Origin of the sequence: Pseudomonas asturiensis, from assembly GCF_900143095.1 — a bacterium.
In the GTDB taxonomy this organism is placed as follows: domain Bacteria; phylum Pseudomonadota; class Gammaproteobacteria; order Pseudomonadales; family Pseudomonadaceae; genus Aquipseudomonas; species Aquipseudomonas asturiensis.
Genome location: NZ_FRDA01000007.1, coordinates 63,803 through 120,430, shown reverse-complemented (window position 1 = coordinate 120,430; position 56,628 = coordinate 63,803). Strand labels below are relative to the sequence as shown.

Annotated in this window: 53 protein-coding genes (1 of these 53 running past the window's edge); 12 read left to right on the top strand and 41 right to left on the bottom strand. The window is 61.5% G+C overall.

What is annotated here, in order from left to right; translation table 11 throughout:
- The 15 genes from ureC to BUB69_RS14370 all read right to left on the bottom strand — a co-directional run.
- Window positions 1-1,104, bottom strand: the 5' portion of a protein-coding gene (gene ureC, locus BUB69_RS14440) for an urease subunit alpha (protein WP_073167908.1). It extends 597 nt beyond the left edge of the window; only the first 1,104 of its 1,701 coding nucleotides appear in the window; its start codon is at window positions 1,102-1,104; the stop codon falls past the left edge of the window.
- Window positions 1,105-1,203: 99 nt separating this feature from the next.
- Entirely contained in the window at window positions 1,204-1,512 is a 309-nt protein-coding gene (locus BUB69_RS14435) for an urease subunit beta (protein WP_024688758.1), read from the bottom strand.
- Complete coding sequence (locus BUB69_RS14430; protein WP_073167905.1) at window positions 1,509-2,042, bottom strand: GNAT family N-acetyltransferase; 534 nt, start codon at window positions 2,040-2,042, stop codon at window positions 1,509-1,511. Before BUB69_RS14430 ends, BUB69_RS14435 begins: the two co-directional genes overlap by 4 nt.
- Before the next feature lie 13 nt (window positions 2,043-2,055).
- Window positions 2,056-2,598 carry a GNAT family N-acetyltransferase gene (locus BUB69_RS14425; protein WP_073167903.1) on the bottom strand — a complete coding sequence of 181 codons (543 nt, stop codon included), beginning with the start codon at window positions 2,596-2,598 and terminating at the stop codon, window positions 2,056-2,058.
- A gap of 9 nt (window positions 2,599-2,607) precedes the next feature.
- Window positions 2,608-2,910, bottom strand: a complete 303-nt coding sequence (locus tag BUB69_RS14420) for an urease subunit gamma (RefSeq protein ID WP_004887254.1) — start codon at window positions 2,908-2,910, stop codon at window positions 2,608-2,610.
- A 183-nt stretch (window positions 2,911-3,093) separates the two neighbouring features.
- Window positions 3,094-3,939, bottom strand: a complete 846-nt coding sequence (locus BUB69_RS14415; RefSeq protein ID WP_073167901.1) for an urease accessory protein UreD — start codon at window positions 3,937-3,939, stop codon at window positions 3,094-3,096.
- A 48-nt stretch (window positions 3,940-3,987) separates the two neighbouring features.
- A complete protein-coding gene (urtE, locus tag BUB69_RS14410; protein WP_073167899.1) occupies window positions 3,988-4,686 on the bottom strand; it encodes an urea ABC transporter ATP-binding subunit UrtE in 699 nt (232 codons plus the stop codon).
- 188 nt (window positions 4,687-4,874) lie between these two features.
- A complete protein-coding gene (urtD, locus tag BUB69_RS14405) occupies window positions 4,875-5,735 on the bottom strand; it encodes an urea ABC transporter ATP-binding protein UrtD (protein WP_073167897.1) in 861 nt (286 codons plus the stop codon).
- Window positions 5,732-6,811, bottom strand: a complete 1,080-nt coding sequence (gene urtC / locus BUB69_RS14400; protein WP_073167895.1) for an urea ABC transporter permease subunit UrtC — start codon at window positions 6,809-6,811, stop codon at window positions 5,732-5,734. The genes urtD and urtC overlap by 4 nt, the downstream gene beginning before the upstream one ends.
- Entirely contained in the window at window positions 6,811-8,400 is a 1,590-nt protein-coding gene (urtB, locus tag BUB69_RS14395) for an urea ABC transporter permease subunit UrtB (protein WP_073168155.1), read from the bottom strand. The genes urtC and urtB overlap by 1 nt, the downstream gene beginning before the upstream one ends.
- A gap of 159 nt (window positions 8,401-8,559) precedes the next feature.
- Window positions 8,560-9,825 (bottom strand): urea ABC transporter substrate-binding protein, encoded by a 1,266-nt coding sequence (urtA, locus tag BUB69_RS14390; protein ID WP_073167893.1) that lies wholly within the window; start codon window positions 9,823-9,825, stop codon window positions 8,560-8,562.
- Window positions 9,826-10,144: 319 nt separating this feature from the next.
- Complete coding sequence (locus BUB69_RS14385; protein ID WP_073167891.1) at window positions 10,145-11,518, bottom strand: PepSY-associated TM helix domain-containing protein; 1,374 nt, start codon at window positions 11,516-11,518, stop codon at window positions 10,145-10,147.
- An 81-nt stretch (window positions 11,519-11,599) separates the two neighbouring features.
- Complete coding sequence (locus BUB69_RS14380) at window positions 11,600-12,034, bottom strand: DUF2946 domain-containing protein (protein WP_084537105.1); 435 nt, start codon at window positions 12,032-12,034, stop codon at window positions 11,600-11,602.
- A 22-nt stretch (window positions 12,035-12,056) separates the two neighbouring features.
- Window positions 12,057-12,518, bottom strand: coding sequence for a copper chaperone PCu(A)C (locus tag BUB69_RS14375; protein ID WP_073167887.1), 462 nt, complete (start codon window positions 12,516-12,518; stop codon window positions 12,057-12,059).
- Between the two features lie 54 nt (window positions 12,519-12,572).
- Window positions 12,573-12,959 carry a DUF2946 domain-containing protein gene (locus BUB69_RS14370; RefSeq protein WP_073167885.1) on the bottom strand — a complete coding sequence of 129 codons (387 nt, stop codon included), beginning with the start codon at window positions 12,957-12,959 and terminating at the stop codon, window positions 12,573-12,575.
- Window positions 12,960-13,141: 182 nt separating this feature from the next.
- On the opposite strand from BUB69_RS14370, the gene BUB69_RS14365 reads away from it, so the two are divergent.
- Window positions 13,142-13,600, top strand: coding sequence for an REP-associated tyrosine transposase (locus BUB69_RS14365; RefSeq protein WP_073167883.1), 459 nt, complete (start codon window positions 13,142-13,144; stop codon window positions 13,598-13,600).
- A gap of 219 nt (window positions 13,601-13,819) precedes the next feature.
- Here the strand turns inward: BUB69_RS14365 and BUB69_RS14360 are convergent, their stop codons facing one another.
- The 3 genes from BUB69_RS14360 to cbiE are packed head-to-tail and all read right to left on the bottom strand — an operon-like array spanning window position 13,820 to window position 16,847.
- Window positions 13,820-14,536, bottom strand: coding sequence for a cobalt-precorrin-6A reductase (locus tag BUB69_RS14360; protein ID WP_073167881.1), 717 nt, complete (start codon window positions 14,534-14,536; stop codon window positions 13,820-13,822).
- Window positions 14,533-15,645 carry a cobalt-precorrin-5B (C(1))-methyltransferase gene (locus BUB69_RS14355; RefSeq protein WP_073167880.1) on the bottom strand — a complete coding sequence of 371 codons (1,113 nt, stop codon included), beginning with the start codon at window positions 15,643-15,645 and terminating at the stop codon, window positions 14,533-14,535. The genes BUB69_RS14360 and BUB69_RS14355 overlap by 4 nt, the downstream gene beginning before the upstream one ends.
- Window positions 15,645-16,847, bottom strand: coding sequence for a precorrin-6y C5,15-methyltransferase (decarboxylating) subunit CbiE (gene cbiE, locus BUB69_RS14350; protein ID WP_073167878.1), 1,203 nt, complete (start codon window positions 16,845-16,847; stop codon window positions 15,645-15,647). The genes BUB69_RS14355 and cbiE overlap by 1 nt, the downstream gene beginning before the upstream one ends.
- 155 nt (window positions 16,848-17,002) lie before the next feature.
- On the opposite strand from cbiE, the gene cobG reads away from it, so the two are divergent.
- The 8 genes from cobG to BUB69_RS14310 all read left to right on the top strand — a co-directional run bounded on the left by cobG (window position 17,003) and on the right by BUB69_RS14310 (window position 24,649).
- A complete protein-coding gene (gene cobG / locus BUB69_RS14345; protein WP_073167876.1) occupies window positions 17,003-18,343 on the top strand; it encodes a precorrin-3B synthase in 1,341 nt (446 codons plus the stop codon).
- Window positions 18,340-18,966, top strand: a complete 627-nt coding sequence (locus BUB69_RS14340) for a precorrin-8X methylmutase (RefSeq protein ID WP_073167874.1) — start codon at window positions 18,340-18,342, stop codon at window positions 18,964-18,966. The genes cobG and BUB69_RS14340 overlap by 4 nt, the downstream gene beginning before the upstream one ends.
- Window positions 18,963-19,697 (top strand): precorrin-2 C(20)-methyltransferase, encoded by a 735-nt coding sequence (locus BUB69_RS14335; protein WP_425439369.1) that lies wholly within the window; start codon window positions 18,963-18,965, stop codon window positions 19,695-19,697. Before BUB69_RS14340 ends, BUB69_RS14335 begins: the two co-directional genes overlap by 4 nt.
- Entirely contained in the window at window positions 19,697-21,397 is a 1,701-nt protein-coding gene (gene cobJ / locus BUB69_RS14330) for a precorrin-3B C(17)-methyltransferase (RefSeq protein ID WP_073167872.1), read from the top strand. Before BUB69_RS14335 ends, cobJ begins: the two co-directional genes overlap by 1 nt.
- Before the next feature lie 347 nt (window positions 21,398-21,744).
- Window positions 21,745-22,569 (top strand): hypothetical protein, encoded by an 825-nt coding sequence (locus BUB69_RS14325; protein WP_073167870.1) that lies wholly within the window; start codon window positions 21,745-21,747, stop codon window positions 22,567-22,569.
- Window positions 22,570-22,626: 57 nt separating this feature from the next.
- Window positions 22,627-23,361, top strand: coding sequence for a hypothetical protein (locus BUB69_RS14320; protein ID WP_073167868.1), 735 nt, complete (start codon window positions 22,627-22,629; stop codon window positions 23,359-23,361).
- A 25-nt stretch (window positions 23,362-23,386) separates the two neighbouring features.
- Window positions 23,387-23,980: a hypothetical protein gene (locus tag BUB69_RS14315; RefSeq protein ID WP_245825286.1), complete on the top strand. Its 594-nt coding sequence runs from the start codon at window positions 23,387-23,389 to the stop codon at window positions 23,978-23,980.
- Between the two features lie 33 nt (window positions 23,981-24,013).
- On the top strand, window positions 24,014-24,649 hold the full coding sequence (locus tag BUB69_RS14310) for a hypothetical protein (RefSeq protein ID WP_073167864.1): 636 nt from the start codon (window positions 24,014-24,016) through the stop codon (window positions 24,647-24,649).
- Between the two features lie 6 nt (window positions 24,650-24,655).
- On the opposite strand, the gene BUB69_RS14305 is transcribed toward BUB69_RS14310, so the two are convergent.
- From BUB69_RS14305 to cpaB, 20 genes are all read right to left on the bottom strand, one after another.
- A complete protein-coding gene (locus BUB69_RS14305) occupies window positions 24,656-25,252 on the bottom strand; it encodes a MarC family protein (protein ID WP_073167862.1) in 597 nt (198 codons plus the stop codon).
- A 74-nt stretch (window positions 25,253-25,326) separates the two neighbouring features.
- Window positions 25,327-28,116 (bottom strand): hybrid sensor histidine kinase/response regulator RetS, encoded by a 2,790-nt coding sequence (gene retS / locus BUB69_RS14300; protein WP_073167860.1) that lies wholly within the window; start codon window positions 28,114-28,116, stop codon window positions 25,327-25,329.
- Window positions 28,117-28,207: 91 nt separating this feature from the next.
- Window positions 28,208-29,503: a phosphoribosylamine--glycine ligase gene (purD, locus tag BUB69_RS14295; RefSeq protein ID WP_073167858.1), complete on the bottom strand. Its 1,296-nt coding sequence runs from the start codon at window positions 29,501-29,503 to the stop codon at window positions 28,208-28,210.
- A 201-nt stretch (window positions 29,504-29,704) separates the two neighbouring features.
- The gene (purH, locus tag BUB69_RS14290; RefSeq protein ID WP_073167856.1) at window positions 29,705-31,309 is read right to left on the bottom strand and encodes a bifunctional phosphoribosylaminoimidazolecarboxamide formyltransferase/IMP cyclohydrolase; all 1,605 of its coding nucleotides are present in this window, start codon (window positions 31,307-31,309) and stop codon (window positions 29,705-29,707) included.
- Between the two features lie 82 nt (window positions 31,310-31,391).
- Window positions 31,392-31,712, bottom strand: a complete 321-nt coding sequence (fis, locus tag BUB69_RS14285; protein ID WP_002555375.1) for a DNA-binding transcriptional regulator Fis — start codon at window positions 31,710-31,712, stop codon at window positions 31,392-31,394.
- Window positions 31,709-32,722, bottom strand: a complete 1,014-nt coding sequence (gene dusB / locus BUB69_RS14280) for a tRNA dihydrouridine synthase DusB (protein ID WP_073167855.1) — start codon at window positions 32,720-32,722, stop codon at window positions 31,709-31,711. The genes fis and dusB overlap by 4 nt, the downstream gene beginning before the upstream one ends.
- A 315-nt stretch (window positions 32,723-33,037) precedes the next feature.
- Window positions 33,038-34,339 carry a DUF3426 domain-containing protein gene (locus tag BUB69_RS14275; RefSeq protein ID WP_073167853.1) on the bottom strand — a complete coding sequence of 434 codons (1,302 nt, stop codon included), beginning with the start codon at window positions 34,337-34,339 and terminating at the stop codon, window positions 33,038-33,040.
- Between the two features lie 24 nt (window positions 34,340-34,363).
- Window positions 34,364-35,242: a 50S ribosomal protein L11 methyltransferase gene (prmA, locus tag BUB69_RS14270; RefSeq protein WP_073167850.1), complete on the bottom strand. Its 879-nt coding sequence runs from the start codon at window positions 35,240-35,242 to the stop codon at window positions 34,364-34,366.
- Window positions 35,243-35,367: 125 nt separating this feature from the next.
- On the bottom strand, window positions 35,368-36,711 hold the full coding sequence (accC, locus tag BUB69_RS14265) for an acetyl-CoA carboxylase biotin carboxylase subunit (RefSeq protein WP_073167848.1): 1,344 nt from the start codon (window positions 36,709-36,711) through the stop codon (window positions 35,368-35,370).
- Between the two features lie 17 nt (window positions 36,712-36,728).
- On the bottom strand, window positions 36,729-37,184 hold the full coding sequence (gene accB / locus BUB69_RS14260; RefSeq protein WP_024685407.1) for an acetyl-CoA carboxylase biotin carboxyl carrier protein: 456 nt from the start codon (window positions 37,182-37,184) through the stop codon (window positions 36,729-36,731).
- 79 nt (window positions 37,185-37,263) lie between these two features.
- Entirely contained in the window at window positions 37,264-37,716 is a 453-nt protein-coding gene (aroQ, locus tag BUB69_RS14255) for a type II 3-dehydroquinate dehydratase (RefSeq protein ID WP_024685406.1), read from the bottom strand.
- 128 nt (window positions 37,717-37,844) lie between these two features.
- Complete coding sequence (locus tag BUB69_RS14250) at window positions 37,845-39,629, bottom strand: protein-disulfide reductase DsbD (protein WP_073167846.1); 1,785 nt, start codon at window positions 39,627-39,629, stop codon at window positions 37,845-37,847.
- 113 nt (window positions 39,630-39,742) lie between these two features.
- Window positions 39,743-40,015 carry a DUF3613 domain-containing protein gene (locus BUB69_RS14245; protein ID WP_073167844.1) on the bottom strand — a complete coding sequence of 91 codons (273 nt, stop codon included), beginning with the start codon at window positions 40,013-40,015 and terminating at the stop codon, window positions 39,743-39,745.
- On the bottom strand, window positions 40,012-40,749 hold the full coding sequence (locus BUB69_RS14240; protein ID WP_073167842.1) for a tetratricopeptide repeat protein: 738 nt from the start codon (window positions 40,747-40,749) through the stop codon (window positions 40,012-40,014). Before BUB69_RS14240 ends, BUB69_RS14245 begins: the two co-directional genes overlap by 4 nt.
- A 28-nt stretch (window positions 40,750-40,777) precedes the next feature.
- Window positions 40,778-41,662: a type II secretion system F family protein gene (locus BUB69_RS14235; RefSeq protein ID WP_073167840.1), complete on the bottom strand. Its 885-nt coding sequence runs from the start codon at window positions 41,660-41,662 to the stop codon at window positions 40,778-40,780.
- A gap of 1 nt (window position 41,663) precedes the next feature.
- Window positions 41,664-42,548 (bottom strand): type II secretion system F family protein, encoded by an 885-nt coding sequence (locus BUB69_RS14230; protein WP_073167839.1) that lies wholly within the window; start codon window positions 42,546-42,548, stop codon window positions 41,664-41,666.
- Window positions 42,549-42,560: 12 nt separating this feature from the next.
- Complete coding sequence (locus tag BUB69_RS14225; protein WP_073167837.1) at window positions 42,561-43,817, bottom strand: TadA family conjugal transfer-associated ATPase; 1,257 nt, start codon at window positions 43,815-43,817, stop codon at window positions 42,561-42,563.
- Window positions 43,817-45,007: a CpaE/TadZ family protein gene (locus BUB69_RS14220; protein WP_073167835.1), complete on the bottom strand. Its 1,191-nt coding sequence runs from the start codon at window positions 45,005-45,007 to the stop codon at window positions 43,817-43,819. Before BUB69_RS14220 ends, BUB69_RS14225 begins: the two co-directional genes overlap by 1 nt.
- Window positions 45,004-46,260: a type II and III secretion system protein family protein gene (locus tag BUB69_RS14215; protein WP_073167832.1), complete on the bottom strand. Its 1,257-nt coding sequence runs from the start codon at window positions 46,258-46,260 to the stop codon at window positions 45,004-45,006. The genes BUB69_RS14220 and BUB69_RS14215 overlap by 4 nt, the downstream gene beginning before the upstream one ends.
- A gap of 20 nt (window positions 46,261-46,280) precedes the next feature.
- Window positions 46,281-47,252: a Flp pilus assembly protein CpaB gene (gene cpaB, locus BUB69_RS14210; protein WP_073167830.1), complete on the bottom strand. Its 972-nt coding sequence runs from the start codon at window positions 47,250-47,252 to the stop codon at window positions 46,281-46,283.
- Between the two features lie 331 nt (window positions 47,253-47,583).
- Between cpaB and BUB69_RS14205 the strand changes: the two genes are divergently transcribed.
- Together BUB69_RS14205 and BUB69_RS14200 are read left to right on the top strand one after the other, a co-directional pair.
- A complete protein-coding gene (locus BUB69_RS14205; RefSeq protein ID WP_073167828.1) occupies window positions 47,584-47,775 on the top strand; it encodes a Flp family type IVb pilin in 192 nt (63 codons plus the stop codon).
- Window positions 47,776-47,859: 84 nt separating this feature from the next.
- A complete protein-coding gene (locus tag BUB69_RS14200) occupies window positions 47,860-48,267 on the top strand; it encodes a response regulator (protein ID WP_024685404.1) in 408 nt (135 codons plus the stop codon).
- Window positions 48,268-48,377: 110 nt separating this feature from the next.
- Here BUB69_RS14200 and pbpC read toward each other — a convergent pair whose 3' ends face one another.
- On the bottom strand, window positions 48,378-50,759 hold the full coding sequence (gene pbpC / locus BUB69_RS14195; protein WP_281250917.1) for a peptidoglycan glycosyltransferase PbpC: 2,382 nt from the start codon (window positions 50,757-50,759) through the stop codon (window positions 48,378-48,380).
- Window positions 50,760-50,881: 122 nt separating this feature from the next.
- Between pbpC and BUB69_RS14190 the strand changes: the two genes are divergently transcribed.
- Window positions 50,882-51,175, top strand: coding sequence for a hypothetical protein (locus BUB69_RS14190; RefSeq protein WP_002555356.1), 294 nt, complete (start codon window positions 50,882-50,884; stop codon window positions 51,173-51,175).
- Between the two features lie 57 nt (window positions 51,176-51,232).
- Here the strand turns inward: BUB69_RS14190 and BUB69_RS14185 are convergent, their stop codons facing one another.
- Both BUB69_RS14185 and BUB69_RS28555 read right to left on the bottom strand, forming a co-directional pair.
- On the bottom strand, window positions 51,233-56,182 hold the full coding sequence (locus BUB69_RS14185) for an alpha-2-macroglobulin family protein (RefSeq protein WP_073167827.1): 4,950 nt from the start codon (window positions 56,180-56,182) through the stop codon (window positions 51,233-51,235).
- A gap of 73 nt (window positions 56,183-56,255) precedes the next feature.
- On the bottom strand, window positions 56,256-56,628 hold a 373-nt coding region (locus BUB69_RS28555), incomplete at its 5' end, for a hypothetical protein (RefSeq protein ID WP_217654464.1).

Here is a 56,628-nt window from a genome sequence, read left to right as displayed (position 1 = left end):
TTCGCCGACCCGGCCCATGGCCTGGCTGTCGGAACTGAGCATCGAAAACGCCCCCAGATCGTGAAGGATGTCCTCGGCAGCAATGGTCTCGCGGCGGATACGGCTTTCCGCGAACGCGACGTCTTCGGCGATGCTCGGGTCCAGGTGATGGCAGACCATCAGCATGTCCAGGTGCTCGTCGATGGTGTTGCGCGTGAAAGGCCGGGTCGGGTTGGTCGAGCTGGGCAGCACGTTCGGCGAGCCGCAGGCCTTGATGATGTCCGGCGCGTGACCGCCACCGGCACCCTCGGTGTGGTAGGTGTGGATCGTACGTCCCTTGAATGCCGCCAGTGTGGTTTCCACGAAGCCTGACTCGTTCAGGGTGTCCGTGTGAATCGCCACCTGTACATCGTATTCATCGGCCACACTCAGGCAATTGTCGATAGCGGCAGGCGTGGTGCCCCAGTCTTCGTGCAGCTTGAGGCCGATGGCACCTGCCTTGACCTGTTCGACCAGTGGGCCGGGCAGGCTGACGTTGCCCTTGCCGGTCAGGCCGATGTTCATCGGGAAACTATCCGCTGCCTGGAGCATGCGTGCCATGTGCCACGGGCCAGGTGTGACGGTCGTGGCGTTGGTGCCCGTGGCCGGGCCTGTGCCGCCGCCGATCATGGTGGTCACGCCGCTCATCAGCGCCTCTTCGATCTGCTGCGGGCAGATGAAGTGGATGTGCGTATCGACGCCGCCTGCGGTGAGGATCATGCCTTCGCCGGCGATGACTTCCGTGGCGGCGCCGACAGCGATGGTCACGTCGGGCTGGATGTCCGGGTTGCCGGCCTTGCCGATGGCGGCGATACGCCCGTTCTTGAGGCCGACGTCGGCCTTGACGATGCCCCAGTGATCGATGATCAGCGCGTTGGTGATCAGTGTGTCGACCACCTCGGCAGCCAGCAACTGGCCCTGGCCCATGCCGTCACGGATGACCTTGCCGCCGCCGAATTTCACTTCCTCACCGTAGGTGGTGAAGTCCTTCTCGACTTCGACCCACAGCTCGGTGTCGGCCAGGCGAACCTTGTCGCCGACCGTGGGGCCGAACATGTCGGCGTAGGCTTGTCTGGAAATCTTCATGGTGATTCCTTGTGTTCTTTAATAGCCCTGCGCAAAGCGTCACGGCTGCATTCCTGCACGGAGCGCAGGAACGACCCGGGTTTTGCGTCCGGTCTGGTATCAATCCAGCTCGCCCATCACCCGACCGGCAAACCCGTATACCTTGCGCAACCCGGCAAGATCCACCAGCTCGACTTCACGTGATTGCCCAGGCTCGAAGCGCACGGCGGTGCCGGCCGGGATGTTCAGGCGCATGCCGCGGCTGGCGGCACGGTCGAAGGTCAGGGCGTCGTTGGTTTCGAAAAAATGAAAATGCGAGCCCACCTGAATCGGACGATCGCCACTGTTGGCGACGGTCAGGCTCAGGGTGCGGCGGCCAGCGTTGAGCTCGATCTCGCCGGGCTGGATCTGGTATTGACCAGGGATCATGTCGGTTGCCCCAAGGTTTTGAAGTAAATGGCGGTCGGCCGGTAGCGGCCGTCCGGTGTGGCGCAGTAATCGGGCAGTTCGCCCACACGGACATAGGCCATCGAGCGATAGAAGGCTTCGGCCGTCGAGCCTGCTTCGGTGTCCAGGTGCAGCAAGCCGCGCTTGTGCTTCGCGGCGGCCTGCTCAACCGCGTCCATCAGTTGCCTGCCCAGACCACGGCCTCGCGCGGCAGGCAGCACCATCAGTTTCTGCACCTCGGCACGGTTAAGCCCATTGGGCTTCTGGCACAGCGCAAGCTGGGCACTGGCAAGGACGCGCTCGTTCTCGACCACGACCCACAGCAGCAGATTGCCTGAGGCAACGTCGCCTCTTAAGCCATCACACCAGCTCAGCGCCTGCTCCAGGTTCAGGTCGGCCATGAACCCGACCGATGCGCCATCGTGGACGGTGTCGAACAACAACTGAGCCAGGCCCTGGCGATAATGCGCGAAGCTTTCGGTGGTGACGCGACGCAACTGTGCTGGGTTCATGGAGGGCTCTCGTCTAGGCGGATGTGGGGGCTTGCGAAGCAGGCGCCTGAGCGCCGGGCGACAGGTCCAGTTGCATGAAGGTCAGGTCCAGCCAGCGGCCGAACTTGGTGCCGACCTGTGGCATCTGGCCGGTGGTGGTGAAGCCGAGTCGCGCATGCAGAGAAATCGAGGCGGCGTTACCGCTTTCGATGGCGGCGACCATCATGTGTTTGTCGCACGTGCGGGCGCGTTCGATCAGGGCTGACATCAGTTTCGGCCCCAGGCCTTTGCCGCGCTGATCGGCGCGCACATAGACCGAGTGCTCGACCGTATGACGGAAGCCCTCGAAAGGCCGCCAGTCGCCGAATGAGGAATAACCCACGACTTCACCCGCCGCATCCACGGCGACCAGGATCGGATAGGCCTGCGTCTGACGGGATGCGTACCACGCCTGACGGTTGGCCAGATCGACCGGCCGCTCGTTCCAGATGGCGGTGGTGTTGAGCACCGCATCGTTGTAGATGGCGAGGATGCCGGGCAGATCGTCCGGCAGCGCATCGCGAATCGCGTCTGGCATGTCGGTTCCTCAGGCTATCGGTTGGTGTACGGTGACCAGTTTGGTCCCGTCTGGAAAAGTCGCTTCTACCTGAATCTCCGGAATCATTTCCGGGATGCCTTCCATTACTTGCTCGCGGGTCAGCAGCGTCGTGCCGTAATGCATCAGGTCGGCGACCGTCTGGCCATCGCGCGCGCCTTCCAGCAGCGCAGCGGAGATGTAAGCCATGGCTTCCGGGTAATTGAGCTTCACCCCACGTGCCAGGCGCCGTTCGGCAACCAGTCCTGCGGTGAAAATCAGCAGCTTGTCTTTTTCGCGTGGCGTCAGGTCCATGGGCGTTCCGTGTTGTAGTGTTCGGGGTGCTGGGCAGTCATCGTTGGCGCTTTGTGTGCGGACTGGGCGGCGTTCCGTTTGTCCGCGGAAAAACCGGCAGGTCCGGTGAAGATGCAGCGGCTGAAGTGCAGCATTCGCGGACAAGTCCGCTCCCACGTCCAGCCCGTCTATAGTTACCCGACTTCATGTATTCCAGATTCTCGGCGTCACCGCCTCGCGTCCCAGCAGGGCCGGGCGCAGTTTCTTCCACAGTTCGATCAGCCAGGCCCTCGCGTGCAAGGCTTCATCGGCCAGACAGCGCGCCACCACCAGCCCTGGCAGTTGGGTCAGGTCGCCGCGCACCGGGTTGGGCATCGACAGGGTGCGGCAGGCTTCAAGCAGTTCGCTGTCTACCTCGCCGGTGATCAACAACGTAGCAAATACCGTATGGCCATCGAGCCCGACGGGCGAATCCAGCAGCCCGTCGCCACCGATAATGCGTTGGCGTTCATGCCAGATCAACGCGCCGTCGCGGCGGATATCCAGTGCCGACTGAAAATGCCCCTGCTCGAAACGCTCGCCACTGGCCGGACGTCCCAGCGCCACGACATCCCAATAGCAGAGCTTCGCATCGCCGTGCAGCTCAATGCGGGTGGTCAGTTCGGCCTGGGCATTGCTGAACACGATGGTTTCTTGAGGCAGCCATTCCAGCGTCGCGCCGGGCTCGACCTGCAGTTCCAGTTGCTGAAAGGCAGGGCTTGCCGCGCGATACCATTTCGCGGCGCCGGGGCTGGTCAGTTGTGCCCAGGCATCGGTGCCGACGTTCGCTGAAATATCCAGCCGGTCGCCGCCCGCGATACCGCCCGGCGGGTGAACGATGATGTGCTGACACACCTGCGGTCCTTCCGCATACAGGTGCTTCTGCACCCGCAACGGGCCTTTGTGACGGCGCTGAACAGGCCGCGTGCTGTCGTCAAAACGCCCGTAACCCAGCTCCAGCTCGGCGTGCCAGCTGGGGGTGAACAGGGCGGAGTTGGCAGGCAGATTCATGGCGTCTTCATTTCTGTGTCGAGGGCTGCACGATAACGGATTGGCGCATCAAATGGTGACCAGACCGCGCACGCCTTCGGCCTCCATGTTCTCGCCACGACCCTGCTGCACGATTTCACCGCGCGACATCACCAGATACTGGTCTGCCAGTTCGGCGGCAAAGTCGTAGAACTGCTCCACCAGCAGAATAGCCATGTCGCCGCGCTCGGCCAGGGTCTTGATCACTGCGCCGATTTCCTTGATCACCGACGGCTGAATCCCTTCGGTGGGTTCATCGAGAATCAGCAGGCGCGGGCGGCTCGCCAGTGCGCGGCCGATCGCCAGCTGTTGCTGCTGACCCCCCGACAGGTCGCCGCCACGGCGATGCTTCATTTGCAGCAATACCGGGAACAGCTCGTAAATAAAGGCAGGCACTTCCTTGGCCTCCGAGCCCGGAAAGCGCGACAGGCCCATCAACAGGTTCTCCTCGACCGTCAACCGTCCGAAAATCTCGCGGCCCTGTGGCACGTAAGCAATACCTGAGTGAACGCGTTGGTGCGGCTTGAAGCCGGTGATGGCCTTGCCTTCCCATTTCACCGAGCCTTCCTTTGACGGCAGCAAGCCCATCAGCACCCGCAGTAGCGTGGTTTTGCCCACACCGTTGCGGCCCAGCAGGCAGGTGACTTCACCGACCTTCACGTCAAAGGACAGGCCACGCAGAATGTGGCTGCCGCCGTAATATTGATGAAGCTTTTCGACCTGCAGCATGGTTCATGTTCTCGTTTAGTACAGCTTGATCGTTGGCCATGAGCGGCTTGCCAGTGAAATCCCGGCGCCTTTCAGCCTGTGGGAGCGGATCTCAACCTGTGGGAGTGGACTTGTCCACGAAGACTGATTTTCAGACGCAACCCTTCGACTGAATACACGGACACGTACGCTCCCACTGGCTGGATATTTCAACGGCCCAGGTACACCTCGATCACGCGTTCGTCTGCCTGCACATCGTTCAGCGAGCCTTCGGCCAGTACACTGCCCTGGTGCAACACCGTCACGTGATCGGCAATCGAGCCGACGAAGCCCATGTCATGCTCGACCACCATCAGCGAATGCTTGCCCGCCAGGCTCTTGAACAGTTCGGCGGTGAATTCGGTTTCGGCGTCGGTCATGCCTGCGACCGGCTCGTCGAGCAGCAGCAATTGCGGGTCCTGGACCAGCAGCATGCCGATTTCCAGAAACTGCTTCTGACCGTGGGAGAGCAATCCCGCCGGACGCTGCGCAGAGCCTGTCAGGCGAATGGTTTCCAGTACCTCGTTGATCCGGTCGCGCTGTTCGCCGTTGAGGCGGGCGCGCAGGCTGGCCCACACCGACTTGTCGGTCTTCTGCGCCAGTTCCAGGTTCTCGAACACGCTCAGTGCCTCGAACACGGTGGGCTTCTGGAATTTGCGTCCGATCCCGGCCTGGGCGATCTGCACTTCGCTCATCTGGGTCAGGTCCAGCGTTTCACCGAACCAGGCTTTACCGTGGCTGGGCCGGGTCTTGCCGGTGATCACGTCCATCAACGTGGTCTTGCCCGCGCCGTTGGGGCCGATGATGCAGCGCAGTTCACCCACGCCGATGTACAGATTCAGGTCATTGAGCGCCTTGAAGCCGTCGAAGCTGACGCTGATGTCTTCCAGGGTCAGGATCGTGCCGTGGCGCGTGTTCAACCCCTTGCCCGCACTTTGACCAAGGCCCAGCGCGTCGCGGCTGGTGCCTGCGTCGGAGTTGGGATCCAGCACGGGTTCGAGCATGAAGGAGGGCGTTGGCGTGGTTTTCATGACTCGTTCCTTTTCTTCAGTACGCCGATGACGCCTTTGGGCAGGTAGAGCGTGACGATGATGAATAGCGCGCCAAGGAAGAACAGCCAGTATTCCGGGAATGCCACGGTGAACCAGCTCTTCATGCCGTTGACCAGTCCGGCACCCAGCAGTGGGCCGATCAGCGTGCCGCGCCCACCCAGTGCGACCCAGACGGCGGCCTCGATGGAGTTGGTCGGCGACATTTCACTCGGGTTGATGATGCCGACCTGCGGCACATACAGCGCACCGGCCAGGCCGCACAGCACTGCGCTCAATACCCAGACGAACAGCTTGAACCCGCGCGGATCATAGCCACAGAACATCAGGCGGTTTTCCGCGTCGCGCAGGGCGGTCAGCACCCGGCCGAATTTGCTCTGCGCCAGCCGCCAGCCGATGTACAGGCTGACGACCAGCAGCACTACGGTGGCCAGAAACAGCGTCGCCCGCGTGCCCTGCGAACTGATGCTGAAACCCAGAATGCTGCGGAAGTTGGTGAAGCCGTTGTTGCCGCCGAAACCGGTTTCGTTGCGGAAGAACAGCAGCATGCCTGCGAAGGTCAGGGCCTGGGTCATGATCGAGAAATACACGCCCTTGATCCGTGAGCGGAAGGCGAAGAAGCCGAACACCAGCGCCAGCAGTCCGGGCGCCAGTACCACCAGACACAGCGCCCACAGGAAGTGGTCCGTGCCTGCCCAGTACCACGGCAGTTCGGTCCACGACAGGAAGGTCATGAATGCGGGCAGGCCGTCACCCGCCGCTTCGCGCATCAGGTACATGCCCATGGCATAACCGCCCAGCGCGAAGAACAGGCCGTGGCCCAGTGACAGCAGCCCCGCGTAACCCCAGACCAGGTCCAGCGCCAGGGCGACAATGGCGTAGCAGAGAATCTTGCCCACCAGTGTCAGGGTATAGGCCGACACCTGTAGGCTGTTGTCGGCGGGCAGCAGCGAAAGCAGCGGCATGGCCAGCAGGACAGCCAGCACCAGAATGCCCACCGTCAGCGTGCCTTTGGGGCCGACTTTTTGTGCAGCGGTTACCATCAATGGCTGGCTCATCAGTCAATCACCCGTCCTTTCAATGCGAAGAGGCCTTGCGGACGTTTCTGGATAAACAGAATGATCAGCGCCAGGATCAGGATCTTGCCCAGCACGGCGCCGATTTGCGGTTCGAGAATCTTGTTGGCGATACCCAGCCCGAAAGCCGCCATCACACTGCCGGCCAGTTGCCCGACGCCGCCGAGCACCACTACCAGGAACGAGTCGATGATGTAGCTCTGGCCCAGGTCCGGGCCGACGTTGCCGATCTGGCTCAGGGCCACGCCGCCCAGGCCTGCAATGCCCGAGCCCAGCCCGAAGGCCATCATGTCGATGCGCCCGGTCGGCACGCCGCAGCAGGCGGCCATGTTGCGGTTCTGGGTCACGGCGCGAACGTTCAGGCCCAGGCGCGTCTTGTTCAGCAGCAGCCAGGTGAGCACCACGACGAACAGCGCAAAGGCGATGATCACGATGCGGTTGTAAGGGAGTACCAGATTGGGCAGCACTTGAATGCCGCCGGACAGCCATTGCGGGTTGGCGACCTCGACGTTCTGCGCGCCGAACGCCAGACGCACCGCCTGAATCAGCATCAGGCTGATGCCCCAGGTGGCGAGCAGGGTTTCCAGCGGGCGGCCATACAGATGGCGAATCACCGTGCGCTCCAGTGCCATGCCGATCAGCGCCGTCACGAAGAACGCCACTGGCAATGCCACCAGTGGATAAAACTCGATGGCGCTCGGCGCGTAGCGCTGGAACATCAACTGCACGACGTACGTCGAGTAGGCACCGAGCATCAGCATTTCGCCGTGGGCCATGTTGATCACGCCCAGCAGGCCGAAGGTAATCGCCAGGCCCAGGGCGGCCAGCAGCAGGATCGAGCCCAGCGACATGCCGCTGAAGGCCTGGCCGAGGATTTCACCGATCATCAGTTTGCGTTTGACCTGCGCCAGGCTGGTTTCAGCGGCAATACGCACGGATGCGTCGGTTTCAACCCCCGGCGACAGCAGCGATTCGAGGCGCGTGCGGGCCAGCGGGTCACCGGTTTCACCCAGCAGGCGGACAGCGGCAAGGCGCACGCTGGGGCTGCTGTCGACCAGTTGCAGGTTGGCCAGTGCCAGGGTCAGTGCGTCTTTTACGCCGGAGTCTGTCTCGGTCGCCACGCGTTGGCTTAGCAGGTCCAGTTGTGCAGGGCGGGCGCTTTTCTGCAATTGCAGGGCGGCGGCCATGCGCAGTTTGACATCGGCCGCCAGCAATTGGTGGCTGGCCAGCGCGGTCTCTACCAGACCCCGCAGCCGGTTGTTCAGGCGCAATTTGCGCGGTTCATCAGGTGTGGGTGCATCTGCCGCAGCCGGGGCTGCTGCGTCCACTGCGACATAGCGGTCATTGTTCTCGATCCAGGCCCGCTTGCTGCTGTCGGCGGCAACCCGGCCGTCGCGCAGCGCTTCAAGCAGTTCAACCCGCTCAGGAACAGGCTTGGCCGCCCAGGCTTCAAGCAAATCTGCCTGTTGCGAAGAACTGGCCGCTGCGAAATCGCCTGCATCACTGGCCTGCGCCGTGAAAGGCAGCAGCAGGGTGATGGCGAGGATCAGGCGGTAGAGATAAGAGGGCATATCAATGGCCTTGCTGGACACGTCTGGATAAATCCACCGGCCCGTGGGAGCGAGCGTGCTCGCGAAGGCGGTTTCTCAGGCTGCACATTTCTGTTGAATGCACTGGCCTCTTCGCGAGCAAGCTCGCTTCCACTGGGCGGTGGAAGCGATCACCCGTTATCAGTTGCTCTTCACCGCGTGATCCGGCTTCTTGTCGTTGCCAGGAATGTACGGGCTCCATGGCTGGGCACGGATCGGTTCCTTGGTCTGCCAGACCACGTTGAACTGACCGTTTTCCTCGACTTCACCGATCATCACCGGCTTGTGCAGGTGGTGGTTGGTCTTGTCCATCGTCAGGGTAAAGCCGGACGGCGCGGCGAAGGTCTGCCCGGCCATGGCTTCGCGAACCTTGTCGACGTCGGTGGACTTGGCTTTCTCGACGGCCTGCGCCCACATGTGGATACCGACATACGTGGCTTCCATCGGGTCGTTGGTGACGGCCTTGTCAGCCCCCGGCAGGTTTTTCTTCTTGGCGTAGGCTGTCCAGTCAGCGACGAACTTCTTGTTGACCGGGTTTTCCACGGACTGGAAATAGTTCCAGGCCGCGAGGTGACCGACCAGCGGCTTGGTGTCGATGCCGCGCAGTTCTTCTTCGCCGACCGAGAAGGCCACGACCGGTACGTCGGTGGCTTTCAGGCCTTGGTTGGCCAGTTCCTTGTAGAACGGCACGTTGGAGTCGCCGTTGACGGTGGAGATGACCGCCGTTTTGCCGCCAGCCGAGAACTTCTTGATGTTGGCGACGATGGTCTGGTAATCGGCGTGGCCGAACGGGGTGTAGACCTCTTCGATGTCGCTGTCTTTCACGCCTTTGGAGTGCAGGAACGCGCGCAGAATCTTGTTGGTGGTGCGTGGATAAACGTAGTCGGTGCCCAGCAGGAAGAAGCGTTTGGCCGCACCGCCGTCTTCGCTCATCACATACTCGACAGCAGGAATCGCCTGTTGGTTAGGCGCTGCACCGGTGTAGAACACGTTTGGCGACATTTCTTCGCCTTCGTACTGCACCGGGTAGAACAGCAGGCCGTTGAGTTCTTCGAACACCGGCAGGACCGATTTGCGCGACACCGATGTCCAGCAGCCGAACACCACGGCCACCTTGTCCTGGGTCAGCAATTGACGGCCCTTTTCAGCGAACAGCGGCCAGTTGGACGCCGGGTCGACCACCACCGGTTCCAGCATCTTGCCGTTTACGCCGCCCTTGGCATTGATCTCGTCAATGGTCATCAGCGCCATGTCTTTCAACGAGGTCTCGGAAATGGCCATGGTCCCGGAAAGCGAATGCAGGATGCCGACCTTGATGGTTTCGGCGGCCTGAACGGTCCACGACAGGCCCATGGCTGCGATGGATGCGGACAGGGTGAAGGCTTTGATCAGACTGCGACGCTTCATTGGACGGGCTCCGTTGATCTGTTTTTTTTGGTTGTGCAGAACGACTCTTTGAAGCCTTCCAAGCAAAGGCTGTGCCCAGCCTGAAAAATGGCTTTAGAACGGGCCTTGGAGCGCCATGGCGGCCGAGTGGTGCACTGATGTGGAGCCAGGAAGGGAGGTTGGTGCGCGACGACGTGCCTTGTTGGTGCGCTGGGCGCGCAAAACGAGAAAAGCCGCCCGAGGGCGGCTTTTTTATATCTTTAAATAACGAGGCCTGATCCTGTCAGGTGAGGAATTCATCACAAAACCGCCCGGCGGTTTCAGGCCTCGTGCGTGCAATTTAAGCTGCTGCAGAGGAATTAGCAAAGCGGGAGAAAACTATTCGATCAAATAGCCATACCGCGACCAGCGAAACCCCAACCAGTGGAAATGCCACGGCAATGCCGAACATGATCACCATGGCGGTTTTCCAGCGTGGCAGGTCGTGACGCAGCGGTGGTACGCCAAGCCTGCCCTGGGGACGGCGCTTCCACCAGATCACCAACCCGCTGACAGCGCTGAGCAGGATCATCAGGCAGGCGAGGAAGATCAGTAACTGATTGATCCAGCCGAAAAACTTCCCTTCATGCAGCATCACGCCCATCTCGGTCGCGCGTGAAACCAGGCTGTAATCCTGCCAGCCAACATCCGCCAGCACCTTGCCGCTGTACTGGTCGATATGCAGCGTGGCGTCATTGCGCGGGTCATCGGCGAACACCGACACTGTGAACACGCCCTCGGCGTTCTTGGGGGCAGTGATGCTGTAACCAGGCTCGATGCCCTTGGCGGTTGCGATCTCCACCACCTGCTGCAGGCTGATCTTCGGCGCAGCGGGGCCTGCGGACATGCCGTGCTGATGCATGTGCTCGGCATGCTCGCCAGTGGATTGCGGCATCGGCGTGTTTTCCATTGCCCACGGCACGGTCTGGGCGCTGGCGGTGTTGAGTTCACCGGCCAGTTGCGTGGAAGTGGGCACGTTGGTCCACATTGCCGCAGGAAAGGTGTTCCAGACCGCTGCGTACTGCTTGCCCCACATGCCGGTCCAGGTCATGCCGCTGAGCAGCATGAACAGCAGAATCAGTGATCCCCAGAAACCGGTGACCGCGTGCAGGTCTTTCCACAGCACGCGCCCGCGAGCGGTCAGCCGTGGCCACAGCACGCCGGCAGCGCGGGAGCCACGTGGCCACCACAGATAGAGCCCTGAAATCACCAGCATGATGCCCCAGCCTGCCGCCAGTTCGATCAGTCGGTCACCGACCGTACCGATCATCAGCTCGCCGTGCAGGGCGCGGGCAATGGCCTGCAGGTTTTGCTTCGCGTCCTGAGTGCCCAGGATCTCGCCGCGGTACGGGTCGACAAAGACGTTCACCTCACGTCCCTGATCACGCATCACGAACTGCGCACTGCCTTCGGCACTGACCGGCGGGAAATATTTGCTGATGGCGGCCTGTGGATAAGTGCTTAGCACGCGCTGTTGAAGCTCGTCGGCGCTGATCTGGTGATGAGCGGGCGTCACGCTCAACAGATCGCTGTACATCAGGTTGTCCAGCTGCGGCTTGAACAGGTAAATGATCCCGGTCAGTGACAGCAGGATCATGAACGGCGCGACGAACAGCCCGGCGTAGAAATGCCATCGCCAGGCCAGGTTGTAGAAAGAAACAGTGGGTTTTGACACGGTCAACGCTCCCGAAGAGGGATAACACAGCACAACGCGCCCGGGGCCTGAGCCGAGGGCGGTCATGGGATTTTTCTGGTGCTAGGCTGTGCGTCGCGCTGGCGGTGCCCGACTTCGGGCATTGGGAAAGATGGCTCTTTGCGCATGCCCGAGTCGGGGCTGCGCAGTAAAGAAGTCCGCAGGACGAGGCGGGGCGTCGGCAACCAGCACGGCCATGTAGGGCAACGCCGGGCAACTGAACAGCAGCGTGCAATAACCGCACTTGGCCCACAGCGCATGATCACCCATGCCTGCATCAGGCGATGTAGCGTGTTCGCTGCCGTGATGGGCGTGGCTGTCGGCCGAGCTGCCCATCTCCATGGTCATCGATGACGGCATCGAACTGGCGGCGTGCTGATCCATCGGCATCGACTGGGAAATCAGCGGACCGATAAAAATCATCAACATGGCGAACAGGCTCAGCCACGCAGCCCTGTTTTTAACAGGGACGGCTGATCGTTCGCGGGTTCGGCGCATGGCGCTCAATCGGGAAGGCTACTCAATGCTGGTGTTCGGGTGCCTGCTTTTGTACCACGACCTGCACCTGGACATCTCCCGCCTTCTCGAAATGCAGCGTCATCGGGAAGCGTTGCCCGACGAGCAGCTTCGAACGGTCTTTGATATCCAGCAGCATCACGTGCCAGGCCATTGGGGCGAAGGTCACAGTGGCTCCGGCAGGTACGTCCACGGTCTGCACCTGCTGCATCTTCATCAGGCCGTCCGCCTGGATGTGCTGATGCAGTTGTGCCTGACCCGCAATCGGGGTATCGACGCTGACCAGACGGTCTGCGGTGTCACCTTTGTTTTCGAGCACGAAATAGGCGGCCACGGTCGGGGCGTTGGGTGGCAGCTCCATCGACCAGGGGTGGGCAATCATGATCTGGCCAGCGGTGTACTGGTGAGCATGGGCAAAACAGGCAGGCAGCAACAGGGCGGCCAGCATGAGGGCTTTTTTGAGCATCGGGGTTCTCCGGTCAATCCATTCAGGTGCATTCAGGCACGGGCAAACGGGGTATCAGACCGGTGGAGAGGCTCGCGGGTTGGCGCTTGGCCATTGCAGGCGAGGCGAGGCATGAATCAGGAAAATCGCGGGCGCGAATCGCTCGGGCTCCAGACGCGCCACCAGCCCATGGCTGAATCCGGGCGGGATGACCACAAACACCGATCCCGAACAGCATGGGCAATGCTGCATTGCAGACTGATGCTGCTCGTCAGGAATGCTCTGCGACGCTTCGCTCAAGGGAACAGCGACCAGTCGCGTGCCGCTGCCGCTACAGAACGTCCCCCACAGCACCTGTTCCCCGGCGGCACGTGGTGTGCCGGGTGACAGTGGCATGGCCAGCAGACTGAACAGCACTGCAAAGCAGGCAATCCAGACCGATGTCGTGCGTCGTGAAGACATCACAGGTTCCGTTCTTGTTGGGTAATCGACCCCGCCATTTAGCCTGAATGGAGGGAATAAGTAAAAAGGGCAGGGCGTGGTGGGGTGTCGCGGGCTGGAAATATTCGGGTAAATGATTAGCACGCCTTCACTTCGGTGAGGCGCTAGAGTCAGTTTTCAACAGGCAATGAATGAGGCTAGGGATGGCTGGAAAAGCATACTCACACCGTCTGCGTATTGGACGGGCTTCTGACGTTGGGCAAATCTATCTGGTGACTGCAAAAACATTTCAGCGTGCGCCTGCTTTCTCCGACTGGTGCCTGGGTCGATTGTTGGTCAGCGAGTTGCGAGATGTTCAGGAGAGGCAGTTGGCGGACTCATTGGCGTGGGTTGTCATGCCAGACCATTTTCATTGGTTGCTTGAGTTGAAAGGTCCCTCTCTGTCTGGCGTGGTCCAGCGTGTGAAGTCGAGAAGCGCAATCGCGGTGAACAAGGCAAGTGGTTGTTCCGGAACGTTTTGGCAGAGTGGCTTTCATGATATCGCTGTTCGAGAAGAGCGTAATCTTGTCCATTTTGCTCGCTACATCGTCGCCAATCTGGTTCGCGCAGGTCTGGTCAACAGCGTTCGGGAGTACCCATTGTGGGACGCTGTGTGGCTTTAGATCTGTACTGGCAGCACTTACGCCTTCGCGAGCAAGCTCGCTCCCACGGAGAACTCAAATTTGTGGGAGCGAGCTTGCTCGCGAAGGCGGCAGAGTGAGCACTACTGCTTCAGCGCCCTTAACACCTCATTAACCCCGGTGGAGTCGCTGCCACTGTTTCCCCACGGAGAACTCAAATTTGTGGGAGCGAGCTTGCTCGCGAAGGCGGCAGAGTGAGCACTACTGCTCCAGCGCCCTTAACACCTCATTAACCCCCCAAAACACCCGATCCACTTCGGGCAATTCAGGCCGTTTCAGGATCAGTACCGGCAAGCCGCGCTCGCGGGCGATGTCGAGTTTGGGTTCGGTGGAATCGCTGCCGCTGTTCTTGCTGATCAGTACGTCGATCCGGCGTTGTTCGAATAGCTGACGCTCGTCTTCCAGCAAGAAAGGCCCGCGGGCGCCGATGACGTCGCAGCGCTCGTTGCCGGGGTAGCTGTCCAGTGCGCGCAGGGTCCAGAACTGGTGCTCCGGGATTTCTTCAAGATGCTGCAACGGCTCGCGACCCAGGGTGAACAGCGGCCGCTTGAACGGTGCCAGCGCAGCGACCAGTTCCGACCAGTCGGCCACTTCCCGCCAGTCATCGCCCGGCCCGGCCTGCCACGCAGTGCGGCGCAAGGCCCAGCAGGGAATACCTGCGCGCTTTGCAGCAAGGGCAGCGTTGTGGCTGATTTGGGCTGCGTAAGGGTGCGTCGCGTCCAGCAGCAAATCGACGCCTTGCTCACGAATGTACTGTGCCATGCCCTCTGAGCCGCCATAACCGCCGACTTTCAACTGGCAGGTCAGGTCGGTCGGCACTCGGCCAACGCCTGCCAGGCTGTAAATGTGCTCAGGCCCCAAGGTGCGGGCGATGGCCAGGGCTTCGGTAATACCACCCAATAACAAAATACGTTTCATTCGGGTTCGCCGGGGGATAGCACGCCAGCCTGCCCGACAATCGCGCCCTGACGATCGATGGCAAACACCTCGACCTGAACGCTGGCGGGCACCACACTGCGGGCGAAATTCAAGGCGTGCTGACAGACCACATCACCCAATGGCACGCCGACCGCTGCGCTCATCGCCAGTGCCTGCTGGCTGGTGTTGGCATCGCGTATCTGCTGTTGCAGTTCGCTGTCCGCGCCAGCATCCGCCGCCCATTGCGCCAGTTGCGGCAGGTCGATGCTGGAATGGCGGCTGTGCAGGTCCATGTGTCCAGCCGCCAGTTTGCTGATCTTGCCGAAGCCGCCGCACAGGCTGAGCTTGTTCACAGGCACTTTGCGCAGGTGCTTGAGCACCGCGCCCACGAAGTCGCCCATTTCGATCAGGGCAATGTCCGGGATGTTGTACACCCGGCGCATGGTGTCTTCGCTGGCGTTTCCGGTGCAGGCGGCGATGTGCAGGTAGCCATTGGTGGTGGCGACATCGATCCCCTGATGGATCGACGCGATATACGCCGCGCAGGAAAAGGGCCGCACGATCCCGCTGGTGCCCAGGATCGACAGCCCACCGAGAATCCCGAGACGCGGATTCATGGTTTTCAGCGCCAGCGCCTCGCCGCCCTCGACCCCGATCATGACTTCGAAACCGCCACCATAGCCCAGCGATTCAGCCAGGTTCAGCAAGTGCTCGGTCATCATGCGGCGCGGCACGGGGTTGATGGCCGGCTCCCCGACGCCCAGCACCAGGCCGGGACGTGTCACGGTGCCGACCCCTGCGCCCGCGACAAAGCGCACGCCGGGCTCGGGTTCCAGTCTGACCCGGGCGAACACCAGCGCCCCATGCGTCACATCAGGGTCGTCGCCTGCGTCTTTCAGCGTCCCGGCCTCAGCGTAGTCATCCACACAGCGGCAGAACTCCAGACGCATCTGCACCTGTTTGCCCTTGGGCAGCACGATTTCGACCGCATCGCTCACCTGCCCGCTGAGCAGCAATCTGGCGGCCGCGAGGCTGGTCGCGGTCGCGCAGCTCCCCGTGGTCAAGCCGCTACGTAGCGGGGCGGGTTGTTCAGCGGTCTCATCACGCATCAGGGTTTGACCACATCCAGCAGGGTGATCGGCAAGGCCTGACGCCAGGTATCGAACTCGCCCAACGGCTGGGCGTGGGCAACGTGGATACGGGTCAGCTCGCCGCCGTAACGCTCGCGCCAGGCCATCAGTGCGGTCTCGCTTTGCAGGGTGACGGCATTGGCGACCAGCCTGCCACCCGAGCGCAGCTGCTCCCAGCAGGTTTCCAGCACGCCGATGCGGGTCACGCCGCCGCCGATGAAGATGGCGTCCGGACGTTCAAGGCCGCTCAGGGCCTGTGGCGCTGTGCCGCGCACCAATTGCAGACCCGGCACGCCGAGCGCATCGCGATTGAATTCGATCAGTTGCTGCCGTCCTTCGTCAGCCTCGATAGCCAGCGTGCGGCACGTCGGGTGGGCTCGCATCCATTCGATGCCAATGGAACCGCAACCGGCACCGACATCCCATAGCAACTCGCCCGGCACCGGGGCCAGACGGGCCAGCGTGATTGCTCTGACGTCCCGTTTGGTGAGCTGGCCGTCATGCTCGAACGCGCTGTCGGGCAAACCGGCGAGGGTTGTCAGGCGCGTGGCACTGGCGTCGGCACGGCAGTCGATGGCGACCAGATTCAACGCGGCTATATCAGGGTTGCCCCAGTGGCTGGCCAGGCCATCGATACGCCGCTCTGCATCGCCGCCCAGGTGTTCGAGCACGGTCATGTGACTGGGGCCGAAACCCCGGTCGCGCAGCAGGCCGGCAATGATCGCCGGGCTGCTGCCGTCGTTACTCAGCACCAACAGGCGCACGCCGTGATGAATGTGGGCGTTGAGCGCAGCGACGGGGCGGGCAACCACCGACAGCGTGACCACATCCTGCAGCGGCCAGCCCAATCGCGCCGCGGCCAGAGAATAAGAGGAGGGTGCAGACAGGATGCGCATCTCATCGATAGCGACGACACGACTGAGGCTGGCACCGACGCCGAACAGCATCGGATCGCCGCTGGCCAGCACGCAGACTTCGGCACCGCGCTGTTCCAGTACAGGATTGAGCGAAAAAGGACTCGGCCAGGCGCGACGTTCGGCACGGATGCACGGTGGCAGCAATGCCAGCTGGCGCGGGCCGCCGAACACCTGATCGGCGCGCAGCAGAGCATGCCGGGCGTTCCTGCCCAGGCCTTTGTAACCGTCTTCTCCGATTCCCACCACTGTCAGCCAAGGCGACATGCATACCCCTCAATCCGAACTTCCGACAGAGCGCCTTTTCATGCCTGCGGACAAAGCAGGCATAATACCGCGCCCGACGGGGTACAAGTGCTCTAATCCATGGACGGGTTCAGCCAGTTTCAGTCAGTTCCAGTCAGTCCCTGCCAGGTGATCCATTGAACGAGCAGAAGTCCGCTCGCACATTCAGCGCAACGCTACGCCCCTCGGCCTGTCCGGGGTTGCTGCGTATCGTCCCGGCGCTGGACGGCGGCATCTGCCGGATCAAACTGCCCGGCGGCGTGCTGCTGGCCGCGCAGGCGCACGCCGTGGCTCACGCGGCGCGCACTTATGCACAAGGCGTGATTGAGGCCACCAACCGCTCAAATCTGCAGATTCGTGGTGTGGGCGATGATCATGACGGGCTGATCAGGGTACTTCTGGACGCAGGCCTCGGCCCGTCCCACCCAGACAGCGACGATGTGCGCAACCTGATGCTCAGCCCGGTCGCGGGGCTGGACGCCCAGATGCTGTTCGATGCCCGGCCGCTGGCGGCGCAGATTCTCACAGCGCTGGAAACTCACCCGCGCTTTCACGAGTTGTCGCCCAAGTTTGCGATTTCGCTGGACGCCGGCGAAGCGCTGGTGATGCTGGAGCATCCCCACGACCTGTGGCTCTCGGCATTGAAACGTGGCGATCAGGTGATGCTGGCGTTCGGGCTGGCAGGGTGTCCGGCCCACGACGCACCTCTGGCTGCGGTGCCGTTGGCCGATGGGCAGGCTCTGGTCGTGGCGCTGCTGGAACTGTTTCTCGACCTGGCCCGCCCGGAACATACCCGCATGCGGCATTTGCTGGCCGAGGTGTCGATCGACGAGATCCTGCACCAGCTTTCGGCGCGCCTGAACGTGGAGCTGTGCGTTGAGCCAGCGGTTACGCAGTGGCAACGTCCCGCCATCCAGCACCAGCGCCACATTGGTGTGTATCCACAGGCTCAGCCTGCCGTCGTCTCGGTGGGCGCTGTCGTGCCGCTGGGACGTCTCGATGCCGACATGCTCTCGGTTGTCGCCCGGTTGGCTCTGCGAGAAGGCGATGGTTCTTTGCGCCTGACGCCCTGGCAAAGCCTGATGGTGCCCAACGTGCCCGTCGAACGAGCGCCCGAGGTGCTCGATGCGCTGCAGGCTGCGGGGCTGATCTGTTCGGCCGGCCAGCCGCTGGCGCACCTTGTCGCCTGCACCGGCTCGGCCGGTTGTGCCAAGGGGCTGGCCGATACCAAGGCCGATGCGCAACAGCTGGCAGCGCACTTGCATCACAGTCAGGCGGTGCACCTGACGGGCTGCCGACGCTCCTGCGCTGCGGCGCATGTGGCACCGATGACGCTGCTGGCTGTTTCCCCCGGCCGCTATGACCTTTATTTTCGCGACGCAGACCATGCCGGTTTCGGTGTGCTGCGCGCGCGTGACCTCACTATTGAAGCAGTCGGTGCGTTGTTGAACGCCGACTCACGGAGCCACACTGCATGATTGATTACATCCGCGATGGTCAGGAGATTTATCGCAACTCCTTCTCGATCATTCGCGCCGAAGCGCGCCTGGAGACGATCCCTGCCGACCTGGAAAAACTCGCCGTGCGCGTGATTCACGCCTGCGGGATGGTCGAAGTCATCGAAGACCTGCGCTTCTCGCCGGGTGCAGGCAAGGCCGGACGCGATGCGCTGGCGGCGGGCGCGCCCATTCTGTGCGACGCGCGCATGGTGTCCGAAGGTATCACCCGCACCCGCTTGCCTGCCAACAACGAGATCATCTGCACCCTGCATGACGACGGCGTGCGGGAAATGGCGCTGGAACTGGGCAACACCCGCTCCGCCGTGGCCCTGGAGCTTTGGCGTCCGTATCTGGAAGGCAGCGTGGTGGTGATCGGCAACGCGCCGACAGCGCTGTTCTATCTGCTGGAAATGCTGGATGCAGGCGCGCCCAAGCCTGCGCTGATCCTCGGTTTTCCAGTCGGTTTTGTCGGCGCGGCCGAATCCAAGGCCATGCTCGCCGCCGACAGCCGTGGTGTGCCGTTCGTGATCATGCAGGGGCGTCGTGGCGGCAGCGCCATGGCCGTTGCGGCCGTTAACGCACTGGCCACGGAGATCGAATGATGCAGGCACGCGGTCGATTGATTGGCCTGGGCGTCGGCCCCGGCGACCCTGAGCTGATCACCGTCAAGGCGCTGCGCCTGCTGCGCGAGTCGCCGGTGGTCGCGTATTTCGTGGCCAAAGGCAAGAAAGGCAATGCGTTCGGCATCATCGAGGCGCACCTGCAGGACGTTCAAACGTTGATGCCGCTGGTGTACCCGGTCACCACCGAAGCGCTGCCTGCGCCGCTGTCCTACGAGACAGTCATCAGTGACTTCTACGACGAGTCGAGCCTGCTGATTGCTGCGCACCTGGACGCTGGCCGCGACGTGGCGGTGATCTGCGAAGGCGATCCGTTCTTCTACGGCTCCTACATGTACCTGCATGACCGGTTGGCCGAGCGCTACGAGGCGCAGGTGATCCCCGGCGTGTGCTCGATGCTGGGCGGCGCTTCGGTGCTGGGCGCGCCACTGGTGTATCGCAATCAGAGTCTGTCGGTGCTGTCTGGCGTGCTGTCCCACGAAGACCTGAAGCGCAAGCTGGCCGATGCCGACGCGGCGGTGATCATGAAGCTGGGTCGCAATTTCCATAAGGTGCGTGAAGTGCTGACCGAACTGGGCATGCATGAGCGCGCGCTTTACGTCGAGCGGGCCACCATGGCCAATCAGAAGATCGTGCCGCTGGATGAGGTCGACCCGATGTCCTCACCCTATTTCTCGTTGATCATCGTTCCCGGCGACAGGTGGCAAGGCTGATGGTGCACAACATTCCGGCCATCGTCATTCTGGGTAACGGCAGCCTGGCAACCGCACGACGCATCCAGCGCCTGTATCCCGATGCCGTGATTCACGGACTGGCCGAGCGGGTGCAGGGTGCTGACAGCACCTACACCGAATTTGGCGCGACGGTGCGCCAGTTGTATCAGCAGAACACCCCCATTATTGCGCTGTGCGCGGCGGGCATCGTGATCCGCACGCTGGCGCCGCTACTGCTGGAGAAAGGCGTCGAGCCGCCGGTTCTGGCCGTGGCTGAAGACGGCAGTGCGGTGGTGCCGCTGCTGGGTGGTCTGGGTGGGGTCAACGTCATGGCTCGCGCGATTGCGGCAGGCCTTGCGGTCAATCCGGCGATCACCACCAGTGGCGAGTTGCGTTTCGGCACTTGCCTGCTCAATCCTCCGAGCGGCTATGCCTTGGGCGATCTGGAACTGGGCAAGCGCTTCGTTTCCGATCTGTTGTCCGGCGAGCCGGTGCGTATCGAGGGTGACGCGCCGTGGCTGGCTCAGGCGCAACTGCCCGAAGACCCACAGGCTGAACTGGCCATTCATGTGGGCTATGCCTTGCGTGAACCATCGGCCAACGAACTGCGGATCTACCCGCGTAACGTATTGGTCGCCGTGGACGAGTGCCTGCCTGCACTGGCCACTCAGGTTCGCCAGGCCTTGCGTGACGCCCGGATTGCCGAGCAGTCGCTGGCCTGTCTGCTGGCGGGTGAGCAGCACATGGCCAATACGCTGTTACATGAGGCTGCCGCCGAACTGAACGTGCCGGTGCGTTTTGTCACGGCAGGTTCGGCCAGTGACATGGCGATGAGCGCTGTGCCGCAATTGCTGCCGCCGGTGAGCTTTGCAGGGGTAGCCATTTCTGTCGCCGCCCGGCCGCTGGACGTGAGCCAGATCGGCCGTGGCCGTGGACGCCTGGCGGTGATCGGCCTGGGGCCGGGCGCGGCAGACCTGATGGTGCCTGCGGTCAAGGCCGAGCTGGCACGTGCCAATGATGTGCTGGGCTATGAAACCTACGTGCGCATGGCCGGGCCGTTTCGCGCCGATCAGGTGCTGCATTGCACGGACAACCGTGAAGAGATGATGCGCGCGCGTCACGCGTTCGAGCTGGCTGCGCAAGGCCGCTCAGTGGTGGTGGTGTCGTCGGGCGATCCCGGCGTGTTTGCCATGGCTTCGGCGGTGCTCGAAGCGTTGCATGAGTCCGACAACCCGCAGTGGCACGCCGTCGATCTGGAAATCCTGCCCGGTGTTTCTGCCTCGCTGGCCACTGCCGCTCAGGCCGGTGCGCCGCTGGGGCATGACTTCTGCGTGCTGTCGCTGTCGGACAACCTCAAACCCTGGGACGTCATCGAGAAGCGTCTGGACCTGGCCTGTCAGGCGGATCTGGCGCTGGCGTTCTACAACCCGATTTCCCGCTCCCGGCCCTGGCAGTTGGGGCGTGCCCTGGAAATCGTCAGGCAACACCGCACCCCTGAGACACCCGTCACGCTGGGTCGTGACATCGGTCGTCCCGGTCAGACGCTGCGCATCATCACGCTGGGTGAGTTGACGCCCGAGCAGGTGGACATGCGAACCATGGTGCTGATCGGTTCGTCTTTGACGTGTACGTTTCCTCGCAATGAGGGGCGACAGTGGGTCTATACACCGCGTTGGTACGGGGCCAAGCCGACGAAATAACGCACTGAAGCGTAGGCACGTTTCCACATGGATGTGGGAACACGCCGAATTGATCGCATAAATAACCCTTACCGATCCCGGGTTTTCATCCCTGTTGCGACGTGAATTGATTTCTGCCGAACGACAAGCATTGTAATAAATCACCCCTATCCAATTCGGAGTGTGTCTCGAGGCCTTTGTAATCAGGCCGTGCGCAAGACTCGCTATGACTTTTTCATACGGTTCACGGTCGCTCTGCTACAGCGGTGAGGCACGGCGTATTGCAAAAACGCATGCCTGTTCAGGTTCCGCCAATTCGATAGTCTCGTTTCGTCCATCAGGACTTCATGAATTAAAGGACTAATGAAATGAAACTGGAAACAACCCTGCGTACCGTCGACAGCATCGACTCAAACTATCTGGCGGCCTGCGAACTGGCTGACTGCTCCCACTCGCTGGCTGAACACGTTGCAACACTGGCCGCGCCATCTCTCCTGGCCACCGCGCCGCCTGACGCCGAGGCCGGTGCGGCAGAAGGCGCGGTCGTCGGCGGCAGCCTGATAGCTTTTGCCGAGGGTGTGTCGCGTCAGAACAAGGAGGACATCATGGACTCCTTCCTGTTTGCCACGCTGGTGGCCAACCAGGCGTTCAATCCCGAGTCGCAAAGTGACCTCTGGTACGGCAAGTTCAACGAAGTGCTGTCCAAGCTGGGCTGGCTGTCCGCCCACTGGAGCTATGCCCGATACCGCGCCGCGCAGCAGCGCTTCTCGATGGATGAGGTGGGGCTGGAGATTCTCGGCTCGGCCATCGCCGCGGCGACCCTGCCAGGACCTGCGTCGGTGGCCATGCTGAAGGTGGCCAAGGATGCGGTGACCGCGTTGAGCGCCAAAAAGGAGCCGTTGCGTCTTTTCGAACGTCAGACCAAGACTCATCGCGGCGGTAACTTCCGCATTGCGGCCTGCTCGGAGTCCGCAGATGGAGGCGTCAGTCTGGCCATGGCCGCGGTTGCTTTCAGCGCCAATACCAACGTCACCAATGTGCTGTTCTGGGAATGGCAGCATTCGGATGTGGAAACGTATCGCGGTGAAAACAACCTGGTCTTCAACGCCCGAGCGTACGCGAGGGTTCGAGCCGTGGTGCAGGAGAAGCTTGGCAAGGATGCCGAGAGCGCCATCGAAGCGTTCGAGATCTGAGCCAATGGTTGCGAAGGTGCCCGGCACCTTCGCTCTCTCAACAAGGAGGGTTGTTAGATGGAGCATATTTATGAGGGGGCCATTGTCAACGCAGGTTGCCTGTTGCTGTTTCCTGAGCAGGTGGCAGAGGATCGGCCCAACGATGTGCTGGATTCGTTGTTATACATTCAGTTGGCAGCGGCCAAAAAACATCCAAAATTTGTGCAGTTCGACAACTGGAAGGACACCTGGCTGGCGGCAGCGCTGCGTTTTGGCTGGGTTCTGAAAGCCAGTGCCTATTTCAGCGAAGCACTGCAGAACGTCGAGACTGTCTGGCATCTGGCCAGCGGAGCATTGGCAGCGTCAGCCTCGGCCAGCGAGCTGTCCCGCATCGAGACACGCCTTCGACAGGCCAGCCTGCAGCCTCAGGAATACCCGGCGATCGACCTCCTGGGCCGTCACTCGATGCATGTCCAGCTATCGGGTCCTGAGAGCAGTATCGATCCTGTCGAGCCCGATCTACCCAGGAGCACGACCGCAGTGGTGTTGCAGTTGGGGTATGTCTCGGTGGATGGCGGTCTCAATCTGACGCAACTGCATTTCACCACCCGACAGCCGCTAACCGCTGGATTTCTGTTCGACGCTCTTGAACCGGGCATGATATGTGGCAATGTCGAGGTGACGGTCTACTCGATGCGATTGATGGATCAGGTTTACGCGCCGTTCCGCGAGGCATTCGACACCGCTCTGCGGGACAGGCGCGCGGAGCTGATCCTGTCGATCGAGGAGGTGTCCCATGAATTCGGGCAATGAAAGCTTCCTTTACGGGACCAACCTGGTGTCGTTCGGCGAGGGGATCGAGGCTTCCTTGAGACAGGATGTTCTGGATTGCCTGCTGTACGCGCAGCTTAAGGCCGATGGTGAGACCTCACGTCAACAGGACTGGCGAGGGTGGCTGCACGCCTGTCAGAGGTCCATGCATGAGGCCGGAGCACGCCAGTCGGCCGTTGTCGGCGATGACGTGATGATCATTCATGGTCTAGGCGACCTGTTCAACCCGCGCTTTCTGGGCGCCGCCTCTTCAATCGAACTTCGTGGCCTGTTCAATCACTCGATCGATAGGCTCTTGACCAGCGATCAGGCAAAAACCTACTTCCGTTCATGGTTCAGTTCCGGGCGGTCCGAAAGTTTTCAGATCGTGCCCTGCGTCATGGAGAGCGACGACGAAGTAACGATCATGCTGTGTGGCACACAGCTGACAACGCTGGCGTTCAGGCCAGGATTTTTCTTCTGGGACGTACTGCGTGGGGAGATGCGCGTGCACTATGCCGGCGCCGCCTACCGCTTCAGCCGCAAGCTGTTCGAGCCCTCGCGTCTGAAGGTTCAGGAAACGCTGGACCGCCATGCAAAGCGCCAGATCATTCAGTTGTAATGTGAAATACATCCCATGGAGGGGAGTACGAGCATGGACAGGCACGACAACAATGCAGTTTATCTGGGCGATACACGGAGCATGGCGGCTTTCCTTCCAGGGTTGTCTGCGCAGGAAAGGACGGATCTTCAGGACGTGTTGCTGGATGCCCAGTTGTTCGCCGGAACACGGTTCGGCTTCAAGGAACAGTGGTCAAGCTGGATGCATTATTACCGCAACCGACTCAAGTCCCGTAGCGTGCAGGAGAGGAGTCTGGTCACCAGCGATTCATTGCTATTGAGCAGCGTGGCGGATTTGAGGGACGCGACTTTTGCGATCAAGGGCGTGACGGATCATCAACGGCTGGGCGACATGGTTCGACGATCGTTTGATGCCATGGGCGTGTATCAGGCTGCAAGCGCTTATTTCGAACGAGGTTTCGACAACGGTCGTCTGGGCAGTTTCCAGATAGTGCCTTGTGCAAAATCCGATTCTGGCCAGATCCTGATGTTGCTGTGCGGCTTGCATCTGGTGACTGACGCTTATTCGGCCGGGAGCCGCCGGCTGCTGTTTTTCTTCAAGGGCGGCAGCTACACCTTCGACAGCAGCCGATACGCCGCACACCGCAGCGACGTGGCGCGCTATCTGGGCAGCAAGGGCACCAGCATGATCCGCTCGTTCCAGATATAAGCCGCTTTACGGCACCAGATAGCCTCTGACGCCGGTGAAGATGATCTGCGCGGCCAGCGCGCAGACAAATAGCCCCATCAGGCGGCTGACGATTTGCAGGCCCTGGTCGCCAAGGATACGTTCGATCCGGTTGGAGAGGTAAAGCACCACCCCGACTGTCAGGCTCGCCAGCGCAATACCCAGCAGGGCAGTCAGCTTGTCATCCCAGTGTGGCTGGCTGACGCCCATCACCAGCAGCGCACCGATGGTGCCGGGACCGACCGTGATGGGGATTGTGAGGGGGACGATGGTCACGTCCTGCTGAATGGTGTCGGTCTGCACGGCCGACTTGCCCTGAGCCATGCCCAGCGCAGAAATGAACAGCACACTGCCCGCGCCGATTCGGAACGCATCGACCGTGATACCGAAGACATCGAAGATCACTCGGCCAAACAGGTACAGCAGTACGCTTGAAACCAGTGTCGCCAGGGCGACCTTCCAGGCCAGGCGCTTCTGTTCCTTGCGGGAATGACCACGGGTCAGGCTGATGAAGCAGGACAGGACGAAGAAGGGGCTGTAAAGCACCAGCATCTTCAGGTAAACGCTGGACAACACATGGAGCATGACGTGGGCTCTTTGCGGCAGGTGGCGGGCCAGGGGAGTCTAACAGGCAGCGGGCTGCCTGACGCCCTGGCGTGTCAGTTTTGCTGGTAAAGGTCACCGTCCGATGTGAGTCCGCGTACCTTTTCGCGTTGTTCAACCCAGTGTTCGACCAGTTCGCGCAATTGAGACAGCTCAATGGGCTTGGCCATGTGGCCATCCATGCCTGCCTGACGCGCCCGGTCCTTGTGCTCGGTCAGAATGTGGGCCGTCAGCGCGACCACTGGCGTGCGCACCCGCTGATTGCCGACCTCCCAGGCGCGCAGTTGCTCGGTGGCCGAGAAGCCGTCGAGCACAGGCATTTCGCAGTCCATCAGTACCAGGTCGTAGCGCTGCGCTTTCATGGCGCGCAAGGCTTCTTCGCCGTTGCTGGCGGTGTCCGGATTCAGATTGAGTTTGCCCAACATGCCGCGTATCACTTTGGTCGAAATGCTGTTGTCTTCAGCGACCAGGATGCGGAAATCGGTTGGCACACGAACCGGCATGTTCAACACAGGAGCTTGATTGAGGGGCACGACACCCTTGTTCAATTGGGTCAGTTCGTCCGCCAGCGTGGTCTTGAGGGTGTACCCGGCGACGGGCTTGGCCAGAATGCGCTTGATCCCGGCGTTACGGGCGATGATCTTGCTCGGCGCGTTGCTGATGCCGGTCAGCATGATCAGCAGGATGTCATGGTTCAGGCTTGGATCTTCCTTGATCTTGGCGGACAGCTGCATGCCGGTCATGCCTGGCATGTTCTGGTCCAGCAACACCACATCAAAGTAATCGCGCAGGTGTGCACGGGTGCGCAACAGCGCCAGTGCTTCCTTGCCGGACGCCACGGCACTGACGTTCAGACCCCAGGCGCTGCATTGCTGGACCAGCACCTTGCGGCAGGTGTCATTGTCGTCGACCACCAGCACCCTGGCGTCTTTCAGCGGACTGTCCAGATCAAGCGTGGGCTGTTCAAGCAGTTTGGCGTCCAGTGGCAGGGTCAGCCACAACGTGTTGCCCTGCGGGCCGCCGTTCTGGATGCCGAACTCACCGTCCATCAGCACAATCAACTGCCTGGCAATCACCAGCCCCAGGTGCCCGCCGAGTTTACTGCTGGCCAGGAAGTTCTTGCTGTGCAGTTCGGCATGCAGCAGCGCATCGCGCTCCTCGTCTGACAATGACTCGCCGCTGTCCTGCACGGAAATGCGCAAACGCGGTTTACCGGATTTCGACGCGTCGAGTGCCACCGCCAGAAGGATCTCGCCTTCTTCGGTTTTCTTCAGTGCGTTTTCCAGCAGGCTCAACAGCGTCTGACGCAGGCGGGTCGGGTCGCCGCTGATGACTCGCGGGACCTGGGGCTGAATCATGCTGATAAGTTCGACCTGTTGCTGTTCTGCCTTGGCGCGGAAGATATTCAGGCAATCCTCGACCAGTGCACTGATGTCGAACTGCACGTCGTCGAGTTCGATCTGCCCCGATTCGAGCTTGGTGATGTCGAGGATCTCGTTGATCAGCGTCAGCAGCTCATTGCCCGCGCTGTGAATGGTCTGCACGTAATCGCGCTGCTTGACCGACAGCGGGGTGCCCAGCAGCAGTTCGGTCATGCCCAGTACACCGTTCATGGGCGTGCGTATCTCATGGCTGATCTTGGCCAGAAACTCGGCCTTGGCGTTGATCTCGGCAGTGCTGGCGGCCTGATCGCGGCTGATGCTGAACCGGTCTTCAGTGATGCTGCGATGCCGCTCGCTCAAGGCGGTGCTCATCAGCAATCCGCTGATGCAGAATACGGCCAGCAGCGACAGGATCAGCCACTGTGGAGGCACCAGACTCAGCCACAGCAGCCCAGGCAGCACGACCATGTAACCAATGTTGAAGGTGATCATGCCCAGTACGAACAGCCGTGCCGAGCGGTAGCCCTTCTGCCAGTGCCACACCGAGACCGCCAGAATGCTCAGTGTGGTCATGGACACCAGCACAAAGGTCAGAATGTTGATGGGCAGGTTATCGTCGAGCAGTACGAGCAGTGCCCCAAGCGCCATGAGGACTGCATTGCCCAGCAGCAGTCGGTCCAGCGCTTTCACCTTGCGGTGGACGAAGAAGCAGTAGGTGTAGATCAGCCCGGCGATGGCCGCCATCAGCAACGCGAGGTGGGCGCCAGGCGTCTGTGAAATATTCCACGACTCAAGCGGACTGAGCAGGTTGAGCAGCAGCAGGGCGCTGAGTGCCAGCAAGGCTTCGCACGCTGCCAGCCACAGGTTGCTGCGCGAGCGGGTGTGTCCGTAGCGGATCAGGTTCTGGACGATCAGCATGGCCAGCGCGCCGAACAACAGGCCGAACAGGAACGGCTCGGTTTCATTGGCGGCGCTTTCGATGGCAGGTTCCAGGGTAATGCTGGGGCGCATTTTCTGGGTGGAAACCAGCCGCAGGTAGATATCCAGCGGCACGGCGCTTTGCGGAATGGTCAGCAGGAAGTCGGTGGACGGCAGTCGCTGATCCTGCTTGGGCACGTCATTGCCCGTACGCATGTAATCAACCAGACGATCGCCGTCCATAACGTACATGTCGGCAGAAGCGAGGTCAGGGGCGAAGATGCGTAACAGTTGTTCGTGTTGGGTGGGATGCTGTCGATAATGCAGCCATACGGCGCTATTGCGGTCTGCGGCGACAACGCGCTCCAGTTCGACCGGGCTGAACTGATTCTGATAGCGGGCCGAACGGATTGCTTCCAGGTTCAGGGATGCCTTTTCATCGAGCAGTGTCGACCAGCCCGAGCCATGATCGGCCTGGGCCGAGAGCATGAAGAGCAGGGTCATCAACCCAATGGTCGAGGCTATGGCAATCCTGAGCCAGCGCACAATGAAATCCCTTCGTGAGTGAATATCGGGTAAAACTACGTAGCACCGGGACAACCGGCCCGTCCTCTGGAGGGAAAACGGGCCCGATCGTTTATTCCTGGCTTTCACCACGCTCACGGGCAATGGCGCGGTAGCCAATGTCCTTGCGGTAGAAACAACCTTCCCAATCGATTTCAGCGGCCAGTGCATAGGCATTTTCCTGTGCCGCACCAACGCTTTCGCCCAGTGCTGTTGCACACAGTACACGACCACCACTGGTCACGACACGATCGTCCTGCAATGCAGTGCCAGCGTGGAACACCTTGCCATTGAGTTTAGCGGCTTTATCCAGACCGTTGATGACAGCACCCTTTGCGTAGTCGCCAGGATAACCGCCTGCCGCCAGCACGATGCCCAGGCTGGGACGTGGATCCCATTGCGCTTCGACCTTGTCCAGCGCCTGAGCCAGAGCCGCCTCGACCAGCAGGACCAGGCTCGATTGCAGGCGTAGCATGACCGGTTGGGTTTCCGGGTCACCGAAGCGGCAGTTGAACTCGATAACCTTGGGGTTGCCCGCCTTGTCGATCATCAGACCAGCATAGAGGAAGCCGGTGTAAACGTTGCCTTCGTCTGCCATGCCCCGGACAGTCGGCCAGATCACCAGGTCCATCACGCGCTGATGAACCTCGGCAGTGACCACCGGTGCCGGGGAATAAGCACCCATACCACCGGTGTTAGGACCGCTGTCGCCGTCGCCGACCCGTTTGTGGTCCTGGCTGGTCGCCATGGGCAGCACGTTCTTGCCGTCGACCATGACGATGAAGCTGGCTTCTTCGCCATCGAGGAACTCTTCGATCACGACGCGCGAGCCAGCATCGCCAAAGGCATTGCCCGCCAGCATGTCACGTACGGCTTCTTCGGCCTCGCTCAAGGTCATGGCGACGATGACGCCTTTACCGGCCGCCAGGCCGTCGGCCTTGATGACAATCGGTGCGCCTTTTTCGCGCAGATAAGCCAGAGCCGGCTCGATTTCGGTGAAGTTCTGGTAGTCGGCGGTCGGAATCTTGTGGCGTGCCAGGAAGTCCTTGGTGAATGCCTTGGAGCCCTCAAGCTGGGCAGCACCGGCGGTCGGGCCGAAGCAGTCCAGGCCGCGACTGCGGAACAGATCGACGACGCCTGCCACCAAGGGCACTTCAGGGCCGACGATGGTCAGGGAGACGTTCTTCTCGGCGAAGTCAGCCAGTTGTTCCAGTGCCAGTACGTCGATTGCGACGTTTTCACACTTGGCCTCAATGGCGGTGCCTGCGTTCCCCGGTGCGACAAACACCTTCTGGACGCGTGGGTCCTGAGCGACTTTCCAGGCCAGGGCGTGTTCACGACCGCCACTGCCGATAATCAAAACATTCATGTCAAAAACCTCGATGACGCTGATTCTGGGAGGTAGCGCGGTAATTCATCGTCAGATGACCCCGCGGTACGAGGTCGCAATGACGTAGGTGTATGCAAGGCGGATGGGGCTTCGCTGAGCGCAGTTGCCTCCTGGCAATGAGCATCAGCGGAGCCCCATCCAACGCAGCAGACGCCTGCGGCAGTGCGGCCGTTTCCTGAGTTAGTGGCGGAAGTGGCGCATCCCGGTGAACACCATCGCAATGCCGGCTTCATCTGCCGCCGCGATGACTTCATTGTCGCGCATCGAGCCGCCTGGCTGGATGACCGCGGTGATGCCGGCCTTGGCCGCATTGTCGATGCCGTCGCGGAACGGGAAGAATGCATCCGACGCCATGACCGCACCCTGCACCTGCAAGCCTGCATGCTCGGCCTTGATCGCGGCGATGCGCGCCGAGTTCACGCGGCTCATCTGGCCAGCGCCGACGCCGATGGTCTGGCGGTTCTTGGCGTAGACGATGGCGTTGGACTTCACGTACTTGGCGACCTTCCAGGCGAAGATCAGGTCGTGGATTTCATGCTCGGTCGGCGCGCGCTGGGTGACAACCTTGAGATCGTCGGCAGTGATCATGCCGATGTCACGGCTCTGCACCAGCAGACCGCCGTTGACGCGCTTGTAATCCCACGCAGGCGTACGCTCGCTCCACTGGCCGCAGGTCAGCAGACGCACGTTGGCTTTGCTGGCCACGATGGCCTGAGCTTCAGCGCTGACGCTTGGGGCGATGATCACTTCAACGAACTGACGCTCGACGATGGCCCTGGCCGTTTCGGCATCCAGCTCTCGGTTGAAGGCGATGATGCCGCCGAAGGCCGATTCGGTGTCGGTGGCGTAGGCCAGCTCATAGGCCTGGCGAATGCCGCCTTCATCGTCCGGGCACACCGAAACGCCGCACGGGTTGGCGTGCTTGACGATCACGCACGCAGGTTTGACGAAACTCTTGACGCATTCCAGCGCGGCATCGGTGTCTGCCACGTTGTTGAACGACAGTTCCTTGCCTTGCAACTGGGTCGCGGTGGCGATGCCGACTTCGGCAGGTTTGGCCTCAACGTAGAACGCCGCGCTCTGATGCGGGTTCTCGCCGTAGCGCATTTCCTGTGCCTTGACGAACTGGGTGTTGAAGGTGCGCGGGAACTGGCTGCGGCCTTCGGTGCTCAGGGTCTGTGCGGTCTGATCGACGCTGCCCAGGTAGTTGGCAATCATGCCGTCGTAGGCGGCGGTGTGCTCGAACGCCTTGAGCATCAGGTCGAAGCGCTGGGCGTACGTCAGGCCGCCGGCCTTGAGGCTTTCCAGCACCTGACCGTAATCGCTGGCGTTGACCACGATGGCAACGTCCTTGTGGTTCTTGGCAGCGGAACGGACCATGGTCGGGCCGCCGATGTCGATGTTTTCAATCGCGGTCGGCAGGTCGCAGCCCGGCTTGGACACTGTGGCTTCGAAGGGGTAGAGGTTGACGGCAACCAGGTCGATCGGATTGATGCCGTGCTCGCTCATGATTGCGTCGTCGATGCCGCGACGACCCAGAATGCCGCCGTGGATCTTGGGGTGCAGGGTCTTGACCCGGCCGTCCATCATTTCGGCGAAGCCTGTGTAGTCGGCCACTTCAACTGCCGCGACACCGTTGTCCTTGAGCAGCTTGAAGGTTCCGCCAGTGGACAGGATCTCGACGCCAAGCGCTTCAAGCTCGCGGGCGAATTCAAGGATTCCGGTCTTGTCGGATACGCTGATCAAAGCGCGGCGGATCGGCAGGCGGGTAGTCTGGTCGGTCATCTCGATTTCCATCAAAAGCAAAAGAAGTCAGCAAAAAAAAGCGACCCTGTGCAAGGTGGGTCGCCTTTTCTGTTTTGAATGCCTAAAGCAGATCGTACTGTTTGAGTTTCTTGCGCAGCGTGCCGCGATTGAGGCCCAGTAGCTCGGAAGCCTTGGTCTGGTTGCCCTTGACGTAGTTCATCACGCTTTCCAGAAGCGGGGCCTCGACTTCCGACAACACCAGGTTGTAGACGTCAGTGACGGATGCGCCTTCGAGGTGGGCGAAATAATTGTGCAGCGCCTTCTCGACACTTCCGCGCAGGGTCTGACCCTCCTCGCTTGGCGTGTTCAGGTGCTGTTTCAAATTGACGTTGTCGCTCACGGGTGTTGTTCCACTCACTAAAGTCTCGGTCATCATCGTCATGCGGCCACCTCTTTATCATTCTGGTTATCCGGGCCCTTGCAGCCTTGGCTGAAGAACTCCCGAACGTTGGCGCACTGTGCTTCCGTATCTTCCAATCGATTGAATCGGGCGCGAAACTCCCTGGCGCCCGGCAAGGTTGCGAGATACCAACCGACGTGTTTGCGTGCAATTCGCACGCCCATTACGTCGCCGTAGAAAACGTGAAGCGCTGCCAGATGCTCCAGCAGAATGCGCTCCACTTCTTCCAGCTGCAGGGCCGGGAGTGTTTCTCCGGTGCGCAGGTAGTGTTCTATCTCGCGAAAAATCCACGGCCGCCCCTGGGCGGCCCTGCCAATCAGTAACCCGTCAGCGCCGGTGGCGTGCAGCACGTACCGGGCCTTTTCAGGTGAATCGATGTCGCCGTTGGCAAACACCGGAATCGACACGGCCTGCTTGATGGCGGCAATCGTGTCGTACTCGGCTTCGCCGGTGTAAAGGTCTGCACGGGTTCGTCCGTGTACCGCCAGCGCCTGAATTCCGGCTTGCTCGGCGATTCTTGCAACCGTCAGCCCGTTCCTGTTCTCCCGGTCCCAGCCGGTGCGTATCTTCAGCGTGACCGGCACATCGACTGCAGCCACGACGGCCTGCAGGATCTCGCTCACCAGTTGTTCGTCCTTCAGCAGCGCAGAACCCGCTGCCTTGTTGCAGACTTTCTTGGCCGGGCAACCCATGTTGATGTCGATGATCTGGGCACCCAGTTCGACATTGGCACGCGCCGCGTCCGCCAGCATCTGCGCATCGCCACCGGCGATCTGTACCGAGCGGGGCTCGGGATCACCTTCATGGATCATGCGCAGTCGCGATTTGCGGCTGTTCCACAGGCTCATGTCACTGGTGACCATTTCCGAGACCACCAGTCCCGCGCCAAGCTGTCGGCACAGCTGGCGGAAAGGCTGATCGGTGACACCCGCCATCGGGGCGAGAACCAAGCCATTCTGCAATGTATATGGGCCGATGCGTACCGCCGACATAGCCTTACCTATAGTGGGGCCGAATCATCCGCAGGCCATGTAAAAACCGTTCCACACGGTCTGCAACGGCCCATCCCGTCAGCCGCTTGCGCCACTGTCAGATCAAGCCGAGAGTTTGAAAAAGGGTTGGCATGATACCCGCTCTCGATGACTGGATAAAGGCTGAATTGGATAAAATCTGAACAGTTGTTTTTGGGGGGCTGGACAGCAAATCCTCGCCGATCGTCGGTGAAATGCTGATGAATATTCAGGAATATGCTGCATAAACTGGCTGTTTGTCAGGCAGCTACCGCACGGCGAAGCGCTTCGCGCCCCTCATTCGGGCGAGCGGAAGTTCAGGCTGTAATTCACGGCCTTCGCACCCGGATCGAGAATATCCAGTGCAATATGGATCGGAGTCTGGGGTGGCATCTCTTCTTTACCGGCCATTTCGCCGTTCAGGTATTCACCGGGTTTGAACCGACGACTGGCAATGAGCTGACCACTGGTATCGGCAAACCGCAGTTCCAGCAGTGGAAATGGCTGGGAAAACGAGGCGCGGTTATAGATGATTGCGTCCACCACCAGGGCCCCTTGAAATTCCGGATGGCTGCGTACCACCAGATTGCTGCTGCGCAGCAGGGATATGTCGACCTTGGACGGCACTTTGCAGCCAATTTGCGGGCACACCTGCTGAAACCATTCGCGGTACTGGTCCTGTCGCGCCAGATGATCGAAGTGGTACCAGATGTACTGGCCCGCCAGTCCCGCCAGTGCAAGCACTATCAGAATCCCCCATGCCAGTCGGCGGCCCCAGCGCGGTTTAGGGCGTTGCCAGTCCAGTTGCAGCGGATCGTCGCTGAGGTCCAGCAGGGTCTTGTCGCGCACGGCGGGTTCGTTTCGAGTGCGCTTGCCGCGTACCTCGGGTTCTGGCTCGTCGTCATGCGTGGCAGCGATGTAGTCGTCGTCATCATCGACCGCTGACCAGCGTTCGACTTTTTCGGTCGTCGGCAACTTGCGGGCGCTGATGGGCGGAGCCATGGGCTCGTCGTCGTCCAGATCATGGTGCGAAGACAGCGAGGGCTCGGTGCGCTGGGTATCCGGCGTCTGTTCTGGCTCGGGTGTGTGGTCGTGCTCGTCGATCACCTCGGCCTGCAGTTCGGGCAGGTGACTGACGTCGTCGTTGTGCAGGGTGTCTACCCAGGTGGCTTCGTCGGCCTGCGAGGTTTCGCGATGAGCGGTGAGTGCCGTGTCGTCATTGCGCACGCTAGAGCGGCCGGAGGTGTCCGGGCGCTGCTTCTCGCGCTGTTCGAGCCGAGCCAGTTCTTCGTCCAGGTTCAGATTATCCAGGTCCATTTCGCTGACCTGCCACGGGTCCTCTTCAACCTGAGCACGCCTGGGCTCGGGGGGAGGGGCGGGCGAGGGCAGTGGTGCCTGCTCGACCACCAATGGCACCGGTGCCTCTGCCTCTTTTACGGGCTCCTCGATCGCTCGCTGTTCCAGCAATTGCCGGGCAGCGTTGAATACCTGCAGGCAGGCGCCGCAACGAACCACGCCACGAGCCACGCTCAATTGCGCATGGCTGACACGGAAGCTGGTCTGGCAATGAGGGCACTGGGTGACGAAACTGTCGGTCATGCGGCGGTCCGGTTCAGGCGGCGGTTAACGGCGACGGCCCGTGATGCGTACCCAGCCATCTCGGTTCGCAATCGGGTCCAGATCGAATGTAGCAGCATAAGCAGCGGCCACTTCCTCTCCCTGCTCGGCCAGAATGCCGGACAGTGCAAGACGCCCGCCAGGCTTGACCAGCTCTGCCAGCTGGGGTGCCAGCGAGACCAGCGGGCCGGCCAGAATATTGGCGACCAGCACATCGGCCGGTTTGCGAGGCAGGTCTTCGGGCAGGTACAGAGGGAAGCGTTCGGCCGCGATATTGTTGCGCCCGGCGTTGTCACGCGAGGCTTCAAGCGCCTGGACGTCAATGTCGGTGCCGACGGCCTGTTCTGCGCCCAGCAACAGTGCAGCAATGGCCAGAATGCCGGAGCCACAGCCGAAATCCAGTACGTTGCTGCCCTTGAGGTCCTGGCCGTCCAGCCATTCCAGGCACAGGGCGGTGGTCGGATGCGTGCCGGTGCCGAATGCCAGGCCCGGGTCGAGCAGCAGGTTTACGGCGTCTGGCTCGGGAGCGGCATGCCAGCTCGGCACGATCCACAAGCGCTGGCCGAAGCGCATCGGCTGGAAATTATCCATCCAGCTGCGTTCCCAGTCCTGGTCTTCAATGACTTCGGCGGTGTGTTCGGGCAATTCGGCGTCGGTCAGCAGGCGCAGGTGCGCAAGCACCAGATCGGCATCGGTGTCGGCTTCGAACAGCGCCAGCAGATGCGTGTGTGCCCACAGCGGCGTGGTGTTGAGTTCAGGTTCGAAAATCGGCTGGTCTTCAGCGTCCATGAAGGTCACGGACACGGCGCCGACTTCGAGAAGGGCGTCTTCGTAGGTTTCGGCTTGTTCTGGGCTGATGGCGAGACGGACTTGCAGCCAAGGCATGGCGGATTACCTTCGATTCAAAAATAAGTGCGGGCGTGGCCGCAGGAAGCGGGCAAGTTTACTTCCAAGCGGTGCAAACAACAAAGCCGCATCACTGCGGCTTCGTCGTTATGCAACACACGGGCTTATTGATTGGCCAGTTTGTGTTCCAGGTAGTGGATGTTGACGCCGCCTTCGCAGAAGCCTTCATCACGGGTCAGATCACGGTGCAGCGGGATGTTGGTCTTGATCCCGTCGACCACGATTTCGTCCAGGGCGTTGCGCATGCGTGCCATGGCTTCTTCGCGGGTCGCGCCCCAGGTGATCAGCTTGCCGATCAATGAGTCGTAGTTCGACGGCACTTTGTAACCACTGTACAGGTGCGAATCGACACGAATGCCGTTGCCGCCCGGCGCGTGGAAGTGCTTGACCAGGCCTGGGCTCGGGATGAAGGTTTTCGGGTCTTCAGCGTTGATCCGGCATTCCAGCGAATGACCCTTGATGACTACGTCATCCTGGGTGAACGACAGTTTGTTGCCGGCGGCGATGCTGAGCATCTCCTTGACGATGTCGATACCGGTGACCATCTCCGAAACCGGGTGCTCCACCTGAACACGGGTGTTCATTTCGATGAAGTAGAAACGGCCGTTCTCGTACAGGAACTCGAACGTGCCCGCGCCGCGGTAACCGATGTCGATGCACGCCTTGACGCAGGCTGCGAAGACATCCTTGCGTGCCTGCTCGTCGATGAAAGGAGCCGGTGCTTCTTCCAGCACCTTCTGGTGACGGCGTTGCAGCGAGCAGTCACGATCACCGAGGTGGATCGCCTGGCCCTGACCGTCGGAAATGACCTGGACTTCCACGTGACGCGGATTGGTCAGGTATTTTTCCAGATAGACCATCGGATTGCTGAACCAGGCAGCCGCTTCGGCGCGGGTCTGGGCAGCAGCTTCGATCAGGTCTTCTTCCTTGTGTACCACGCGCATGCCGCGACCGCCACCGCCACCAGCGGCCTTGATGATCACCGGATAGCCGACTTCACGGCCGATGCGCAACGCGGTGGCCTCGTCTTCCGGCAGCGGACCGTCGGAGCCCGGAACGGTAGGCACGTTGGCGCGCTTCATGGCGTCCTTGGCCGAGACCTTGTCGCCCATCAGGCGAATGGTGTCGGCTTTCGGGCCGATGAAGGCAAAGCCGGATTTCTCGACCTGTTCGGCGAAGTCGGCGTTTTCCGCGAGGAAGCCGTAGCCGGGGTGAATCGCGGTAGCGCCAGTCAGCTCGGCGGCCGAGATGATCGCCGGGATGTTCAGGTACGACAGGTTGGCAGGTGCCGGGCCGATGCAGACGGTTTCGTCGGCCAGGCCCAGGTGCATCAACTCGCGATCTGCCGTGGAGTGTACAGCGACGGTCTTGATGCCCAGTTCTTTACAGGCACGCAAGATGCGCAAGGCAATTTCGCCGCGGTTGGCGATCAGAACTTTTTCCAACATCGCAGGCTCTCCCCGGTTCAAACGATAGTGAACAGCGGCTGGTCAAACTCAACCGGCTGACCGTTTTCTACCAGGATGGATTCGATGACACCGCTGGCTTCGGCCTGGATGTGGTTCATCATTTTCATCGCTTCGACGATGCAGATGGTGTCGCCTTTCTTGACGGTCTGACCGACTTCGACGAATGCAGGCGAAGTCGGCGCAGGGGTGCGGTAGAACGTACCGACCATTGGCGACTTGACGACGTGGCCGTTCAGCTTGGGAGCCGATGGCGCTTCTGCAGCGACTGGCGCGGCGGCTGGTGCCGGTGCGGCGACTGGCGCGGCAACAGGTGCCGGAGCGTAGTACTGCTGCGCAGGGGTCTTGCTGTGACGGCTGATCCGTACGGACTCTTCGCCTTCACGAATTTCCAGTTCGTCGATGCCAGACTCTTCCAGCAATTCGATCAGTTTCTTGACTTTGCGAATATCCATCAATCATCAACTCCCAAGGGGTCTGTCAGTCAGTTCGGCAGCCGGTTCAAACCATGAGGTCAGCGTCGGGCTGCACCATTCATGGCCTGGAGCTAACGGCCAGTTGTTCCAGGGCGGCCTCCAGGGCCAGTCGGTAACCGCTGGCGCCAAGGCCGCAGATCACTCCTACAGCAACATCTGAAAAGTAGGAGTGATGGCGGAAAGGTTCGCGTTTGTGCACGTTCGACAAATGCACTTCGATGAATGGGATGCTCACTCCCATCAGCGCGTCACGTATTGCCACGCTTGTATGCGTAAAAGCGGCAGGATTGATCAAAATAAAGTCCACACCTTCATCGCGAGCAGCGTGAATGCGGTCGATCAATTCGTACTCGGCATTGCTTTGCAGGTACATCAGATGGTGGCCAGCATCGCGAGCGCGCTGTTCCAGGTCCTGATTGATCTGAGGCAGGGTGACGGTGCCGTAGACACCGGGTTCCCGAGTGCCGAGCAGGTTCAGGTTAGGTCCGTGAAGGACCAGAATGGTCGCCATTGTGTAGTCCTTTTATTGTCTGCGAGCGTTTACGCCCGGCGACTATGCCGGAAGGGCAATGGACTGTCCAGTTAACTACAGTAGCCAGCACGATGAGCGATATTCGCGCAAAGTTTGTGACTCGGGGGCTAGATTTGGTCATTTGCTCCATTCAGGCGTTCGATCAGCGCCGCAGCGTCGATTTCCCCGACAACCCGAACGTTTTGCAGTTCTTCGCCGCTTTTGCTGAAAAACAGCAGTGCAGGCGGACCGAACAGTTTGTAGCGATCCAGCAAGGCGCGCTGTTCTGCGTTGCTGTCGGTCATGTCGAACTTCACGAGGCTGTAGCCTGACAGACGCTGGACAACACCCGGATCAGGCAGTACTTCGTGTTCGATGACCTTGCAACTGATGCACCAGTCGGCGTACCAGTCGAGCATCAAGGGTTTGCCATTACGCTTTGCGTCGTCGAGTACGCGGTCCAGTTCTGCCGACGTGGTGATGGTTTGCCACGGGTTGGTCGCCAATGCTACCGCCCCGTTGCTGACCGTCGCTTGCGCGCGGCCCAACGGACGCGTGGGGTCGGTCTGGCCGGTCAGTGCGCCGTACCAGCATGCCAGAGCGTAGACCAATAGAAGCAGACCGATAAGCTGCGCAAGCTTTTGGCGAGACGTTTTGTCGGTCAGTTGCAGCGTGCCCATGAACAGCGCCACACCTGCGCTCAGCAGACCGACCAGCAGCAGGGTGATCTGGCCGGGCAGAACGCGACTCAGCAAGCCGATGGCCAGTGCGAGCAACAGCACGCCGATGGCGTTTTTCACGGTGACCAGCCATGGGCCGCTTTTCGGCAGCCAGGCCGCGCCGCCCGTGGCGACCAGCAGCAGCGGTGCGCCCATGCCCAGGCCCAGCGCGAAGAGTTTCAAGGCGCCCCCCAGTGCGTCGCCGCTGGCGCTGATGTACAGCAATGCGCCAGCCAGCGGTGCTGAAACACAGGGTGAAACCAGCAGGCTCGACACCACGCCCAGCACCGCAGCGCCCCACAGCGAGCCGCCTTCGGTCTTGCCTGCAATGCGATCAAGCCGGTTGCTCAAGCCTTGCGGCAGGCGCAGTTCGAAGAGGCCGAACATGGCGATGGCGAAGACCACGAAGAAGGCGGAGAACGGCACCAGCACCCAGGCCGATTGCAGGCGTGCCTGCAGATTGAGACCCGCACCGAACATGCCCATCAGTGCGCCGAGCAAGGCAAAACAGACGGCCATCGGCAGCACGTAGGCCAGCGACAGGCTCAAACCACGCAGGCCACCCACCTGACCGCGCAGCACGACGCCGGACAGGATCGGCAGCATTGGCAGTACGCACGGCGTAAAGGTCAGGCCCACGCCTGCGAGGAAGAACAGCGCCAGTTCCTTCCAGCTCCACGCCGCCTTCACGACGGGCGCAGAAGCCGAAGCGGCAGCGTTCGCGGCCACGTCACCGATGTCCAGTCGCTCGGTTTCGGGGGGATAGCACAGGCCCTTGTCGGCGCAGCCCTGATAGGTCACGGCAAGGGTAAAAGGTCGTTCTTCGCCGGGCTTGCGGGGCAGGTCGATGTCCAGAATGCCGTGATAGACCTCGACGTCGCCAAAGTACTCGTCATGTTTCTGCTCGCCTTTGGGCAGTTGCGCGTCGCCCAGGCCGATGTCGGCAGGCTCGGTGCGGAACTGGAAGCGATGGCGATACAGGTAATAGCCTTCAGTGGCGACAAAGCGCAGCTTGATGGATTGCGGCGTGGTTTCGATCAGACTCAGCTGGAAGGCCTGACGAACGGGCAGAAATTCCTTGCTGTTATCAAGGGTTGCGCCGCCCAGGGTCGGGGCCGGGCGACTCTCCAGCAGACTTGCGCCGAAGGCGGGCAAGGTCAGGATCAACAGCATCAGGCATAGCAAGCGGCGCATGGCAGTCCAGAATCTCGGAGCTCGAAAGTTTGCGCATGATAACGGAGTGCTTCGCTGCGTGCTGTGATCGCGTTTGTAAGGACCGATTTCAAGAGTCTCCTGTAGGGCCGGTCCTACTGCTGCGACGCAAAGCTACCGCCGGTCTCCTGATCAAAGAACTCGGGGATCTTGTACTTATAGCTTTCAAGCCAGCGCTGCAGGCTCAGGTCGCGTTCGGCGGGCGTACTGGTTTGCGGGGTGGGAGAGGATGCGGTGCCTGTGGCCTGCAGTTTCAGCCAGGTTTCGGTCTGGGTCTGGGTCTGGGTGGTCGTTGAGGATGAATCGCTGGCCAGCGTGTCCGTTGAACAGGCCAGCAGCACGACGCCGCAGAGGAGAATGCGTTTCATGGTTGTACTCCGCTGAGTGAAGGGGCTGGCCGATCCAGCATTGCCGCGACCCGGGCTTTGGCCGGCGCGGGCGTGTCGACCGGGGCTTTGAGCGCGTCCGCCCGCGCCTTGGCGTAGGTGATCTGTTCGGGCGACAGGCCTGCCTGGGAGGCCAGAGCAGCGGCCTGTGTCCAGTTGTCCTGATAAATCAGCAGCGTTACCAGATTCAGTGCTGCCAACGGATCGGACTGTTTGAGCTCCATGGCGGTCAGAAACTGAAAGCGCGCCTGCTCGATTTTTCGTTGATTGAGATAGACCACGCCCAGGTCGTTGCGGATTTTCTCGTCGGTGGGCTCAAGCTTGCTGGCCCGGAGCAAGTGTTGCTGAGCCTGCGCGTTATCGCCGCGTGCCGCTGCAAGCTGTCCGAGACCATGCTCGCCTTGAGCGGCGCGACAGGTGCCGAGCAGGCTGCGGTACAGCGGCTCTGCTTCGTCACTGCCCAGCAGCCGTAACACGCGGGCCTTGCGCAGACGTACTTCGTCCAGGTTGTCCGGCAGGCTTTCCAGGTTGGCGAGACTGGCGTGCAGCCGGCCCTCATCGGCCATGCTTTGGGCCAGATTCAGCGCAAACTCCTGATCCGAAGTCGGTTTGGGGCAATGGCCTGTCTGGTTCAGGGTGTTGGCCCACAGGGTGCTGCCATCACGGGCGCATCCACCCAGCATTAACAGGCTGATCAGTACCATGACTGTCTTCATTGAATGTCTTCCTTGAGTAACGTGGGCCTTAGCCACCCAGTGCACGGCTTAAGGCGACAAAACTGGGACCTGCCAGCACGATCAACAGCGCTGGAAACAGAAAAACCATCATGACAACCGACATTTTCGCCGACAGCTTGGAGATGTATTCCTGCAGACGGGTCATGCGGCGGTCATCGATCAGTTGCTTGAGCGTCAGCAGGGATTTCAGCGCTCCGCCGCCCTGATGGACCAGTTGGTTGAGGATCACGCAGGTGTCGCTGAACTCGTCCACTGCCAGCAGGGCTGCGCTTTTACGTAACTCTTCACCCAGCTCCAGGCCTGAATCGACCCGCGTCAAGATGACCCGGATTTCCTCGGACAGCACCGGCAGCAGGTCCTTGCCTTCATTGCTGAGCACCCGCAAGGCCTGCTCCACCGCCATGCCGGATTCGAACAGGATGCGCAGCAGAGGAATAAAGGTGGAGATCTCCACGACCACTTGTTTCTGGCGGGACCGGGCGTACGCGGCCAGCACTCTCTTGGGCAGGATGTATCCGATGCCCAGAGCAAACATGGGTGCCACCAGAGGCTGCGACACCTCCTTGAGCAACAGCATCTGCGCCAGCACGACCAGGGTCACCAGCCCGAACGGCACGCCGATCTGGCAGGCCGCGTACAGCGATCGTTTGCTGGCGCGGCGCCAGCCGATCCGGTTAAGCAGCAGTTGCGTTTCGCTGTCCAGACTGACGCTGCGCTGGCCCAGGCGTGTGTCGCCCAGCAGGCGCAGCCAACTGCCGATGCGGCTCTCCCGCACGGTCTGCCCCTTCAGTCGTTGGGCAACCAGACGCTCGCTGCGCCGCTGGCGGGCAATACTGGACAGCACCAGAAAGGCCGCCGCCACTAACATCATTGCGCAGAGTGCGATGGCCATTTCAGATACTCCGCAGCATGCGCCACAGCGCCAGACAGCCCAGCGCTTGCAGGATGAACGCGGCCATCAGCATGATTCGGCCGCCGCCGTCGTTCCACATGTGGATCAGATAGGTCGGGTTGACCGCCATGAAGTAACCGGCCATACCTACTGGCAGCAGCGCCAGCACCACGGAGGTCATGCGCGTTTCGCCAGTCATGGCGCGCAACTGGCGGCTGGCCTGTTCCCGCTCGCGAATCAGTCTGATCAGGTTTTCCATCAGCTCGCTGGCGTTGCCGCCATAGCGGTGGTTGACGCGCAGACCCAGCGCGAACAGGTGAAACTCGTCACGTTCGTACAGTTCGGCGAAGTCCCGCGCCGCGTCCGGCAGACCGACGCCCAGTTGCACGTTGCGCTCGATACGGCTCATGCCGTCCTTGAGCGGCTGGTCGGCGGCTTCGATACCCTGCAGCACGGCATCGGCCAGGGTTCTGCCGGATTTGAGACTGCGAACCGTATGGTCGAGCAGTTGCGGCAACTGCTCGACCATACGCCGCACGCGTTTCTGGTAGCGCCACGAAACGAACAGGCGCAGCGTCAAAGGCACTCCGACCAGTGCGGCCGCAGCGCCAAACCAGTCAAACAGGGCGTAGCCGACCACGATCATCGCCACCCATGTCATCAACAGCAGGCCGACACGCTCGGTCGGCTGGCCAAGGCCTGCGCGCAGAAAAGCCCGGTCCAGATAAACCCAGCCGGGTTTCTCGACGATTGGCTGCACCTGGCCTGCAATCAGGCGCTCCATGACCCGCTCGCTGTCGCCCCGGCTCAACGCCAGAAGGAACAACCAGGCCGAGGCGCACAGCATCAGCACAGCAATGAACGCCAGCCACAACGACGCGCTCATGTCTCGAACTCCTCAGTAACCGGGTCGCAGCTTGTCGCCCGCGGCATGGATCGCTTCACGCTGAAACCCGATCCCCGTACGACGATCCAGGCGGAACAGCGTGTTGGTGACGTAAACGTCATCGCGGATGCCCACCACTTCCACCACTTCGCTGACCGCACGGCGGCCATCCGGGAGACGCGTCAACTGGATGATCACGTCCAGTGCCGCGCAGATCATTTGCCTCAGGGTCTTTTCCGGGATCTGCCGTCCGGTGAGGCCCACCAGTGTTTCCAGGCGCAGCAGCGCGTCCTGAGCGTTGTTGGCGTGTACGGTGCTCATCGAGCCGTCGTGGCCGGTGTTCATGGCGGTCAGCACGTCCAGCACCTCGACGCCGCGGATCTCGCCAAGAATGATGCGGTCCGGGCGCATCCGCAGCGAGTTGCGGATCAGGTCGCTGGCGCGAACTTCGCCATGACCCTCGGCGTTGGGTGGGCGGGTTTCCAGGCGCACCACGTGAGGGTGATTAAGCTGCAATTCGGCCACGTCTTCGATGGTGACCAATCGTTGCTGGGTATCGATCAACTGGCTGAGCACGTTGAGCAGGGTGGTTTTGCCGGTGCCCGTGCCGCCGCTGACCAGCACGTTGCAGCGCTTGCCCACGGCCTCGGCAAAGAAATCGAAGATCGGCTGGTCGATGGTCTGCATCGCCACCAGATCGGCGCTCTTGAACATCTCGCGGCGAAATTTGCGGATCGACAGGCACGGGCCATCCAGCGCAATGGGTGGAATGATCGCGTTCACCCGGCTGCCATCGGGCAGGCGCGCATCGACCATGGGCGAAGATTCGTCGAGCCTGCGCCCGAGCGGGGCAAGAATGCGCTGCATGACGCGTTCGACGTGATGTGAATCGATGAAGCGCAGGTCGGTGTGATGCAGCACACCGTCGCGTTCGACAAAGACCTTGCCGGGCCCGTTGACCAGAATTTCCGTCACCGAGTCGTCACGCAGCAGGACTTCCAGCGGGCCATAGCCGGTCAGTTCGTCAACCAGCTCCTCAGCCAGACGCTCCATCTCGTAGCGCGAAATCGCCAGCCGCAGCCGGGAAACATACTCGGCCACCTTGTCGATGACGAATTGCGCCAGCACCGGCCGCGAGCCCTCGAGCAGGTTTTTGCCGCTTTCTTCGATGCCATCGATGATGTAGCGGTGCAGCACCAGTTTGAGGCCCTGACCTTCATCGGCATGGGCTTGTGCGCGCGAAGACACGCCAAATAGTTTTTCCGGCATTACCTGTTCTCCCAGAGTCGGGTCAGCCAGCCTTGATCGGCTTTTTCATGAGCGTGGGAGTTGTCGGCCAGGTGCTCGCCCAGACGACGCAAACCCGCGCACAGTGAGTCTCGTGAAGCCAGTTCGAAGAGCGGCACGCCTTGATTCTTGGCATTGAGGCGCAACTCCGGCGCGTAGGGCAGCACGGCACGCACGGGCAGGCCGAAGGTTTTGCCCAGGGTCTCCGAATTGGGGGCGACGGCGCGCAGGTAACGATCGACCAGCAAGCCTGCATGCTGCAGCCGCATGCCTTTTTCGCGCCACAGGTTGAGCACTTTGAGGTTGCGACGACAGCCCAGTACGCTCTGGTCCGCGTACCACAGCAACTGGTCGCAATGACTGACCAGCGTGCGCAACGCCTCGCTGTCCGGCTGGCCGACGAGGTTCACGACCACGTGCTCGAAGTACTGCCGCAGCGCGCTGAGCAGCATGTACAGCTCGGCAGCGCTGGACTGTTCCAGGTGATCGTCAGCCTCGGTATAAGCCAGGATCCGCAGGCCGTTTTCAGTGGTGGTAAAGGCGCTGTCGATCAGCGTGGCGTCAAGCCTGCGCAAGTGGCGCAGGGCATCGCCGAAACTGAACGACGACTCCAGACCCAGCATCGCCAGGCTGTCGCCACGAGGCAGGCCCAGATCCAGCAGCAACGTGCGCTGGCCTTTCTTGTGCACCACCATCGCCAGGTGTGTGGCAATCAATGCGCCGTCGCCATCGCTTTGCGCGCCATACAGCACGGACAGGCCGCTCATGTCGGGGTTGGGGGCGACGGCGGGCAGGCGCTTGCTCAGGCGCCGGACCAGCCCGGCCACTTCGCTGGAACGTGAGCCGTAGGCGACGAAGTCCCGTGCCCCGGCACGCATGGCGTTGAGCACCAACTGGTTATCCATGCCATCGCCCAGCGCAACGATCGCCAGCATGGGTTTGGCTTCGAGCGCACCTTCGATCAGTGCGCTCTGGTTCATCAGGTGTTCCCGGTCCAGGCCTACGAACACCACGCTGGCGAAGGTGACGTCCACCAGTGCCAGCAGATCGTCCAGGCTGCCGGTGCCCGCGCTGACCACCTGGCCCAGCGAACCGAGTGCACCCTGAAGCCATTCCAGGTCAGTGGTGTTGCGCGTGATTGCCAGAAACGTCTGGCTCAGGCTCTGGCTCATTGAGACAACCCGCTGCGGCGGTCGAAATCGCCGTTTTCCAGGAAATACAGTTTCAAAAAGCTCGGGTCATAGTGACGCAAGCCTTCGCCAGGCAGTGCGGGCAGTTGGGCGTTGGCGGCCAGGGGCTGGACCAGATGCGGGGTGACGATCATCAGCAGTTCGCGCTCATCGCGCTGGATTTGCGAGTTGCGAAAGAACGCACCCAGAATCGGGATGTCGCCAAGGCCGGGAAACTTGTCCACGGACGAGACATTGCTGGAGCTGATCAACCCGCTGACCACGAAGCTTTCGCCGTCGGCCAGCGAGACACTCGTGTCCGTGCGGCGAATGTTGAGAGCGGGCACGGCGGTGCCCGCGATGGTGATTCCGGCAGTGAAATCCAGCTCACTGACTTCCGGGGCAACCTTGAGCAGTATCCGGTCGCGGCCGACCACGGTGGGTGTCAGTGTCAGGCGTACACCAAACTCCTTGTACTCGATGGAGATCCCGTTGCCTTCGCCGTTGGGCACCGGCACCGGAAACTGACCGCCGGCCAGGAAGCTTGCGCTTTGCCCATTCAAGGCAACCAGGCTGGGGCGTGCCAGGGTGTACGCAAAACCGCTGTTTTCCAGCGCGTTGATCATCCCCAACACCTTGCTGCTGCCACCACCCCAGACGATGTTGAAGGTGTTGTCATTCAGCGGGATGCTCGGTCTCGTGGCGCTTACGGTTCCTGGCGTGACGTTCACGCCGGGCACCGTGCCAGGCGCCCCGAACAGGAAATTGCTCGAACTCTTGCCGAAGATCGAGGTGCTGGCCTCTTTGAGCTTGCTGCGCCGGACTTCGACGAAGCGAATATCAGTCTGGACCTGGCTGGGCACCTGCGACTCCTCAGAGGGCAGGGGTTGTGCGTCAACCATCGATGCCGTCGCCCGGCCACGCACGAACACCATGCTCTGGCGAGGTGCCTTGGAGCAGGCCGTCCACACCATCAGGCTGGTCGCGCCTGGCGCGACGCCTGTCAGTAAAAAGCCTTCGGTATCGCTGTCACTGACATGAACATCGGCGATTTTCGGGTCGCCCACCGCAATTCGGGTAATGGCCACCGGCGACTGGACGTTCTGTTGAACCCCCTGGTTTATTTCGATGGCGGCAGGCAGCTTGTCCAGGGCGCTACAGCTTCCGGGCGCGGCCCAGGCCGAGTGCACGGACAGGGCGCTGATTAGCAGCACTACCAGCCTGAAGGATGTAACGGGCACGGAACAACAGCTCATCAAATGCAATCCTTGCTCAATCAGGGAGTTTGTTGCGTGATCGTGTTACCGCGTATCACCTCGACCGGACGGGGCCCGCGAGGAGCACCAGCCTGCGTGGGTGTCACGGCAGGGCTCAGGCTCAACTGGCCGAAGCTGACTTTCTGGCGACTGGCGGAATCCAGCCGCTCGGCAACCTCGAGACTGGCGCTTTCATTGGCCCAGTAATCCTGCAGATTGCCCTCGCGTGCACTGCGCACGGCCAGGCGCAAGGTGCCGGTTTGCGACGCCAGCATCAGGCGACCGAGCAAGGCCTGAGGTACGGCGACGACGACGGTGCGAGCAGTGGCACGGCGCTCCTCCTGCTTGATGCGGTCGCTGGCGCTGATGGCGTTGACCGGCTTGCCGTCAAGGTCAGGCCCCAGCAACTCACCCACGCTCAACACCCGCAGAGCGGGCACGGCTACCTGACTGGAGCGATGAAGGTTGTCGGCGTCGCTGGGCAGATACAACAGCACATCGACGTAGTCGCCCGGACTCAATTGCCCGGCCGCACCAGTGACTTCGTCCACCAGCAATGCCAGCGCGCGCTCCTGCGGACGGATCATGCGCGCCAGTGCACCGCCGACTTCGAAGCTGGCTTCGTCCAGCCAGGTTCCGGCGTTCAGCGTACGCCAGCTCATGCGCCCCACGACAGAATCGATGGCCTCGAAGCTGCCTGCCGGCGCGATCCTGAGCCGCTCGACGACAAGGTCATCTGCCGTGATAGGGGCGTACGCTGGAACGTCACGCGCCAGCACGACGACGTTATGACGCATAACGTCTTCCACGGGCGCGGGGGCGGGCCCTGGAACAGGCGCTTGCGGTGTTTCGACGGTTTCTGCGGCCGCCAGCGCAGCCGGTACGGGCGCCGGTGCTTCGGGCTGTCTGCTGACGATGATCCCCAGATACCCGGCGATGATCGCTCCGAGCAGAAACAGCACAGCGAGCACTGTGGTGAAGCGACTGCTCATGACAACGTTCCCTTTTTCATCGCATGACAACCTTGAACCGATGCGTGAACGGCGTGTAAAGGGCCAGGATGACTCGTATCCATTTGGTTCTATGAAGGTAGTTCATACCCTTCAAAACGCCATTAAACCTTCCACACAGACGTTCGTGCGCAGGGTGTACGGCGTTGATGTCACAGGTTTATCCGCAGCGCTGACCGGAGGGAACTATCACTTTGCGACTAATGCTTTATTACGATTGTGGGTTTGGAAGTTGGCGACAATGCTGTAGGGGCAGACGGTTTCACATGTGTTGCGCATGTCGCGCCTTTTCCGTGGCGCAAGGAGAAATGAGATGTCCCTTACAGCGCTTTATGTTCAGTGTTACAGCCGGGTAAGTTCGTTTATCAAGGACAGGGAGGCCGCTTCAGGTATCGAGTACGCACTGGTGGCGGCGATGGTTGCGGTGGCGCTTGTTGCGTTTGTACCTGGAATAAGCACCCGGATCACGGCGATTTTTAACCAGATCCAGACCGCATTGACTTAAACGACTATTGTCCGTGAGGCTCTTTTTTGCACCGGGAAATCTGGATATCCTGCTTGAAATGACCCACGTTTGAAGGTGTTCACGATGGCCCTCCAGCCGACCCGCCAACAACTGCTACTGGTCGATGACGAAGAGGACGCCAATGAAGAGTTGGCAGAGCTGCTCGAAGGCGAGGGGTTCTGCTGCTTCACGGCGTCCTCGGTCAAGATGGCCTTGCAGCAACTGACCCTTCACCCGGACATCGCGTTGGTCATCACTGACCTGCGCATGCCGGAAGAAAGCGGCATCCAGTTGATTCGTCATTTGAGGGACCACACGGCGCGCCAACACCTGCCCGTGATTGTCACCTCAGGCCATGCCGATATGGACGATGTCAGCGACATGCTGCGCCTGCAGGTGCTGGACCTGTTTCGCAAGCCGATCTACCACGTCCGCTTGCTGGAAACCCTCAACAACCTGTTTCCAGAGCCGAAGATCTTCCAGGTTCAGTGAACCAGTGCCCGACCTCACTATCATGCTCAAAGCGCTCTGAGCAGTGTTCCCCGCTCTAACCAGGCCTCACTGGATAACGGCCTCCTACGGGATTTGTCGTAGGTGTAGCCTCAATCCACCACGCTGAATTCCACCCGCGCCGTCTGGCCGCTTTCATCCAGTACGCTCAGTTGATAGCGCCCCAGCTTGTTCAGCGTTGGCGTGAAGTCCTGCTGGTTATCGGTATCTGCGACCTGCGCGCCATCAATGAACCACCAGCGTCGGCCGCTGCCGCCCAATGCCGATAGTTTGAGGCGCAAGGCCTGACGGCTGGCAGCGGGCAGGCGCAGGTTGTCGCCTTCGCGCACGCCGACGATGCTCAGTGGCGGGGCCAGGTTGAGGTTTTGCGGCGGGCATTCGGGGTCGGCCGCAGGCAGACGCGCTTCGCGGCGTTCGGCGCGTGGCAGCCAGGGCTCCAGCGGGGCGGGCCACAGGGCGATGTCCTGCGGCTGCGCGTCCGGGCAACTGGCGGCGACGCGCAATCCCTTGGCGTTGGTCCAGATTCTTTCCTGCAACCCCAGCCCCAATGGCTGGTCGGCCGCTTGCAGGGTGGGCGGCGTGGTGCCGTCCAGGGTCCAGGCAAAGCGCTGGCGGCGACAATTCGGATCGTTCTTGCTCATCGGCTGACCCAGCGGCCAGCAGATCGCGGCCACGCCGACGTTCATCGGCACCGGCTGCACCGGCGCGACGATGCCGCGCTGGCTGTCGCGATTCACCAGCACGTCGTGAACCTGCAGCATCAACGGCGCAGCCGACGCCAGCCCGAACTGCCCCGGCACCGGCGTGCCGTCGGGCCTGCCGATCCATACACCCACCAGAAAGCGCGGCCCGACGCCAATCGCCCAGGCATCGCGGAAGCCGTAGCTGGTGCCGGTTTTCCAGGCCAGTTGCGGACGCTGCACCAGCTCGGCGCGCGGGTCGATGTCCGGGCGCGATTGGCCACTGAGAATCCGCCGAATGATCCATGCGGCGCCCGGCGACATCATCCGCCGCTCGCGCAAGCGATCCTGCGGCTGCAAGCGCACGTCTGCACTGCGTCCGCCGCGAGCGAAGGCGCTGTAACCGGTCACCAGATCTTCCAGTCGACTGCCCGCGCCACCCAGAATCAGCGCAAGATTCGGCTCAGCCAGCGGCGGCAGGGTCAGCGGCACTCCGCCGTTGCGCAGTTCGGCGGCAAAGCGTTTCGGTCCATAGACTTCCAGTAACTGCACCGCAGGCAGATTGAGCGACATCGATAACGCAGAACTGGCTGCCACCGGGCCGCCGAAACCAGTCGAAAAATTGCCCGGCCGGTAATCGCCATACCGGCGCGGCACGTCCTGCATCAGCGATTCGGAGTGGATCAGCCCGGCGTCCATCGCCATGCCATACAGGAACGGCTTGAGCGTCGAGCCCGGCGAGCGCAGCGCAGTGACCATGTCCACATGGCCGAAACGCTTGGCGTCGTTGATGTCCACCGAGCCGACGTAGGCGCGCACCGCCATGGTCTCGGCCTCGACCACCAGAATGGCCGCCGAGGTGCGTTCCGGCAGGCGCGCACGCCAGCCCAGCAACAGGTCTTCCATGCGCCGTTGCAGGCTGGCATCCAGTGTGGTGCGAATCAGCGGCGGGCTGTTGGCGCGGTTCAGGCGGCGGGCCAGCAGCGGGGCGAGGCTCGGCTCCTGACGCGGCGCCAGCCAGAGCGGTTCCTCCAGAGCTTCATTCACGCTGCCTTGCGGCCACACCTGGAATTCGGCCAGACGCCTGAGCACTTTGTCCCGCGCCACCTGCGCCCGCTGCGGATGACGATCCGGACGCAGGCGGCTCGGCGCCTGCGGCAACACGGCCAGCAGCGCCGCTTCAGCGCGGGTCAGGTTGTGCGGGGATTTGCCCAGATACGCCCAACTGGCAGCGGCCACACCTTGCAACGTGCCACCGAACGGGGCGCGGTTGAGGTAAATGCCGAGGATCTGCTCCTTGGACAGGTGCCATTCCAGCTGCGCGGTGCGCCACAGCTGCCGCAACTTGCCGAACAGCGTGCGCGAGTGCGGATCGAGCAGGCGAGCGACCTGCATCGACAACGTGCTGCCGCCCGACACCACCCGCGCGCCGCTGACGTTCTGCCAGGTGGCGCGTACCAGCGCCAGCGGGTTCACGCCGGGATGGCTGTAGAACCAGCGATCTTCATAGGTCAGCAGGGCTTCAAGGTAATACGGCGACACCTGATCGTTGCTGACCGGATAGCGCCACACACCGTTGGCGTCGGCAAAGCGCCACAACGGCGTGCCGTCCTCGGCCAGCACCACGCGGGCCAGATCGTCCCTGGGCAGCGGCAGGGGCCAGATGCGATCGGCCAGCCAGATCAGGGCAACCAGCAACAACAGCGTGCACAGGGTCCAGCGCACGGCTTTATGGAGGCGCGAACGACGTCGCGAGCCCGGTACGGGTGTGCTGCTCGTGGGCCGCTTCTGCATGAGGCGTGCAAGAAATTCAGGTTTCAACGCAAAGAGCCTTTATGATCCACGGAACCTGACACGCCTGGCGACAGCCAAAGTGCACAGATCAATTTATTCATGGCCCCAATCAGGATGGACATATGCAGGTAGAAGGCTTTTTTGAATGGCTCGGGCAGGCAATCGGCGCGGTCATCCGCTTTTTTGTCGACGGTCTGGCATGGTTGTTCAACGGGTTCACCCACGCGGGCGGCAACTTTGTCGACGGGCTGTCCCGTACGTTGGGCATGGACACCTCGCTGATCAGCATCGTGGCGCTGATCATCGGGCTGATGCTGCTGTACTCCGCCGTCCGGGCTTTCATGCGTGCGTCGATTATCCTGGGGATCATCTGGCTGGCGCTGGGCCTGTGGCTGTTGAGCTGGATCATTCACTGATTCAACCCACCTTCCACCGGCTGACGTGCCCCTGAGCAAGCGGGCACGTACTGCGGATCACTTGCCCTTCACGACCATCTGCGCAGGCGCATCACCCAGAGCCTGCCAGTTCGGACGATACATCGACTCCACCTGCGGCGGCGGAACACGATACGTGCCAGGCGTCACAGCGCGCGCCAGATACAGCAAGTGCACGCTGGTGCCCGTATTGATATCCAGCGCCGCGACGTAACGATCACCACGGTATTCCTGGTGCTTGATGCCTGCGTTTTCCATCGACTCGCGAATGGTTTTAACCTCTTCGCTGGCGTCAGCCAGGCTGGCCGAGCTTTGCGCCAGGTTCTGGTTTTCCAGCTCAAGACCGGCAGGCAGCAAGTCCACGACCAGTGCGTCCGGGACTCGCTGACGGGCGCTGACTTCCAGATGCACCAGAACCAGTTGCCCGGTTTTCAGTGCGCCGACATTCAGCGGCGCGCCGCTGAGGCTCAGGTACTCACGACGGATGCTGAGGTTCTCGCCACCGGCAACGGGTGCCTGCGTCGGGTAACCCGAAACAGTCAGTTGCTGATAGAGCGGGTCGCTGCTTTCGTTGTGGACTGACAGCGGCGACGCCAGCAGTGGGCCGTCGAGTTTCAGGGCTGGCTGTTTATTGCTCAGGTCACGTCCTTCAGTGCCGCTGGTGAGTTTCGCTGTCCAGTCCTTGTCCGGCTTGTTCAGCAGGTTGCGACCGGCGAGGAACAGCGAGTTGCTTTCCTGCGTCGACAGGTAGCGGTTGGCGGCGACTTCATCGGCCAGCGTAAAGAGGCGTTCATCGCGCTTGTCTTTGGCCATGTCGTTCTCTTCCAGCAGTGCCAGAATCAGCGCCTGATCACGCAGCGAACTGCCGTAGTCGGCCAGCCATTCGTTCTTGCGACTGACAGCCAGACCCGCCGTCAGCGCCAGATCGGCACGCGGCTTGTCGCCCATCTTCTCGAGCGCGACGGCCAGTTGCACCAGCGGCAGGCCGGAACGGGAATCGCTGCGGCGGTCGAACAGACTGCGCAGGGCGGCCAGTGGCGCCTGCTGACTGCGCGACAGTACCAGACCGGCATAGGCCTGAACCGCAAAGCGGGTGTGCTCGGCGTTCTGGCTGTAGTTGACCTGAATCTGGCCGGCGTCCTGCAAGTAGCGCAGCAGGCGTTCGTTGGCTTTCTTCAGCGAGTCCGGCGGTACGGCAAAGCCCTGATCACGCGCACGCAACAGGAAATCGGTGACATAGGCGGTCAGCCAGTATTCCTCTTCGCTGTCCGAGCCCCACAGACCGAAACTGCCGTTGTAACGCTGCATGCCCAGCAGGCGTTCGATACCGATCTCGACCTTGCGCTTGCGTTCGGCATCCGGCTCGCCCTTCAGGCCCAGACGCTTGAGCGTTGCAGCATCGGCGTACAACGATGGGTACAGGCCGCTCGCGGTCTGCTCCAGGCAGCCGTAGGGATAGGCTTTGAGCGCACGAATCTGTTCGCCCAGGTTCAGCGGCGGACGGCTCGACAGCGACAGCATGGCTTCGCGGCCCGCCGGTTCAAAGGCTTCCAGCGCGCCCTCCGGCAGGCTCCACGGCTGCTCGTTCAGGGTTGCCCGGTAATGCTTGAGCATCGCCGGGTAGGCAGGACGTACGCCGACGGTCCATTCACGGGAGAACGCAGGCAGGTTTTCGCCCGGCAGGTTCAGGCCTTCGACCTGCACGTTGATCTTGCCCTGACCCAGGCCGCCTTGCGCCAACACAGGTATTTTCAGGGTGACGCGCTGGCCTTGCTTGAGTTGCAGTGATTTGAGCTGATCACCGCCGGGAATGCTCAACTGGCCTTCGGCGCTGACCTTGACGTCGAGCTTCTGAGCCGTGCCCGACAGGTTGGAGACGTCCAGTGCCACTGTCGTCTGGTCGCCACCGGCCAGGAAGCGCGGCGTCGACAGCTCGGCAATGATCGGTGCCGCGACCACGGTTTTCGCTTCGGCCATGCCGTAGCGGTCCTCGGTCCAGGCCTGCGCCATGATGCGCAGTTCGCCGTTGAAGTCCGGAATGTCCACGCTGACTTCGCCTTCACCGGCGTCGTTCAGGGTCACCGGCGCACTTTGCAGGGCCACGATCGTGACGCTGGTGTCAGGACGTTTGCCGCCCTTGGCCAGGGCGTCACCACCAAAGGCGAGGCTGGCCACACGGCCCTGACCGGCTTCGATCAGCTGGCCGTAGATGTCCAGTTGGTCTGCGCCGTATTCCTTGCGGCCAAACAGGCTGGCGAACGGGTCCGGGGTCGCGTAACTCGTGATGTTGAGGATACCCACGTCCACGGCCGAGACCAGCACGTGCACCTGCTTGGGCACGCTGCCATCGGCATTTTTCGCGGCAACCTTGAGTTTCAGCGGTTGCTTGGGACGCATTTTCTCAGGGGCGGTGACGTGCAGCGCCAGCTTGCGTTGCGAGCGATCCAGCGGCAGGTGCAGAACGCCTACGGCGCGCTTGGGCGTGACATTGGCCTTGCGCTCGCCGGGACGTACCACCAGTGCCGTGACGTAGAGGTCGTGACGCGCCCATTGCTTGTCCAGCGGAATGTCGAACGATTTGCCTTCGACCGGCACGTCGATTTCCTTCCACCACAGCGGACCTTCACTGGATTCGACCAGCAGATAGCCTTTGCCTGCGGCAGGAGGCGTTACTGTGATTTTGGCGGTGTCGCCGTCGTTGTAAGCGGGCTTGTCCAGCGCGAGCTTGACCTGATCCGGCCTGACCGCGCCGCCGTCGGTGTTGTCCTGCCAGCGATAACCGGCCCAGAAACGCATGCTGCTGACCATGCCGGTGGACGGGTCTTCGACTTCGACGCGGTACGGGCCCCACTCGACCGGGAAACTGATCTTGGCTGTGGAGTCCTTTTTGAGGCTGACGGTTTCTTCGTTCAGGTTGAGGAATTTCTCGTTGAAGTGGTAGCTCCAGCCATCGTCGGCCGAGTAGTTCCAGTAGTAGTCGCGGCGTTCGCGAATCAGGCGCACCTTGACGTTGTCGGCCGCCAGCTTGTTGCCTGCGGCGTCTGCCATGACGATTTCGAACTCGGCCGGGCCGTCGCCGTCGGTCTGCGCTTCGCCTTTGCCGGCTTGCTCGTCGTATTCATCATCATCACCGCTGCTGCTGCCGAACAACGCACGTACGCCGGGCAACTGCTCGGCAGGCCAGATCGGCTGCACCAGACGGCGGGTGATCGGACGGCCGCCAGACTCTTGCAGGCTGGCTTGCAGAATCAGCTGCAACGGGGATTTGGCTTCAGCCCACTTGGTTTCAACCTCAAGCGTGGTCTGGCCATTGGGGTCGAGGGTGACAGGCTCCAGATCGACGTCGTGCTTGAGGTCTTCTTCGGTAATGGAGCCGAACTGGTAACCCGGCAGTTTAGGCACCGCTTCACGCAGGGGGCGCACGTACACCTGACCGGTCAGGGTGTTGCCCGACGCGGGGGCGCCATAGAGGTAGCGTCCGGTGATGTCGAACTGTGGATTATCGGCAGGCGCGACGGGCTCATCGCTGCCCTTGAGCTCCAGCGCCAGACGCTCCGGGAGGAAGTCCTCGACCTTGAACTCGTAGAGTTGCGGCTTGCCGTCACCCAGGTCGAACACCAACTGCCAGCGTCCGGTCGGGGCTTCGTCAGCGAGCTGCAGTTGATACTGGTAGAAACCGTCCTTGTCGGCTTCCCAGACGAACTTGCGGCTGACCTGATCGTCAGGGCGGCGCACTTCGACGGTGATCGGCTGCGGCTTGACGTTCTTGCCGTCGCTGTCGCGCAGCAGGCCGTTGAGCAATACGGTTTCGCCAGGGCGATAAAGGTCGCGCGGGCCGAAGATGAAGAATTGCAGCGGGTGAGCCTGCGGGCCGGAAATGTCGAACTCGGCCAGGTCCAGCGCCGAGCTGTTCAGGCGCAACATGCTGGTCTGCTCATCCTTGTGCGCCAGCACCACTGCGGCCTTGGCAGGCAACGGCAGTTGCAGGTGGCCGTCGCTCTCGGTCTTGCCTTGGGCCACGACCTTGCCGTTGTCATCGTAGACATCGACGTTCACGCCATCGATGGCCTTGCCGCCTTCCAGCGCCTGAGTGAACACGTCCAGACGATTGCTATAGCGATGCACCGACAGCCCGATGTCACTGAGCGTGAACAGGGTCGCGGGTTGTGAATAACTGTACGTGCCCGAGGCACGCATCACCGCCAGATAAACCCCTGGCTGTTGCAAAGCCTTGATTCCCGCAATCGGCAGCAGCAAGGTTTCGCGGGTATTGCGCGCGGGCTTGAGGTCGAAGCGCCCGCCATAGACCAGATCGGCCATGGGCAACAGCTCTTCGGAACCGTAGCTGGACAGGCTCGACGCGCCATCCCATTGGGCGAGGAAGCTGGGCATCGAGTCGGGTTTGACCCGGAAGAATTCGACATCGACCTTGTCGACGTTCAGCGCGATCACCGGCAGGCCTTCGGCCAGACGGGTCGGCAACAGGCTGCCACGGCTGGCAAAACCCACGGACGGCTGCAGGTCGCGGGTTTCCAGACGGCTGATGAACTCAGCCGCGAGCTTGGCCTTGTTAACGGCCAGCAAGCCGGCATCGACCGTCAGGACCAGTTTGCGTTGCGGTTCCAGATGGCGCAGACGCAGCTCCATCAGGTTGTCGGACAGCTCCCATGCGCCATCGACCTTGCCGTTCTTGCTGTCCACCAGGTGCAGCTTTTCGCCGAACTTCTGCTCCGGGTCCAGTGGCACGGAAAAGCTCACCGACAGGGTGCTGGCGCCATCGACCTGGATTTCAGAGACGTCGATGACCGTCAGCTCGCGGCCCGCATAGCGCTTGCTCAGCGCTGCGAGGTCGACTGCCGGCTTGGGCTTGGTCTCAGTCGCCGTCTGAGTGGTCGGTGCCGTTGCGGGCGCAGGCTTTTGCGAGGTGGAAGAATCACAGGCGCTCAGCAGCGCAAGCGCGCAAGCCAAAAACAGTCCTTTGTTGAACATTTGGGCACTCATCGACGGCAATGGAGAGGGGGCTTTAACGGAGCAGACTATATAGCAGTCAAGGTTACAATTATTACAAAGCGTGCGAATAGACCTTCGGATTGAGACTTTGTTCGCAACCGGGCGTGTGAAGGCTCATTGAGAAGATGATCGAGCCCATCGTTCTTCGTTGATGACTCGTGCGCAAGCCGGTTGAAGAAGCGCTATTTTTTGCGGGAGATACCGCCGCCTCATCGGGGCTGCGCTGTCTCGCGGCAAGCACGGGATTGTGGGAGGCGGTTTGCCGGCGATGACGTTCGCACGATTTATCAGAAAAATCGCCGTCATCATTCATCGCGGACCGGGCGGCGTTCCGGTTGTCCAGGAAGGGGGCGGTACATCCGATGAAGATGCAGTGCAAGAGCGACTGCATTCGCGGACAAGTCCGCTCCCACGATATCCCGATG

What these genes read in the sequence shown, in the direction of transcription:
- BUB69_RS14420 (WP_004887254.1), bottom strand. Translation starts at nt 2,910, where the DNA reads ATGGACCTGACGCCACGCGAAAAAGACAAGCTGCTGATTTTCACCGCA.
- BUB69_RS14310 (WP_073167864.1), top strand. Translation starts at nt 24,014, where the DNA reads ATGGACAGGCACGACAACAATGCAGTTTATCTGGGCGATACACGGAGC.
- prmA (WP_073167850.1), bottom strand. Translation starts at nt 35,242, where the DNA reads ATGCCTTGGCTGCAAGTCCGTCTCGCCATCAGCCCAGAACAAGCCGAA.
- cobJ (WP_073167872.1), top strand. Translation starts at nt 19,697, where the DNA reads ATGGTGCACAACATTCCGGCCATCGTCATTCTGGGTAACGGCAGCCTG.
- BUB69_RS14325 (WP_073167870.1), top strand. Translation starts at nt 21,745, where the DNA reads ATGAAACTGGAAACAACCCTGCGTACCGTCGACAGCATCGACTCAAAC.
- BUB69_RS14430 (WP_073167905.1), bottom strand. Translation starts at nt 2,042, where the DNA reads ATGAACCCAGCACAGTTGCGTCGCGTCACCACCGAAAGCTTCGCGCAT.
- urtB (WP_073168155.1), bottom strand. Translation starts at nt 8,400, where the DNA reads ATGCCCTCTTATCTCTACCGCCTGATCCTCGCCATCACCCTGCTGCTG.
- cpaB (WP_073167830.1), bottom strand. Translation starts at nt 47,252, where the DNA reads ATGAGCAGTCGCTTCACCACAGTGCTCGCTGTGCTGTTTCTGCTCGGA.
- BUB69_RS14185 (WP_073167827.1), bottom strand. Translation starts at nt 56,182, where the DNA reads ATGTTCAACAAAGGACTGTTTTTGGCTTGCGCGCTTGCGCTGCTGAGC.
- accB (WP_024685407.1), bottom strand. Translation starts at nt 37,184, where the DNA reads ATGGATATTCGCAAAGTCAAGAAACTGATCGAATTGCTGGAAGAGTCT.
- BUB69_RS14205 (WP_073167828.1), top strand. Translation starts at nt 47,584, where the DNA reads ATGTCCCTTACAGCGCTTTATGTTCAGTGTTACAGCCGGGTAAGTTCG.
- BUB69_RS14215 (WP_073167832.1), bottom strand. Translation starts at nt 46,260, where the DNA reads ATGAGCTGTTGTTCCGTGCCCGTTACATCCTTCAGGCTGGTAGTGCTG.
- cbiE (WP_073167878.1), bottom strand. Translation starts at nt 16,847, where the DNA reads ATGTCGCCTTGGCTGACAGTGGTGGGAATCGGAGAAGACGGTTACAAA.
- BUB69_RS14380 (WP_084537105.1), bottom strand. Translation starts at nt 12,034, where the DNA reads ATGCGCCGAACCCGCGAACGATCAGCCGTCCCTGTTAAAAACAGGGCT.
- BUB69_RS14225 (WP_073167837.1), bottom strand. Translation starts at nt 43,817, where the DNA reads ATGCCGGAAAAACTATTTGGCGTGTCTTCGCGCGCACAAGCCCATGCC.
- urtC (WP_073167895.1), bottom strand. Translation starts at nt 6,811, where the DNA reads ATGAGCCAGCCATTGATGGTAACCGCTGCACAAAAAGTCGGCCCCAAA.
- BUB69_RS14435 (WP_024688758.1), bottom strand. Translation starts at nt 1,512, where the DNA reads ATGATCCCTGGTCAATACCAGATCCAGCCCGGCGAGATCGAGCTCAAC.
- BUB69_RS14190 (WP_002555356.1), top strand. Translation starts at nt 50,882, where the DNA reads ATGCAGGTAGAAGGCTTTTTTGAATGGCTCGGGCAGGCAATCGGCGCG.
- BUB69_RS14360 (WP_073167881.1), bottom strand. Translation starts at nt 14,536, where the DNA reads ATGAAACGTATTTTGTTATTGGGTGGTATTACCGAAGCCCTGGCCATC.
- BUB69_RS14200 (WP_024685404.1), top strand. Translation starts at nt 47,860, where the DNA reads ATGGCCCTCCAGCCGACCCGCCAACAACTGCTACTGGTCGATGACGAA.
- BUB69_RS14365 (WP_073167883.1), top strand. Translation starts at nt 13,142, where the DNA reads ATGGCTGGAAAAGCATACTCACACCGTCTGCGTATTGGACGGGCTTCT.
- purD (WP_073167858.1), bottom strand. Translation starts at nt 29,503, where the DNA reads ATGAATGTTTTGATTATCGGCAGTGGCGGTCGTGAACACGCCCTGGCC.
- dusB (WP_073167855.1), bottom strand. Translation starts at nt 32,722, where the DNA reads ATGTCGGCGGTACGCATCGGCCCATATACATTGCAGAATGGCTTGGTT.
- BUB69_RS14250 (WP_073167846.1), bottom strand. Translation starts at nt 39,629, where the DNA reads ATGCGCCGCTTGCTATGCCTGATGCTGTTGATCCTGACCTTGCCCGCC.
- BUB69_RS14230 (WP_073167839.1), bottom strand. Translation starts at nt 42,548, where the DNA reads ATGAGCGCGTCGTTGTGGCTGGCGTTCATTGCTGTGCTGATGCTGTGC.
- BUB69_RS14375 (WP_073167887.1), bottom strand. Translation starts at nt 12,518, where the DNA reads ATGCTCAAAAAAGCCCTCATGCTGGCCGCCCTGTTGCTGCCTGCCTGT.
- accC (WP_073167848.1), bottom strand. Translation starts at nt 36,711, where the DNA reads ATGTTGGAAAAAGTTCTGATCGCCAACCGCGGCGAAATTGCCTTGCGC.
- BUB69_RS14245 (WP_073167844.1), bottom strand. Translation starts at nt 40,015, where the DNA reads ATGAAACGCATTCTCCTCTGCGGCGTCGTGCTGCTGGCCTGTTCAACG.
- pbpC (WP_281250917.1), bottom strand. Translation starts at nt 50,759, where the DNA reads ATGCAGAAGCGGCCCACGAGCAGCACACCCGTACCGGGCTCGCGACGT.
- BUB69_RS14275 (WP_073167853.1), bottom strand. Translation starts at nt 34,339, where the DNA reads ATGACCGACAGTTTCGTCACCCAGTGCCCTCATTGCCAGACCAGCTTC.
- BUB69_RS14305 (WP_073167862.1), bottom strand. Translation starts at nt 25,252, where the DNA reads ATGCTCCATGTGTTGTCCAGCGTTTACCTGAAGATGCTGGTGCTTTAC.
- BUB69_RS14340 (WP_073167874.1), top strand. Translation starts at nt 18,340, where the DNA reads ATGATTGATTACATCCGCGATGGTCAGGAGATTTATCGCAACTCCTTC.
- BUB69_RS14355 (WP_073167880.1), bottom strand. Translation starts at nt 15,645, where the DNA reads ATGCGTGATGAGACCGCTGAACAACCCGCCCCGCTACGTAGCGGCTTG.
- fis (WP_002555375.1), bottom strand. Translation starts at nt 31,712, where the DNA reads ATGACGATGATGACCGAGACTTTAGTGAGTGGAACAACACCCGTGAGC.
- urtD (WP_073167897.1), bottom strand. Translation starts at nt 5,735, where the DNA reads ATGAAAACCACGCCAACGCCCTCCTTCATGCTCGAACCCGTGCTGGAT.
- urtA (WP_073167893.1), bottom strand. Translation starts at nt 9,825, where the DNA reads ATGAAGCGTCGCAGTCTGATCAAAGCCTTCACCCTGTCCGCATCCATC.
- BUB69_RS14240 (WP_073167842.1), bottom strand. Translation starts at nt 40,749, where the DNA reads ATGAAGACAGTCATGGTACTGATCAGCCTGTTAATGCTGGGTGGATGC.
- aroQ (WP_024685406.1), bottom strand. Translation starts at nt 37,716, where the DNA reads ATGGCGACCATTCTGGTCCTTCACGGACCTAACCTGAACCTGCTCGGC.
- BUB69_RS14335 (WP_425439369.1), top strand. Translation starts at nt 18,963, where the DNA reads ATGATGCAGGCACGCGGTCGATTGATTGGCCTGGGCGTCGGCCCCGGC.
- BUB69_RS14320 (WP_073167868.1), top strand. Translation starts at nt 22,627, where the DNA reads ATGGAGCATATTTATGAGGGGGCCATTGTCAACGCAGGTTGCCTGTTG.
- purH (WP_073167856.1), bottom strand. Translation starts at nt 31,309, where the DNA reads ATGACCGACCAGACTACCCGCCTGCCGATCCGCCGCGCTTTGATCAGC.
- BUB69_RS14220 (WP_073167835.1), bottom strand. Translation starts at nt 45,007, where the DNA reads ATGAGCCAGAGCCTGAGCCAGACGTTTCTGGCAATCACGCGCAACACC.
- BUB69_RS14425 (WP_073167903.1), bottom strand. Translation starts at nt 2,598, where the DNA reads ATGCCAGACGCGATTCGCGATGCGCTGCCGGACGATCTGCCCGGCATC.
- BUB69_RS14235 (WP_073167840.1), bottom strand. Translation starts at nt 41,662, where the DNA reads ATGGCCATCGCACTCTGCGCAATGATGTTAGTGGCGGCGGCCTTTCTG.
- urtE (WP_073167899.1), bottom strand. Translation starts at nt 4,686, where the DNA reads ATGCTGCAGGTCGAAAAGCTTCATCAATATTACGGCGGCAGCCACATT.
- BUB69_RS14370 (WP_073167885.1), bottom strand. Translation starts at nt 12,959, where the DNA reads ATGTCTTCACGACGCACGACATCGGTCTGGATTGCCTGCTTTGCAGTG.
- BUB69_RS14415 (WP_073167901.1), bottom strand. Translation starts at nt 3,939, where the DNA reads ATGAATCTGCCTGCCAACTCCGCCCTGTTCACCCCCAGCTGGCACGCC.